The sequence below is a fragment of the Bacillus sp. FSL K6-1338 genome, assembly GCF_038006965.1.
Taxonomy (GTDB): domain Bacteria; phylum Bacillota; class Bacilli; order Bacillales; family Bacillaceae_G; genus Bacillus_A; species Bacillus_A thuringiensis_S.
This window is the reverse complement of record NZ_JBBOWI010000001.1, coordinates 85001-142325: the sequence shown is the minus strand read 5'-3', so window position 1 is coordinate 142325 and position 57325 is coordinate 85001. Positions and strand designations below refer to the sequence as shown.

Sequence of the window (57325 nt, the reverse complement as noted above, 5' to 3'; positions counted from 1 at the left end):
GATCTAGACCTGCTGTAGGTTCATCTAATACAAGCACTTCAGGTTCCATTGCCAGTACACCCGCTATAGCAACACGTCTCATTTGTCCACCACTTAATTCGAACGGAGAACGTGTTAACAGTTCCGGTTCTAGCCCTACAAGTTCTATTGCCTCTCTAGCCTTTTGCTTCGCTTCGTCTCCAGATACCCCGAAATTAGTAGGTCCGAAGCAAATATCTTTCTCCACAGTTTCTTCAAACAACTGATGTTCCGGGAATTGAAAGACAACCCCTACTTTTTTACGTAGTGGCTTTAGCTTTTTTTCTTTCTTTCCTGCCGAAATCAAATGTTCACCAATTTGAACTGTACCATTTGTCGGCTGCAATAAACCATTTAAATGTTGAATCATCGTCGACTTACCTGAACCAGTATGACCGATAATGGCATAATAGCCCCCACTTGGAAACGACACGTCTACATCATAAAGTGCGCGTCTTTCAAATGGAGTTTTATATTGATAACGATGTTCTACTTTTTGGAATGTAATCTCCAAAGTTCGTTCACCAAGCTTTCCATTGTAAGATGCGTATTTTGCAAAAGAATTTCATTTCTTTTTAATAATTCTGCTATTTTCACCGAAAACGGTACATCTAAGCCAATTTCTTGGAGCATATGAGAGGACTTGAAAATTTTCTCTGGAATCCCTTCCTCTAATATTTCTCCCTTATTTAAAATAATGACACGATCTGACTGCGCCGCTTCTTCTAAATCGTGCGTAATTGATAACACGGTAATACCTTTTTGATTAACAAGTTGTCTAACCGTTTCTACTACTTCACGTCTTCCTTGAGGATCTAACATTGACGTTGCTTCATCTAATATTAAAATAGATGGCTGAAGTGCTAAAACGCCTGCTATTGCCACTCGCTGTTTTTGCCCACCAGATAAGGAATGAGGCTCATCATTAAGAAAATCTTCCATACGGACAAGTCGTAAGGCCTGTTCTAATCTTTCAATCATTTGTTCTCTTGGCATTCCGATATTCTCTAAACCAAATACAACATCATCTTGCACTGTTGTTCCAACAAATTGATTATCTGGATTTTGAAATACCATTCCAATTTGTTTTCGAACATCCCATACCGTTTCCTCTGATAAAACCATTGAATCATTTACTGTAATAGTCCCTGCTTCCGGCAAAAACAAACCATTCAATAATTTTGCAAGTGTAGACTTTCCTGAACCGTTTTGTCCAATAATAGATACCCATTCTCCCTCATATAAGGAAAATGAAACATCTTTTAATGCATACGTGGCTGCCCCAGGATATTGAAATGATATATTTCCTATCCGAAGTTTCTCTTTTTTCAATAGAAGGCACCCTTTCCTTCGCCAAGCTCGCCTATTTTTATATTTAAAAAAAAGGGCCATGACCAGTTTCTTGAAAAGAACTGTCCTGCCCTTTTAATTATCATTATACTAACTCGATAATTACCATTGGTGCTGCGTCTCCGCGACGTGGACCAATTTTTGCAATACGAGTGTATCCGCCTTGGCGCTCAGCATAGCGTGGAGCTACATCAGCGAATAATTTTTGAAGTGCATCTTGACCAGTCTCAGCGTTAGCTACTTCATTGCGAATGAAAGCTGCTGCTTGACGACGAGCATGAAGATCTCCGCGTTTACCTAAAGTGATCATTTTTTCCACTACAGAACGAAGTTCTTTTGCACGAGTTTCTGTCGTTTGGATGCGCTCGTTGATAATTAAATCAGTAGCTAAGTCACGTAACATAGCTTTACGTTGCGCACTTGTACGGCCTAATTTTCTGTATGCCATTCGTAGTTCCCTCCTTTGTTCATGGGTTTAAATCCTCAGTCGTCTTTACGTAAACCTAAACCTAATTCCTCAAGTTTATGTTTAACTTCTTCTAAGGATTTACGTCCTAAGTTACGAACTTTCATCATATCTTCTTCTGTTTTGTTCGCAAGCTCTTGTACAGTATTAATTCCTGCACGTTTTAGGCAATTATAAGAACGAACAGAAAGGTCTAGTTCTTCGATAGTCATCTCAAGAACTTTCTCTTTTTGATCTTCTTCCTTCTCGACCATAATCTCAGCATTTTGTGCTTCATCAGTTAAACCAACAAAGATATTTAAATGCTCAGTTAAGATTTTGGCACCTAAAGAGATAGCTTCTTTTGGCCCGATGCTTCCATCCGTCCATACATCAAGCGTAAGCTTATCATAATTAGCCACTTGTCCGACACGTGTCTTTTCCACTTGGTAAGTCACACGTGATACTGGAGTATAAATAGAATCAATAGGAATTACTCCTATTGGTTGATCTTCGCTTTTATTTGCATCAGCTGGCGTATACCCACGGCCACGCTTTGCAGTTAAACGCACGCGGAAATGCGCATCTTTTGCTAACGTTGCAATGTGTAAATCTGGATTTAAGATTTCTACATCACTATCGTGAGTAATATCAGCAGCTGTGACAATACCTTCGCCCTGCACATCAATTTCCAACGTCTTCTCTTCTTCAGAGTAGATTTTAAGAGCTAACTTTTTCAAGTTTAAGATGATCGTCGTAACGTCTTCTACTACGCCCTCAACTGTTGAAAATTCATGTAATACGCCATCGATTTGGATAGCAGTAACAGCGGCACCAGGGAGTGAGGATAAAAGAATACGACGTAAGGAGTTACCCAAAGTAGTACCATATCCACGCTCAAGCGGTTCAATTACGAATTTACCATATTTAGCATCTTCGTTAAGTTCAACCGTTTCGATTTTCGGCTTTTCGATTTCAATCATTAACTAAACCCTCCTTCAAAACGTCGAAACCCCGGTTAAACAAAGGTATAACCCCTGTCTAACCGAAAGTCCCCCTTAGGCAGTTCCCGATTGTGCACAACAAGCGATGTTTCTGTACGAAATTTCTCGATAATGCATCATATCCATTATAGACAAAAGGGAAAATTCTATACAGAAAAATTACACACGACGACGTTTTGGCGGACGACATCCATTATGAGGAACTGGAGTAACATCTCTAATTGCTGTTACTTCTAGACCTGCAGCTTGAAGAGCACGAATTGCAGCTTCACGACCAGCACCAGGACCTTTAACAGTAACCTCTAAAGTTTTTAAACCGTGCTCCATTGCAACTTTAGCAGCAGCTTCAGCAGCCATTTGCGCAGCGAATGGAGTAGATTTACGAGATCCACGGAAACCAAGTGCACCAGCACTAGACCAAGAAAGTGCGTTACCGTGAGTATCTGTAAGTGTTACGATTGTGTTGTTGAAAGTAGAACGAATATGAGCTATACCAGCTTCGATATTCTTTTTCACACGTTTTTTACGAGTGTTTGTTTTACGTGCCATTGTTAGTTCAACCTCCTTTACTTATTATTTCTTTTTATTTGCTACTGTACGACGTGGACCTTTACGTGTACGAGCATTGTTTTTAGAATTTTGACCACGAACTGGTAAACCACGACGGTGACGAAGACCACGGTAAGAACCGATCTCCATTAGACGTTTAATGTTAAGAGATACTTCACGACGAAGGTCTCCCTCAACTTTAATACGATCGATAACATCACGGATACGTCCTAATTCGTCTTCCGTTAAATCACGAACTCGTGTTTCTGAAGAAATACCAGCTTCAGTAAGAATTTTTTCAGCAGTTGTGCGACCAATGCCGAATACGTAAGTTAAAGAAATAACAACGCGTTTGTCTCGAGGAATATCTACACCTGCGATACGTGCCATTCTGAATGCACCTCCTTCTGATTAACCTTGTTTTTGTTTATGTTTAGGGTTTTCACAAATAACCATTACTTTTCCACGTCTACGAATAACTTTACATTTTTCGCAGATTGGTTTAACTGACGGTCTTACTTTCATGTCTCGAACCTCCTTAAAGATTACGGAGTGCTATATTATTTAAAACGGTACGTAATACGACCACGATTTAAATCGTACGGAGATAATTCTACCGTAACTTTGTCTCCTGGTAAAATACGAATGAAGTTCATACGGATTTTACCAGAAACGTGAGCCAATACGACATGCCCATTCTCTAATTCTACTTTGAACATAGCATTTGGCAACGTTTCAAGAACGGTACCTTCGACTTCAATTACATCATCTTTAGCCATTCAATAGTTCTCCCTTCTTCAAATCAGTAACATTTTACACTGCTCTGAAATCCCGGAGAGCCAGCTACTTATAAAGTGGTAAGGATTTCGTATCCTGCTTCTGTAAGAGCAATCGTGTGCTCAAAATGGGCACACCATTTACCATCTACCGTTACCACTGTCCAGTCATCAGATAGTGTTTTTACATATCGTCTTCCTTGATTCACCATCGGCTCAACACAGATGACCATTCCCGGCTTTAATCTAGGGCCTCTATTTGGTGGACCATAGTGCGGGATTTGAGGGTCCTCATGTAAGTCTTGCCCGATTCCGTGACCAACATACTCCCTAACGATCGAGAATCCATTCTCTTCAGCATGGGTTTGAACCGCATGTGAGATATTTGATAATCTCTCGCCTGGTTTTACTTGTTCTAGACCAAGATACAACGATTTTTCTGTGACATCAAGTAGCTTTTGAACAGATTCAGAAATGTTTCCAACTGGATACGTCCATGCAGAATCTCCATGGTACCCATTGTATTTCGCACCAATATCGATACTGATGATATCGCCCTCTTTGAGCTTGCGCTTTCCTGGAATTCCGTGTACAAGCTCTTCATTTACAGAAGCACATATGCTCCCCGGAAATCCGTTGTATCCTTTAAAAGATGGCGTAGCACCATATTTTTGAATCGTCTTTTCCGCTATTTGATCGAGCTCTTTCGTTGTAATTCCTGGAGTAATGTGCTGTTTCAACTCTTGATGAGTTAAAGCAACGATTCTGCCAGCTTCTCGCATGATTTCTATCTCGCGAGGAGTTTTGCAGATGATCATTACGCTAAGCCTCCGATGAGAACATCGATATCAGCAAATACTTTATTGATATCTTGCTCACCATTAATGCTTTTTAAGTAACCAAGCTCGTCGTAGAAATCAAGCAAAGGTTTTGTTTGCTTAATATTTACATCTAAACGATTTGCTACAGTTTCTTCATTGTCATCAGAACGTTGGTATAATTCGCCACCACATTTATCGCACACATCAGCTTTTGCTGGTGGATTGAATTCTAAGTGGTAAGTCGCACCGCACTCTTTACAAATGCGACGGCCTGTAAGGCGTTTTAATAACAACCCTGAATCCACATTAATGTTTAAAACATAGTCGATTTTTTTGCCAAGATCTTTCATAATCTCTTCAAGAGCTGATGCTTGTGCAACAGTTCGTGGGAAACCGTCTAGTAAGAAACCTCTTACGCAGTCTTCTTGACTTAAACGTTCACGAACAATTCCGATTGTAACTTCATCTGGAACAAGTACACCTTTATCAATAAAAGATTTTGCTTGTAGACCCATTTCAGTTTCAGCCTTCATAGCTGCACGGAACATATCTCCTGTTGAAATGTGAGGGATGTTATACTTGGCTACAATCTGTTCGGCTTGTGTACCTTTACCAGCACCAGGAAGCCCCATTAAAATTAAGTTCATCCTTGTTCCCCCTCAGTACATGAGCATGTAGGGAAGATAGTTCTTCCCACTTACTCACTGCTTGATAAACCCTTTGTAATGGCGTTTTACCAGTTGGCTTTCTAGCTGCTTCATTGTTTCTAAAGCAACGCCGACAACGATTAACATACTCGTTCCACCAATCTGTGCAGATGGAGGAAGATTTCCCAATTTCGTAAAAATAACTGGTAAGATTGCAATCGCTGCTAGGAAAATTGATCCTACAAAGGTCAAACGATACAAGATTTTTGTTAGATATTGTTCTGTATTCTTACCCGGACGAATACCTGGAACATATCCACCTTGCTTGTTTAGATTCTCTGACATTTGCTCTGGATTAACCTGAACAAATGCATAGAAATATGTGAAGGCTACAATGAGCGCAACATATATGATCATTCCCACTGGGTGAGAATAGTTAAAGTTTGCAATAATCCACTGCGATACATCATGTTTCGGGAAGAACTGTGCAATAGTTGGAGGCGTAATTAAGAATGAAACAGCAAAAATGACTGGAATAACACCCGCACTATTTACCTTAAGCGGTAAATGTGTGTTTTGTGCTCCAGCATGATTCCCATTCCCTCCTGTTACACGCTTCGCGTATTGAATTGGGATCTTTCTAACAGCTTGTTGAATGAAAATAACACCAACAATAACTGCTAGCACAGCTAGTAAAATCAATGCAACTTTAACGATACTCATGAACAATTGATCTCCGATATTTTGAAACTGTTGTTGATACACTTGAGATATAACACTTGGGATCGCTGCAGCAATACCGCCAAAGATAAGGATGGAAATACCATTACCTACACCTTTAGCTGTAATCTGTTCGCCTAACCACATTAAAAATGCAGTACCAGCAGTCAGTACCGTAGCAATGTATAAATAAGTGCTCCAACCAGGATTCAAAATTAATTGCCCACCTACCATACCGTTAAAACCGATTGACATACCAAACCCCTGAATAAACGCAAGAACAATTGTAAAGTAACGCGTGAATTGCGTTAGTTTACGACGGCCCATTTCACCTTGCTTCGACCATTCCGAAAATTTAGGAACAACATCCATCTGCAATAATTGCACGATGATGGATGCTGTAATATACGGCATGATTCCCATCGCGAAGATGGAGAAGTTTTTCAAGGCGCCACCGCCAAATGTATTTAGGATGCCTAAAGCATTTAATTGGTCTTGTGCTTTCAGTACGTCTCCATTTGTAAATGGCACTGGGATAAACGTGCCAATCCTGAATACGATTAACATCGCTAAAGTGAATAATATTTTACGTCTTATCTCAGCAACGCGCATAAAGTTGGAGATTGTACGAAACATTAGATCACCTCAACTGATCCGCCAGCTGCTTCAATTGCTTCTTTAGCACTTGAAGAGAACTTGTGCGCTTTAACAGTTAGTTTTTTCTCTACTGCTCCGCTTGCAAGAATTTTAACACCGTCGTTTAACTTGCTGATAACGCCAGTTTCCAGCAATAATTCAGGTGTTACTTCTGTACCATCTTCAAAACGATTTAACGTTGATAAGTTTACAATAGTAAACTCTTTACGGTTAATGTTTGTGAAGCCGCGTTTTGGTAAACGACGGAATAATGGAGTTTGACCACCTTCGAAGCCAAGACGAACACCGCCACCAGAACGTGCGTTTTGTCCTTTATGACCTTTACCAGCAGTTTTACCGTTACCAGAACCGATACCACGACCGACACGGTTACGTACTTTACGAGAACCTTCTGCAGGTTTTAATTCATGAAGTTTCATTCCCAGGCACCTCCTTATATTAATGAGTTATCCTTAAGCTTCTTTTACAGTTAAAAGGTGAGAAACTTTGTTGATCATACCAAGAATAGCAGGAGTTTCTTCCTTAACTACAGTTGAATTCAACTTTTTAAGACCTAAAGCTTCTACCGTCGCACGTTGATCTTGTGGACGACCAATTACACTACGAGTGAGGGTAATTTCTAACTTTTTCGCCATTTGTTTTCCCTCCTTAACCTAGTAGCTCTTCTACAGATTTACCGCGTAATTTTGCAACATCTTCAGCGCGCTTAAGTTCGCTTAATCCGTTCACAGTAGCGCGAATCATGTTGATTGGTGTGTTAGAACCAAGAGATTTCGAAAGAATATCTTGTACACCAGCTAATTCAAGAACCGCACGAACAGGTCCACCAGCAATAACACCAGTACCCTCAGCAGCAGGTTTTAAGAATACTTCACCAGCTCCAAAGTGACCGTTGATTGTGTGTGGAATTGTTGTACCAACTAATGGTACAGCGATTAAATTTTTCTTAGCGTCTTCGATAGCTTTGCGAATTGCGTCTGGTACCTCTTGTGCTTTACCAGTACCGAATCCAACATGACCGTTTTTATCGCCAACTACAACTAGTGCAGCAAAGCGGAAACGACGACCACCCTTAACAACTTTCGCGACACGATTTATCGTAACTACACGTTCTTCAAGTTCTAATTTACTTGGGTCAATGCGATGCATCAATTTTCCCTCCTTTGACCATTAAAATTGTAATCCAGCCTCACGAGCAGCTTCAGCTAGAGCTTTAACACGGCCATGGTATAAGTAACCACCGCGATCGAATACTACTTCTTTAACGCCTTTCTCTACAGCACGCTTAGCAACTGATTCTCCAACTTTCGTAGCAGCTTCAGTATTGCTAGTACCGTTAAGAGCAAGGTCTTTATCAAGAGTAGATGCACTTACTAACGTTACACCATTCACATCATCAATAACTTGAGCGTAAATATGTTGGTTAGAACGGAACACGTTTAAACGTGGACGCTCTGCAGTACCAGTAAGTTTAGCACGTACACGTGCATGTCTTTTCTTACGAGTCGCATTTTTATCAGCTTTAGTGATCATTTTCTTGTCACTCCTTTCTCTCACCTAACGGGTTTACTTAGCAGTTTTACCTTCTTTACGACGAACAACTTCGCCTTCGTAACGAATACCTTTACCTTTGTAAGGCTCAGGAGCACGTACAGCACGGATGTTAGCAGCAAATTCGCCAACACGTTGCTTGTCGATACCTTTAATTACGATTTTAGTTGGTGCAGGTACTTCAACTTCAAGACCTGCTTCCGGAGTCATTTCTACTGGATGAGAATAACCTACGCTTAAAACAAGTTTATCTCCTTGTTTTTGAGCACGGTAACCAACACCGACTAATTCAAGTCCGCGTGCGAAACCTGCAGTTACACCTTCAACCATGTTTCCGATTAAAGCACGAGTTGTACCGTGTAATGCACGGTGTTCCTTCTGTTCAGATGGACGCTCAACTGTTAGTGTATTTTCTTCAATTTTGATAGACATATCAGCATTGAATTTACGAGTTAATTCACCTTTAGGGCCTTTTACTGTTACAGTATTGTCTTCTGCAATTGTAATAGTAACACCTGCAGGGATTTCAAGAATCTTTTTACCAATACGAGACATGTGGTCACACCTCCGTTCGTTTTAAATATATATTACCAAACGTATGCTACTACTTCTCCACCAGTTTGTAATTGACGAGCGTCTTTGTCTGTCATTACTCCCTTAGATGTAGAAACAAGAGCGATACCTAATCCGTTAAGTACACGTGGTACTTCGTCAGCTTTAGCGTAAACGCGTAAGCCAGGTTTACTGATACGTTTTAATCCAGTGATTACACGTTCATTGTTTGCACCATATTTCAGGAAAATACGAAGGATACCTTGTTTGTTATCCTCGATGTATTCTACATCACGAATGAAACCTTCACGTTTTAAAAGTTCAGCGATCTCTTTTTTGATTTTAGAAGCAGGAACCTCTAATTTCTCATGACGTACCATGTTCGCATTACGGATGCGAGTAAGCATGTCTGCAATTGGATCTGTCATCACCATGTGTTTTACCTCCTTCCCATTTGTGGGTTTTACCAACTAGCTTTTTTAACACCAGGAATTTGACCTTTATATGCAAGTTCACGGAAACAAATACGGCAAAGTTTAAATTTGCGGTATACAGAATGCGGACGACCGCAGCGTTCGCAACGTGTATACTCTTGTACTTTAAACTTAGGAGTACGCTTTTGTTTCGCTATCATAGATTTTTTAGCCACGTTTTCGCCTCCTCTACTTAGCGTTGGCTTCCATTATTTTTGGAATGGCATACCGAATTGTGTTAAAAGTTCACGAGCTTCTTCATCAGTTTTCGCTGTAGTAACGATTACGATGTCCATACCGCGTACTTTGCTTACTTTATCATAATCAATCTCAGGGAAGATAAGTTGCTCTTTAACACCTAATGTGTAGTTCCCACGACCATCGAATGATTTCTTAGAAACACCACGGAAATCACGTACACGTGGTAAAGAAACCGATACTAATTTGTCGAAGAACTCATACATTTGCTCGCCGCGTAAAGTTACTTTCGCACCGATTGGCATACCTTCACGAAGACGGAAACCAGCGATTGATTTTTTAGCACGAGTTACAACAGGTTTTTGACCTGCGATTTGTGTTAATTCTTCTACTGCATTGTCTAAAGCTTTTGAGTTAGATACCGCGTCACCAACACCAGTGTTGATTACGATCTTTTCGATTTTCGGTACTTCCATCACAGATTTATAGTTAAACTTGCTCACTAGAGCAGGAGTAATTTCCTTTTGGAACTTCTCTTTAAGGCGATTCAATGAAGTGACCTCCTTTCTTAAGAAAATTATTTATCTAATAATTCACCAGATTTTTTTGCAATACGAACTTTTTTACCATCTTCTACTTTGAAGCCTACGCGAGTAGGTTCACCTGTTTTCGGATCTAAAATCATAACGTTAGAAACGTGAATAGGTGCTTCTTTAGTAATAATTCCACCTTGTGGATTTAATTGAGATGGCTTAGAGTGTTTTTTAACGATGTTAACACCCTCAACGATAACACGGTTTTGCTTTGGGAAAGCCACAAGGATAACGCCTTGTTTTCCTTTGTCTTTACCAGTGATTACCTGTACTTTATCACCTTTTTTTACATGCATCTTAATTCTGCACCTCCTTAGCAAGGCAATACCTTAAATTATAGAACTTCTGGAGCTAAAGAAACGATCTTCATGAAGTTGCTATCACGTAATTCACGAGCTACTGGTCCGAAGATACGAGTACCACGTGGGCTCTTATCGTCTTTAATGATAACCGCTGCGTTTTCATCAAATTTGATGTAAGAACCGTCCGGACGACGAGCTCCGCTCTTCGTACGTACTACTACTGCTTTAACAACGTCACCTTTTTTAACAACGCCACCTGGTGTTGCTTGTTTTACCGTAGCAACGATAATGTCACCAATGTTAGCATATTTACGACCAGAGCCGCCTAATACTTTAATTGTTAAAAGTTCACGTGCACCAGAGTTGTCAGCAACTTTCAAACGAGATTCTTGTTGGATCATGTTATGAAACCTCCCTTCGGACTAAAAATTCCGATTCGTCTATTTAGATAATAACCGCTTCTTCAACGATTTCAACTAAACGGAAACGCTTAGTAGCAGAAAGCGGGCGAGTTTCCATGATTTTAACGATATCGCCAAGTTTCGCTTGGTTTTGCTCATCATGGGCTTTGTACTTCTTAGAATACTTAACACGTTTTCCGTACAAGGAATGAGTTTTGTAAGTTTCAACTAAAACTGTAATCGTTTTGTCCATTTTGTCAGACACTACACGACCAGTATAAACTTTGCGTTGGTTACGTTCGCTCACTATGCAAACCTCCCCTCAATTTATCGATTAATTCCGATCTCTCTTTCACGAACTACAGTTTTCATACGAGCAATTGCTTTACGCACTTCACGAATGCGAGTTGGATTCTCTAATTGTCCTGTAGCAAGTTGGAAGCGAAGATTAAACAACTCTTCCTTTAAAGCTTTAACTTTTGTTTCGATTTCGGCAGTGGTTAATTCACGAATATCATTAGTTTTCATTAGATTCACCACCATTTTCTTCACGTTTTACGAATTTACATTTCACAGGTAACTTGTGAGCTGCAAGACGTAATGCTTCGCGTGCTACCTCTTCAGATACACCCGCGATTTCGAACATAATTTTCCCAGGTTTTACTACTGCTACCCAGCCTTCTGGTGCCCCTTTACCGGAACCCATACGTACTTCTAGAGGTTTTGCAGTGTAAGGTTTAGAAGGGAAAATTTTAATCCATACTTTACCGCCACGTTTCATGTAACGAGTCATTGCACGACGAGCAGCTTCGATTTGACGGTTTGTAATCCATGAAGCAGCTTGTGCTTGTAAACCGAATTCACCGAAAGCAATTTCAGTTCCACCTTTAGCACGACCACGCATTTTACCACGATGCTCTCTACGATATTTTACGCGTTTTGGCATTAACATATTATTTTCCTCCTTCCTCAGAAGCTTTCTTTTTTGTAGGAAGGACTTCTCCACGGTAGATCCATACTTTTACGCCTAATTTACCGTATGTTGTATCAGCTTCAACTGCTGCATAGTCAATATCAGCGCGAAGTGTATGAAGTGGAACAGTTCCTTCACTGTAAGATTCTGCACGAGCGATATCAGCTCCGCCAAGACGACCAGAAACCTGTGTTTTAATACCTTTAGCACCTGCACGCATAGCACGTTGAATAACTTGCTTTTGTGCACGACGGAATGATACACGGTTTTCTAATTGACGAGCGATGTTTTCGCCTACTAATTTAGCGTTAAGATCAGCTCTCTTAACTTCTAAAATGTTGATGTGTACACGCTTGCCTGTTAATTGGTTAAGAGCTTTACGAAGTGCTTCAACTTCAGTACCACCTTTACCAATTACCATACCAGGTTTTGCAGTGTGAATTGTAACATTTACACGATTTGCTGCACGTTCGATTTCTACTTTAGCAACAGCAGAATCTTTTAAGCGTACATTAATGTACTCACGGATTTTGATGTCTTCATGTAATAATGTAGCGTAATCTTTCTCAGCGAACCAACGAGATTCCCAGTCACGGATAACACCGACACGAAGACCAATTGGATTAACCTTTTGACCCATCGATTATCCCTCCTTCTTTTCTGATACCACAACTGTGATGTGGCTTGTGCGTTTGTTAATTTGGCTTGCACGACCCATTGCACGTGGACGGAAACGTTTCAACGTTGGACCTTCGTCAACGAAGACTTTTTCAACAACTAGGTTGTTAATATCCATCTCATAATTGTGCTCTGCATTTGCGATTGCAGATTTTAAAACTTTTTCTACAACTGGAGAAGCAGTTTTTGGTGTGTGGTTAAGGATAGCAATCGCTTCACCCACTTGCTTACCTCGGATTAAGTCTACTACTAAACGAACTTTACGAGGAGCAATACGAACTGTTCTCGCTACTGCTTTAGCTTGCATTGAAGTGCCTCCTCTCATTATCTTCTAGTTTTCTTATCGTCAGCAAGGTGACCTTTATACGTACGAGTTGGTGCGAATTCACCTAACTTATGGCCAACCATATCCTCAGTGATGTACACAGGTACGTGTTTACGACCATCATATACAGCGATTGTGTGTCCGATGAACTGAGGGAAGATTGTTGAACGGCGAGACCAAGTTTTAACAACTTGTTTTTGCTCAGATGCAACTAATTTTTCCATTTTGCTCATTAAGTGATCATCGACAAATGGTCCTTTTTTTAAGCTACGAGCCATTTTGGTGCCTCCCTTCGTGATTGGCGTACGGTTCTAGAAATGAACCGTACTACAATCCCATTATTTTTTACGACGACGAACGATAAATTTGTCAGACGCTTTGTTTTTCTTACGAGTCTTGAATCCAAGAGTTGGTTTACCCCATGGAGACATTGGAGACTTACGTCCGATTGGAGAACGACCTTCACCACCACCGTGTGGGTGATCAACCGGGTTCATTACAGAACCACGAACTGTTGGGCGTTTACCTAACCAGCGAGAGCGACCTGCTTTACCGATTTTGATAAGTTCATGTTGTTCGTTACCTACTTGACCGATTGAAGCGCGACAAGCAGATAATACAAGACGTACTTCACCAGAAGTTAAACGTACAAGTACGTATTTACCTTCTTTACCAAGTACTTGAGCAGATGTACCAGCAGAACGAACTAATTGTCCGCCACGACCAGGCTTAAGCTCGATGTTATGAACAACAGTACCTACTGGAATGTTGATTAATGGTAATGCGTTACCGATTTTGATGTCAGCTTCTGGGCCAGACATAACTTCCATACCTACTTCTAATGATTTAGGAGCAAGAATGTAACGTTTTTCACCGTCAACGTAGTTAATTAATGCGATATTCGCAGAGCGGTTTGGATCGTATTCGATCGTAGCAACGCGTCCTGGAATTCCATCTTTGTTACGCTTAAAGTCGATGATACGGTATTGACGCTTATGTCCGCCACCTTGATGACGTACAGTAATTTTACCTTGGTTATTACGACCAGCCTTCTTGCTTAAAGGAGCAAGTAAAGACTTTTCGGGTCTGTCAGTCGTGATTTCAGCGAAATCATTCGTAGTCATATTACGACGACCGTTAGTAGTTGGATTATACTTTTTAATTCCCATCTCAATTTCCCTCCTTCTTTAGTAAGAATTAAACGCCTTGGAAGATTTCGATTTCTTTGCTGTCAGCAGTTAGCTTAACGATTGCTTTACGACGACGGCTAGTAAAACCAGCGTGACGACCAACGCGTTTTGCTTTCGGCTTGTAGTTCATGATGTTCACTTTTTCTACTTTAACACCAAAGATCGCTTCAAGAGCATCTTTAACTTCTGTTTTATTAGATTTAACGTCCACATCGAACGTGTATTTTTTTTCAGCCATCATTTCCATAGAACGTTCAGTGATAACTGGGCGCTTAATGATATCACGAGGATCTCTCATTATGCAAGCACCTCCTCTACTTTTTCCACTGCCGCTTTTGTCATGATTAGCTTATCATGATGAAGCACGTCTAAAACGTTTACGCCATCAGCAGTGATTACTGTTACTCCAGGGATATTGCGAGCAGATAACTCTACAGATTCGTTTGCATCAGCAGTTACGATAAGAGCTTTCTTCTCAACAGTTAATCCTTTAAGTACTGCTAGCATGTCTTTTGTTTTTGGTGCATTTAATACTAGGTCTTCAAGAACTACAATGTTGTTCTCAACTACTTTAGTAGCTAATGCAGATTTAATTGCTAAACGACGAACCTTCTTAGGAAGTTTGTACGCATAGCTTCTTGGTGTAGGTCCGAATACCGTACCACCACCACGCCATTGAGGAGAACGGATAGACCCTTGACGAGCACGTCCAGTTCCTTTTTGACGCCATGGTTTACGACCACCACCGCGAACTTCAGAACGAGTTTTTACTTTGTGTGTACCTTGACGTAAAGATGCACGTTGCATCATTACAGCTTCGAAAAGTACAGCTTCATTTGGTTCGATACCGAAAATAGCTTCAGCTAATTCGATTTCACCAACCTGTGAACCAGTTTGGTTATATACAGTAACTTTTGGCATTGGAATTCCTCCTTCCTATTGTGAATTATTTGCTAACCTTCACAGCGCCTTGAACAACTACAAGAGATTTCTTAGCACCTGGAACGTTACCTTTTACTAGTAATAAGTTGCGCTCAGTGTCAACTTGAACGATTTCTAAGTTTTGGATAGTAACTTGGTCTCCACCCATACGTCCAGCAAGTTTTTTGCCTTTGAATACACGGTTCGGAGCAACTGGGCCCATTGAACCTGGACGACGGTGATAGCGAGAACCATGAGACATAGGTCCGCGAGATTGTCCGTGGCGTTTGATAACACCTTGGAAACCTTTACCTTTAGAAATTCCTGTTACGTCAACGATTTCACCTGCAGCGAAAACTTCAACTTTTACCTCTTGACCAACCTCTAATCCGTCCACGTCTGCATCGCGGATTTCGCGAATGAAGCGCTTAGGAGTTGTAGATGCTTTAGCAGTGTGGCCTTGTTCAGGTTTGTTAGTTAACTTTTCACGTTTATCTTCAAATCCTAACTGGATTGCATTGTAGCCATCAGTTTCAGTTGTTTTCTTTTGAAGAACAACGTTTGGATTAGCAGCGATAACTGTTACTGGGATTAACTCACCGTTCTCAGCAAATACTTGAGTCATACCGATCTTTCTTCCTAAGATTCCTTTGGTCATGAGTTACACCTCCTACATTTTTAAGTTATATAATTTATAGTTTAATTTCGATATCTACACCAGACGGTAAGTCTAAACGCATTAATGAATCTACTGTTTGTGGAGTAGGACTCACGATATCGATTAAACGTTTGTGTGTGCGCATTTCGAATTGCTCACGAGAATCTTTGTACTTATGAACAGCACGAAGAATTGTGTAAATAGTCTTCTCAGTTGGTAATGGGATCGGACCAGAAACTGTTGCCCCAGAACGCTTAGCTGTTTCTACAATTTTCTCAGCTGATTGATCAAGAATACGGTGATCATAAGCTTTTAAACGGATACGAATTTTTTCTTTTGCCATTATTTTCCCTCCTTCGTTCGCCTATTTCTAAAATAGACCTTCTCCATGGAAATTTCCCCACACCATGCCATGGCAAAGCGGCCGGGTGTGTCAGCAACCTTCCACTTCATCGCAGTCAAAGACCAACATTGTCTATTATACAATGTTATTAGTCTAGATGCAAGCATCTTTTTGTTTGCATCTGCTTTTCTCTACTTTTGCTATTATACATGGCACTTTAAAGAATTTCAAGTTTTCATCTACTAGAATTCATTTTACAGTTTTTGGGTTTCGTTTTAATGTTTTTATATACTATAGAAGAAACTCGTCAAAACATAAAGATATCATCCAATTCATTATATAAACACAAACAAAACCCCCCAAGGGAAATCCCTTGGGGGGTTTTATATCAGTTAAGATTACTCAACGATAGTAGCAACTACACCGTAACCTACTGTACGTCCACCTTCACGAATAGAGAATTTAGTTCCCTCTTCGATAGCGATTGGAGCGATAAGTTCGATAGTCATTTCGATGTTGTCACCAGGCATTACCATTTCAGTACCTTCTGGTAATTGGATGATACCAGTTACGTCAGTTGTACGGAAGTAGAACTGAGGACGGTAGTTAGCGAAGAATGGAGTGTGACGTCCACCTTCTTCTTTAGATAATACGAAAACTTCAGCTTTGAATTTAGCGTGTGCTTTTACAGAGCCAGTTTTAGCAAGAACTTGTCCACGTTGGATGTCTTCACGAGCAACCCCACGAAGAAGAGCACCGATGTTGTCTCCAGCTTGAGCTTGGTCAAGAAGTTTACGGAACATTTCTACACCAGTTACAGTTGTAGAAGCATTCTCTTCAGCAAGACCGATGATTTCTACTACGTCACCAACTTTAACGATTCCGCGCTCTACACGACCAGTTGCAACTGTACCACGACCTGTGATAGAGAATACATCCTCGATAGGCATTAAGAATGGTTTGTCAGTTTCACGTTCTGGAGTTGGGATGTAAGCATCAACTTCAGTCATTAATTCAATGATTTTTGCTTCCCAATCAGCTTCTCCTTGAAGAGCTTTAAGAGCAGAACCTTTGATTACAGGAATGTCGTCGCCTGGGAATCCGTATTCAGATAATAGGTCACGAACTTCCATTTCTACTAATTCTAATAATTCTTCGTCGTCAACCATGTCGCATTTGTTTAAGAATACAACGATGTAAGGAACACCTACTTGACGAGAAAGAAGGATGTGCTCACGTGTTTGAGGCATTGGGCCATCAGCAGCAGATACTACTAAGATACCGCCGTCCATTTGAGCAGCACCAGTGATCATGTTTTTAACATAGTCAGCGTGACCTGGGCAGTCAACGTGTGCATAGTGACGAGTTTCAGTTTCGTACTCAACGTGTGCAGTTGAGATTGTGATTCCGCGCTCTCTTTCTTCTGGAGCAGCGTCGATTTGATCGTATCCGCGTGCTTCAGCACCACCAGCTTTTGCAAGAACTGTAGTGATCGCAGCAGTTAATGTAGTTTTACCATGGTCAACGTGGCCGATTGTACCGATGTTAACATGGGGTTTAGAACGTTCGAATTTAGCTTTAGCCATTCTAAATTCCTCCTTAGTTTATATAGGTTATTTTATATTTAGACTAGAAAGCGAAACTTACGTCCCACTTTCTAAGCTTACATAAGTAGTTATACTCGAACAATTGATAAAAATCAATTATTCGCCTTTATTTTTTTTAATAATTTCTTCTGAAACAGACTTCGGTACTTCTTCATAATGATCAAATGTCATTGAGAATGTTCCGCGTCCTTGAGTGTTAGAACGTAATGCTGTCGCATAACCGAACATTTCAGAAAGCGGAACCATAGCGCGAACAACTTGTGCGTTACCGCGAGCTTCCATACCTTCTACACGTCCACGACGAGATGTTACGTCACCCATGATGTCTCCCATGTATTCTTCAGGGATTACAACTTCAACTTTCATCATTGGCTCAAGAATTACTGGGTTACATTTAGAAACCGCAGCTTTAAGTGCCATAGATGCAGCGATTTTGAACGCCATCTCAGATGAATCGACATCATGGTAAGAACCGTCAACTAATGCTGCTTTAATGTCAACTAGTGGGTAACCAGCTAGTACACCATTTTTAAGTGAGTCTTCAAGACCCGCTCCAACAGCTGGGATGTATTCACGTGGAACTACACCGCCGACGATTTTGTTTTCGAATTCAAATCCTTTACCTTCTTCGTTAGGTGCAAACTCAATCCAAACGTGACCGAATTGTCCACGTCCACCAGATTGACGAGCAAACTTACCTTCAACTTTCGCAGCAGCGCGGAAAGTTTCACGGTATGCTACCTGAGGAGCACCAACGTTTGCTTCGACTTTGAATTCACGGCGCATACGGTCAACGATGATATCAAGGTGAAGTTCACCCATACCAGCGATGATAGTTTGGCCAGTTTCTTGGTCAGTGTGAGCACGGAATGTTGGATCTTCTTCAGAAAGCTTAGATAATGCTGTACCCATTTTATCTTGGTCAGCTTTAGATTTTGGTTCGATAGCTACAGAGATAACTGGCTCTGGGAATTCCATAGACTCAAGGATAACAAGACTCTTCTCGTCACAAAGAGTATCACCAGTAGTAGTATCTTTTAAACCTACAGCAGCAGCGATATCACCAGCGTAAACTGTTGAAATCTCTTCACGGCTGTTAGCGTGCATTTGTAGGATACGTCCTACACGCTCACGCTTACCTTTAGTTGAGTTTTTCACGTATGATCCAGAGTTTAACACACCAGAGTACACACGGAAGAACGTTAACTTACCAACATAAGGGTCAGTCATGATTTTGAATGCTAGAGCTGCGAATGGTTCTTCATCGCTAGACTTACGTTCTACTTCTTCATCTGTATCCGGAAGAGTACCTTTAATAGCAGGTACATCTAATGGAGATGGTAGGTAGTCGATAACTGCGTCTAACAGGATTTGAACACCTTTGTTTTTGAATGCAGAACCACAGATTACTGGGAAGAATTCTACAGAAGTTGTAGCCTTACGGATACCAGCTTTAAGCTCTTCTACAGTGATTTCTTCACCTTCTAGGTACTTCATCATCATTTCTTCATCAAGCTCAGCTACCGCTTCAATAAGCTTTCCACGGTATTCTTCAGCTAGTTCTTTGTGCTCTTCAGGAATTTCGACACGCTCGATGTCTGTTCCTAAATCGTTACCGTACATGTAAGCACACTCTTCAACAAGATCAATGATACCATTGAACTCATCTTCAGCACCGATTGGTAACTGAATTGGATGTGCGTTTGCTTGTAAACGATCGTGGATTGTTCCTACAGAGTATAAGAAATCTGCACCGATCTTATCCATTTTGTTAACGAATACGATACGAGGTACACCGTAAGTAGTAGCCTGACGCCAAACAGTTTCTGTTTGTGGTTCTACACCAGATTGTGCATCAAGTACTGCTACCGCACCATCAAGTACGCGTAAAGAACGTTCTACTTCTACTGTGAAGTCTACGTGTCCTGGAGTATCAATGATGTTTACACGGTGACCTTTCCATTGAGCTGTAGTTGCAGCAGAAGTAATTGTGATACCACGCTCTTGCTCTTGCTCCATCCAGTCCATCTGAGATGCACCTTCATGAGTTTCACCGATTTTATGAATACGTCCTGTGTAATACAGAATACGCTCAGTTGCTGTTGTTTTACCAGCATCGATGTGAGCCATGATACCAATATTACGAGTGTTTTCTAAAGAGAACTCTCTTGTCATTTGGTGTCTTGCTCCTTCCATATATGGATTGGATTTTTTATTTTAAGTAGCAAAAAAGCCACTTTATATTGTTACATATGCCAGTGTCCAGTACCCTCATTATGTAAAACGAGCGCCCAACGAAAGGGAGAGGCATTCTCCCTCTCCACACTTCCATAAGCGACAAATAAAGCGGTTTATGCTTACATTTATTTTACGTTGAATCCTACCAACGGTAATGAGCAAATGCTTTGTTAGCTTCTGCCATTTTATGAGTGTCTTCACGTTTCTTAACAGATGCACCAGCGTTGTTAGCTGCATCTAAGATTTCGTAAGCTAGACGCTCTTCCATAGTTTTTTCACCACGAAGACGAGCATAGTTTACTAACCAGCGAAGACCTAAAGTTGTACGGCGTTCTGGACGAACCTCAACTGGAACTTGGTAGTTAGCACCACCAACACGACGAGCGCGTACTTCAAGAACAGGCATGATGTTCTTAAGAGCTTGCTCGAATACTTCCATTGGTTCTTTATCTGAACGTTCACGAACGATATCGAAAGCGTTATAAAGAATTGTTTGAGATTTACCTTTTTTACCGTCAACCATCATTTTGTTGATAAGGCGTGTTACTAGCTTAGAATTGTACATTGGATCTGGTAACACGTCACGTTTCGCAACAGGTCCTTTACGAGGCATATTGAGTTCCTCCTTTCATTATAAGTTTATTATTTTTTAGCAGGTTTTGGTCGCTTAGTACCATATTTAGAACGTCCTTGCATACGTTTGTCAACACCAGCTGTATCAAGCGCTCCACGAACGATGTGGTAACGTACCCCTGGTAAATCCTTTACTCGACCACCGCGAATTAATACTACGCTATGCTCTTGTAAGTTATGACCGATACCTGGGATGTAAGCTGTAACTTCAATCCCGTTTGTTAAACGTACACGAGCGTATTTACGTAACGCTGAGTTAGGTTTCTTTGGAGTCATTGTACCAACACGAGTACATACACCACGTTTTTGAGGTGCAGAGATATCAGTTGATTTTTTCTTTAAAGAGTTAAAACCTTTGTTTAACGCAGGTGATTTAGATTTCCATACTTTATCAGTACGACCATTTCTCACTAATTGGTTAATAGTAGGCATTTGATTATCCTCCCTTCGCATGTTTGTATGACCACATATCCAGGTGGTTCATTATTAGTTGAAAACAAAGTTTTTGCAAGGAAGAGCAAATGCTCTCTCCTCACAAAAACAGTTTTAACTTATTATTCCTATTGCTGAAGCTCCCACTTGAATCCCCGAAACTTTTCCAAGCTTACGAACTGATTCAACTTTTGTTATGGGTATGTTATGTTGCAAAGCAGTGCGAATGATAACATGGGTTAACCGCACATCAGCATCTTCTGCAATAACAACTTCTTTAACTATACCATTTTTGATTGCTTCCAATGTTCGTTTATGACCAACGACTACATTTTCAGCATTTGACACTTTTTGATAAGACATATAAATATCCTCCAAAGCATCGTTCAGGAGCAACCTTGATTATAGTAACATTTTGACTCATACAATGTCAACTAGGATTAGCTGTTTTTATACAAAATTTACGACGGAAAATTTTACTGTTCCACATAAACTTCATCGTTTTCTACATTCATGTTATCTTGTGTTGTTTTTACAAGATCCACTTTACGATAACGATTCATACCTGTTCCAGCAGGAACAAGCTTACCGATAATAACATTCTCTTTCAATCCTAGAAGCTCATCGCGTTTACCTTTAATTGCTGCATCCGTTAAAACACGAGTTGTTTCTTGGAACGAAGCTGCAGATAAGAACGAATCTGTTTCAAGTGAAGCTTTTGTAATACCAAGTAGAACAGGTCTAGCTGTCGCTGGTTGTTTACCTTTCAGTAACACCTTCGCATTCGCATCAGTAAACTGATGGATATCTAGTAATGTTCCTGGTAATACATCTGTTTCACCTGCATCACTTACACGAACTTTACGTAGCATTTGGCGTACCATTACTTCTACGTGTTTGTCACCAATTTCTACCCCTTGCATACGGTATACTTTTTGAACTTCACGTAATAAGTATTCTTGCACTGCTGTAATGTCCGTTACTTTTAGTAATTCTTTCGGATCAATAGAACCTTCTGTTAACTCTTTACCGTGGCTAATTGGCTGTCCTGGAGTTACTTTCAGACGAGCACCGTAAGGAATAGCATACGTACGAGCTTCAACTTCACCCTGTACAACTACTTCTTGGCGATCTTTAACATCGTTGATCGCTGCGATAACACCGTCGATTTCACTGATAACTGCCTGACCTTTCGGATTACGAGCTTCGAAGATCTCTTGGATACGAGGTAAACCTTGAGTGATATCATCTCCGGCAACCCCACCTGTATGGAATGTACGCATCGTTAACTGTGTACCTGGCTCACCGATAGATTGAGCTGCGATAATACCTACCGCTTCTCCTACTTCTACGTCTGTACCAGTTGCTAAGTTACGACCGTAACACTTCTTACATACACCGTGGCGAGTGTTACACGTGAACGCTGAACGAATGTTTACAGTTTCAACACCCGAATTTTCAACGATATGAGCGATATCTTCAGTAATTAATTGGTTTTCACTAACTAATACTTCACCTGTTTCAGGATGTTTTACAGTTTTTCTTGCAAAACGTCCAACAAGACGATCATATAATGACTCAATTACTTCATTACCCTCTTTAATCGCACCAATTAATAGACCACGATCTGTTCCACAATCATCTTCACGGACAATTACATCTTGTGCAACGTCTACAAGACGACGCGTTAAGTAACCAGAATCGGCAGTTTTAAGTGCTGTATCGGCAAGACCTTTACGCGCACCATGCGTAGAGATGAAGTACTCAAGTACTGTTAAACCTTCACGGAAACTTGATTTAATTGGAAGTTCGATAATACGACCAGATGGATTGGCCATCAGACCACGCATACCAGCAAGCTGAGTAAAGTTCGATGCGTTACCACGGGCACCGGAATCACTCATCATGAAGATTGGGTTGCGTTTATTCAAGGATTTCATCAGTTTTCCTTGGATAACATCTTTTGCATTACTCCAAATAGAGATAACGCGATCGTAACGTTCTTCTTCCGTGATTAAACCGCGACGGAATTGTTTAATTACATTATCTACTTTTGCTTGTGCTTCATGGAGAATTTCATCTTTTTCACCTAATACAAGAATGTCAGATACCCCAACTGTAATACCAGCCTTTGTAGAGTACTTAAATCCTAAGTTTTTCATACGGTCAAGCATGCGAGATGTTTCCGTAATTTGGAAACGTTTGAATACTTCCGCAATGATGTTACCAAGGATCTTCTTGCTAAATGGTGCCACTTCTTCGCGACTAGCAATAATTTCTTTAATGTTCGCACCTTTTTCAACGAAATATTCCGCTGGTGTTTCTTTTTCAAGGTTTGAGTTTGTCGGTTCATTAATATAAGGGAACGACTCTGGTAAGATTTCGTTAAATATTAATTTACCAACTGTTGTTAATAGAAGCTTACCCTTTTGCTCTTCAGTAAACGTTACGTTATTTACTGAACTTGCAGCAACTGCAACACGTGTGTGCAGATGTACATATCCATTTTGGTATGCAAGTATTGCTTCGTTTGCATCTTTGAAGACCATACCTTCACCGATTGCGCCTTCACGCTCAAGTGTTAAGTAGTAGTTACCTAATACCATATCCTGAGATGGAGTAACAACTGGTTTTCCGTCTTTTGGATTCAAGATGTTTTGTGCCGCTAACATAAGAATACGAGCTTCTGCTTGTGCCTCTGATGATAACGGAACGTGAACCGCCATTTGGTCACCGTCAAAGTCCGCGTTGTATGCAGTACATACAAGTGGATGAAGACGAATTGCGCGACCTTCTACTAATGTAGGTTCAAACGCCTGGATACCAAGACGGTGAAGTGTTGGTGCGCGGTTTAGAAGTACTGGATGCTCTTTAATCACAGATTCTAAAACGTCCCAAACTTCAGGGTGTACACGCTCAATTTTACGTTTCGCACTCTTAATATTGTGTGCTAAGCCTTTTCCAACTAACTCTTTCATAACGAAAGGTTTGAACAGTTCAAGCGCCATTTCTTTCGGTAATCCACACTGGTACATCTTTAAGTTCGGTCCTACAACGATTACAGAACGGCCAGAGTAGTCAACACGTTTACCTAATAAGTTTTGACGGAAACGTCCTTGTTTACCTTTAAGCATGTGAGATAGTGATTTTAATGGGCGGTTACCTGGTCCAGTAACCGGACGGCCACGACGGCCATTATCGATTAATGCGTCTACAGCTTCTTGTAACATACGTTTTTCGTTTTGAACGATGATGCTTGGAGCACCTAGGTCCAATAGACGTTTTAAACGGTTGTTACGGTTAATTACACGACGATATAAGTCGTTTAAGTCAGAAGTAGCAAAACGTCCACCATCTAACTGTACCATTGGGCGTAGTTCTGGTGGGATTACTGGTAGAACATCTAAGATCATCCAAGATGGTTCATTTCCAGAGTTGCGGAATGCTTCTAATACTTCTAGACGTTTAATAGCACGAGTACGGCGTTGTCCTTGTGCTGTTTTTAATTCTTCTTTTAAGAAGTCTACTTCTTTATCTAAATCGATGTCTTGTAGTAGCTTTTTAATCGCTTCTGCACCCATAGCAGCTTGGAATGTGCTACCATATCGATCACGATATGCACGGTATTCTTTTTCAGAAAGTAATTGCTTCTTATCAAGTGGTGTATCTCCACTTTCTGTTACAACATAAGAAGCGAAATAAATTACTTCTTCAAGCGCGCGAGGGGACATGTCTAAGACAAGTCCCATGCGGCTCGGGATACCTTTGAAATACCAAATATGAGATACAGGAGCAGCTAATTCAATATGACCCATACGTTCACGACGTACTTTTGCACGCGTTACTTCAACGCCACATCGATCACAAACTACACCTTTATAACGTACACGTTTGTATTTTCCGCAATGACATTCCCAGTCCTTTTGTGGTCCGAAAATACGCTCACAGAACAAGCCATCTTTTTCAGGCTTTAACGTACGATAGTTAATAGTTTCTGGTTTCTTAACTTCACCGTATGACCAAGAACGAATCTTGTCAGGTGAAGCAAGTCCAATCTTCATATATTCAAAGTTATTTACATCTATCAAGGGGCCTACCTCCCTTTTAGTCTACAGGTTATCCCAATTATTCCTTAGTTGTCTCAACTTCAACATTCAATTTATCTGCTGATTGATGATCATCATCATCTTCTGTATCACGCATTTCAATTTCTGTATCGTCGCTAGACATCATTTTAACGTCCATACCTAAACTTTGCAGCTCTTTAATCAATACTTTGAATGATTCAGGAACGCCTGGTTCTGGAACATTTTCGCCTTTAACAATTGCTTCATAAGTCTTAACACGTCCAACAACATCATCAGACTTCACTGTTAAGATTTCTTGAAGAGTATAAGCAGCACCGTAAGCTTCAAGTGCCCAAACCTCCATCTCACCGAAACGCTGTCCACCGAACTGAGCTTTACCTCCAAGAGGTTGCTGCGTTACAAGTGAGTATGGTCCAGTAGAACGAGCATGAAGTTTATCGTCAACCATGTGCGCAAGTTTGATCATATACATGACACCAACAGATACGCGGTTATCGAATGGTTCACCAGTACGTCCGTCATACAGGATTGTTTTCGCGTCATTTGCCATACCAGCTTCTTCAATTGTGCCCCAAACATCTTCCTCACGAGCACCATCGAATACTGGTGTTGCAATGTGAATGCCCAGGTATCTTGCTGCCATACCAAGATGAAGCTCTAATACCTGACCGATATTCATACGAGATGGTACCCCTAATGGGTTTAACATAATATCGATTGGCGTACCGTCTGGTAAGTAAGGCATATCTTCTTCTGGTAAAATACGAGAAATAACACCTTTGTTACCGTGACGTCCGGCCATCTTGTCACCTTCAGAAATTTTACGTTTTTGAACGATATATGCACGTACAAGTTGATTCACACCTGGTGGCAATTCATCGCCATCTTCACGGTTGAATACTTTTACGTCTAAGATAATACCGCCACCACCGTGTGGTACACGTAGTGATGTATCACGTACTTCACGCGCTTTTTCTCCAAAGATAGCATGTAATAGACGTTCTTCAGCTGTTAATTCTGTTACACCTTTAGGTGTTACTTTACCAACAAGTAAATCTCCATCTTTTACTTCAGCACCAACGCGAATGATACCGCGCTCGTCAAGGTTACGTAATGCGTCTTCCCCAACGTTTGGAATGTCACGTGTAATTTCTTCTGGTCCAAGCTTCGTATCACGAGCTTCTGATTCATATTCTTCAATATGAATAGAAGTGTACACATCATCTTTTACAAGGCGCTCACTCATGATAATCGCATCCTCGTAGTTATAACCGTCCCAAGTCATGAAGCCAACAAGTACGTTACGTCCAAGTGCTAGTTCACCTAATTCCATAGAAGGACCATCCGCAAGGATTTCACCTTTTACAACTTCATTTCCAACACTTACGATTGGACGTTGGTTGTAACAAGTTCCTTGGTTAGAACGAATGAATTTTTGCATTTTGTAGCGATCTAAGTCGCCTTTTACTGTTTGACCGTCAACTTCTACATAGCGACGTACCCAAACTTCACGTGCTTCTACGCGCTCAACAACACCAGGATGTTTACAGATTACTGCAGCACCCGAGTCTTTTGCTGATACGTACTCCATACCTGTACCTACAATCGGAGATTCCGGATTCATTAACGGAACCGCCTGACGTTGCATGTTCGCTCCCATAAGTGCGCGGTTAGAGTCATCGTTTTCTAAGAACGGAATACAAGCTGTCGCTGCCGACACTACTTGTTTTGGAGATACATCCATGTAGTCGATGCGTTCTCTATTTGTGACAATATTTTCGCCACGGAAACGAGCTACGATATCTTCACTTAGGAATTCACCTTCATCAGATAATTTCATATTCGCTTGGGCTACAACATAGTTATCTTCTTCATCTGCTGTTAAATAATCAACATGCCCTGTTACAAGACCAGTTTCTGGGTCAACACGACGGTATGGTGTTTCAATGAAACCAAACTCATTTACTTTCGCGAACGAAGATAATGAGTTAATCAAACCAATGTTTGGTCCCTCTGGTGTTTCAATCGGACACATACGACCATAGTGGGAGTAATGAACGTCACGTACTTCAAAGCCTGCGCGCTCACGCGTTAAACCACCAGGTCCTAATGCAGATAGTCTTCGTTTGTGAGTTAACTCTGCTAATGGATTTGTTTGGTCCATGAACTGAGATAACTGAGAACTTCCGAAGAACTCTTTAATAGATGCAATAACAGGACGAATATTAATTAGTGCCTGTGGTGTAATTGCATTTGTATCTTGGATCGACATTCTCTCACGAACAACACGTTCCATACGAGAAAGGCCGATACGGAATTGGTTTTGTAATAGTTCTCCAACAGAACGCAGACGACGGTTTCCTAAATGGTCAATATCATCTGTATCTCCTACTTTGTATAGTAGGTTGAAGAAGTAACTGATAGAAGCAAGGATATCACCTGGTGTGATGTGTTTCACATCACGAGTAATGTTTGCATTACCAATTACATTAATTACGCGTTCGCCTTCCGACTCAGGAGCATAAATCTTAATAGATTGCAGCTCAACATCGCCTTCTACCACTCCACCCATTGGTTTCGCTGTTTTGAATCCAATGTTTTTCTCTAAGTAAGGTAAAATGCGATCAAGTGTACGACGATCTAAGATTGTTCCTTCTGCCGCTAAAATTTCACCAGTTTCTGGATCCACTAATGTTTCAGCTAAACGTTGATTAAACAATCTGTTTTTAATGTGTAACTTCTTGTTGATCTTATAGCGACCTACATTTGCTAAATCGTAGCGCTTTGGATCGAAGAAACGAGACACAAGTAAGCTCTTAGCATTTTCTACTGTTGGTGGTTCACCAGGACGTAGACGCTCATAAATTTCAAGCAATGCTTTTTCTGTGCTATCTGTGTTGTCTTTTTCTAATGTGTTGCTTAAGTATTCGTTATCACCTAAAAGCTCGGTGATTTCTTGATCAGAGCCAAACCCTAATGCGCGTAACAAAACAGTTACAGGAAGTTTACGCGTACGGTCAATACGCACATATACAACATCCTTAGCATCTGTCTCATACTCTAACCAAGCTCCGCGGTTTGGAATTACAGTAGCAGTAAAACCACGTTTTCCGTTTTTATCCACTTTGCCACTATAGTATACGCTTGGAGAGCGAACTAACTGGGAAACGATAACACGTTCTGCACCGTTAATTACGAATGTTCCAGTCTCTGTCATGAGTGGGAAATCTCCCATGAACACATCTTGTTCTTTTACTTCACCAGTTTCCTTGTTGATTAGACGCACTTTTACACGAAGTGGTGCTGCATACGTCACATCACGCTCTTTGCATTCGTCTACAGAGTATTTAGGTTCACCTAAGCTGTAGTCGATAAATTCAAGCGATAGATTTCCCGTAAAGTCTTCAATCGGAGAAATGTCTTGGAACATTTCTCGCAAACCCTCATCAAGAAACCACTGATAAGAAGAGGTTTGAATTTCGATAAGATTTGGTAACTCTAATACTTCACTAATACGGGCATAACTTCTTCGTTGGCGGTGGCGTCCGTATTGAACTAGTTGACCTGTCAACTGCTTCACCCCTCAAATCATGAGTATTATAAATGCACAAAAAAATTTGTGCAAAATCACAAATAAATACAACTACTGCTATTAGCGTAGTCTTTTTCTCTTAAAGATAAATACGTTGAGTCTTTCTACCTGCTCAAAAAAGAAAAATGGCTTCTATAAGAAAACCATCATTCTGTTTCATAATCTGCTGATTTTACTATCTTTTCCAAGAGAAACAAAAATATACATCTTTCTCAACGCAGAAAATCATATATTGGCATTGTATAATGTTAACATAGCCAAAAATAACCGTCAACGTTTTTTTGATTTTATGATATAATATCCTTTTTTCTTTTCTACAACCTCAACTTCAGAAAATACTTCCTCTAGTTTTTTCAGCGCAGATGGTGCACCTTGCTTCTTTTGAATAACAATCCAAAGTTCTCCACCTGGAACTAAATACTCCACAGCTTTTTCTAAAATTTCATGTACGACATCTTTACCCGCACGAATTGGAGGGTTAGATAGAATAGCAGCATACTTGCCATCTACATTTTCATAGACGCTACTTTGAAAAATACGTATATTCTCGATTTTGTTATTAGCGGCGTTTTCTTTCGCAAGTCCAAGCGCCCTTTCATTCACATCCACCATGTGAACTTCACGACCTTGAAACTCTTTCGCTAGCGACAAACCAATAGGACCGTATCCGCAACCTACATCTAATATATTACCTTTAATATCTGGCATTTGAAAAGCTTCAATTAAAAGACGGGAACCAAAGTCCACTTCGTTTTTCGAGAACACCCCATGGTCGGATAAGAAAGTAAATTGAGATCCACGAAGTGCAAATTCCCATCGCTTACGATCACTTTTACTAGAAGGGTCGTTAGAAAAATAATGGTCTGCCATATGGCCACCTCTCTTCTTTACAGTTAAAAAAAAAGCTCGCATGAGAGCGAGCTTTTTTTAAAGCATCAAAAGTTAATTACTTAACTTCTACAGCAGCGCCAACTTCTTCAAGTTTAGCTTTGATTTCTTCAGCTTCTTCTTTAGCAGCAGCTTCTTTGATTACTTTTGGAGTGTTGTCAACTAATTCTTTAGCTTCTTTTAAGCCAAGACCAGTGATTTCACGAACAACTTTGATAACTTTGATTTTTTGTGCACCAGCGCTAGTTAGTTCCACATCAAATTCAGTTTTCTCAGCAGCAGCTTCTCCAGCGCCACCAGCAACAGCTACAGGAGCAGCAGCAGTTACGCCGAATTCTTCCTCGATAGCTTTTACTAAGTCGTTAAGTTCTAATACAGTCATAGATTTAACTGCTTCAATGATTTGTTCTTTAGTCATTGTAAATATCCTCCCTTAAATAGGTTTGTATTGTTTTATCGATAATACGTAATTATCTTTTAAAAAATTAAGCGCCTTGCTCTTCCTTTTGTTCTGCAACTGCTTTAGTAGCAAGTGCAAGGTTACGGATTGGAGCTTGAAGAACGCTAAGAAGCATAGAAAGTAAGCCTTCACGTGATGGAAGAGTAGCGATTGCTTTAACCTCATCAAGTGTTACAAGTTTACCTTCGATTACGCCCGCTTTAATTTCTAAAGCTTCATGATTTTTAGCGAAGTCGTTTAATACTTTCGCAGGAGCAACTACATCCTCGTTACTGAACGCGATTGCGTTTGGTCCTGTTAAGAATTCGTTTAACTCAGCCATTTCAGCAGATTCTGCAGCACGACGAGTTAGAGAGTTTTTGTAAACTTTGAACTCAACGCCAGCTTCACGTAATTGCTTACGTAATTCTGTTGCTTCAGAAACTGTTAAACCACGGTAGTCAACAACGATCGTAGATTTACTAGCACGAAGTTTGTCCGCGATTTCAGTTACAACTTGTTGTTTAGTTTCGATTACTTTGCTCATGTTATTACACCTCCTGTAGATTATATAGAAGATGTACCGAAAGTGCACTAAAAACCTCCATGCCCAACTTGTAGACATGGAGGCATATAGTCACAGAAAAAAATTCCGTTTCGTATATTAACACCTAGGTAGGAAATTAAGTCTATTGACACCTACTGTCTACGGTACACTATTTAAATTCACAACATAAATGATTATATTAAATCTTCTTTATGAAGTCAACTTCCAATTTTTACGCTAATGTAGAAACGTCTACACGTACGCCAGGTCCCATTGTAGAAGCAACTGTTACGTTCTTCATGTAAGTACCTTTTGCAGCAGATGGCTTAACTTTTAATAAAGTATCAGCGATTGTTTTGAAGTTTTCTACTAATTTAGCATCTTCGAAAGATACTTTACCGATTGGAACGTGGATGTTACCAGCTTTATCAACGCGGTATTCAACTTTACCAGCTTTGATTTCGTTAACAGCTTTAGTTACATCGAAAGTAACTGTTCCAGTTTTAGGGTTTGGCATTAAACCTTTAGGTCCTAATACGCGACCAAGTTTACCAACTTCACCCATCATGTCAGGAGTTGCTACTACTACATCGAAATCGAACCAACCTTGTTGGATTTTACCGATGTAATCAGTATCGCCTACGAAGTCAGCTCCAGCAGCTTCAGCTTCTTTAGCTTTTTCACCTTTAGCGAACACTAATACACGTTGTACTTTACCAGTACCGTGCGGAAGAACAACTGCACCACGGATTTGTTGGTCAGCTTTCTTAGGGTCAACACCTAAACGGAATGCAGCTTCTACAGTTGCATCAAATTTAGCTGTGTTTGTTTTCTTTACTAATTCTACTGCTTCTGTTGCAGAGTAAGCAGCTGCACGGTCAACAAGCTTTGCAGCTTCTACGTACTTTTTACCTCTTTTAGCCATTTTTATTTCCTCCTCGAATGTGGTTTTAGCGGAATAACCTCCCACGTTTACGCCTGTTTTCAGGTATAACCTGAGGATGAGCGCCATCCATTTATTTAAAAACGATAATCATTTACGATAATAAAGGTTGCGAATTGGAATTCCAGACCCGCAACCTTTTTTTAAAAACAAATCGAATTAGTCTTCGATAACGATGCCCATACTGCGTGCAGTACCTTCAACCATACGCATTGCAGCTTCTACGCTAGCAGCGTTTAGGTCAGGCATTTTAGTTTCAGCGATTTCGCGTACTTTATCACGCTTAACAGTTGCCACTTTATTACGATTTGGTTCACCAGAACCAGACTCAATACCAGCTACTTTCTTAAGAAGAACAGCAGCAGGAGGAGTTTTAGTAATGAAAGTGAATGAACGGTCCTCAAATACCGTAATTTCAACAGGGATGATAAGACCAGCTTGATCTGCTGTACGAGCGTTAAACTCTTTACAGAAGCCCATGATGTTAACACCTGCTTGTCCTAATGCTGGACCAACTGGTGGAGCTGGGTTAGCTTTACCTGCAGGAATTTGAAGCTTTACCATTTTAATTACCTTTTTAGCCACGAGACACACCTCCTTAAGTCCGTGATGTGGTCAATTGGACAGTGATTTGCCCTCCCACGTCATATTTTATCTGTAAGGATAAAATCTTTCAAAAAACGCCTCCGATAATGAAGACGTACTGACTTAAAAGATATTATCACTTTTTACAATTCATTTCAAGTTTCATTTTATAATTTTTCAATTTGATGGAAGTCAAGTTCAACTGGAGTCTCGCGACCAAACATGTCCACAAGTACACTAACCTTTTTCTTCTCCACATCAATTTCTTCAATAGCACCTGTATAATCTGCGAATGGCCCCTCATTTACACGTACTGTCTCATGAAGTTCAAAGTCGAAATCAACCACTTCGTTGTCCATTCCCATATGTTTCATAATGGTAACAACTTCCTCTTCTAATAGAGGCGATGGCTTAGATCCAGAACCAGAAGAACCAACGAACCCAGTTACACCCGGCGTGTTACGTACAACATACCAAGAATCATCAGTCATGATTAATTCTACTAATACATAACCTGGGAACACTTTTCTTTTCATTAATTTTTCTTTTCCGTTTTTCATTTCTACTTCTACTTCTTCCGGGACAACAACACGGAAAATTTTATCTTGCATACCCATTGATTCTACACGCTTCTCTAGGTTTGCTTTTACTTTATTTTCATATCCAGAATAAGTATGGACAACATACCAACTTTTTTCCATTCATTTAGGACGAGCGTCCTTCCCTCCCTGACGTACATTTTTTTGCGCAAATGAAAAAACCCGTTCACCGGGCTTTTACACAGTTCTTATAAATAACATTATATCATGGATAAGTGCTTCTTATTCAAGAATTAACCAAGAATTAACCGAATTAAAGAAGAAATGCCCATATCAACTACTGCGAAGAAAATCGCAAAGAACACAACTGTAGCAACAACAGTCGCTGTTGAGCGGAGTAATTCATCTTTTTTAGGCCAACTTACTTTTTTCATTTCGCGACCTACATCGCCGAAAAAGTTCGTTAAACGCATCTGCGGGACCTCCAGTGTATTATTTCAATTATTTATTTTGTTTCCTTGTGAACTGTATGCTGATTGCATGTTTTACAAAACTTTTTTATTTCAAGTCGCTCTATTGAGCTCGTATCTTTCATAGTAGAGTAGTTTCGATTTTTACACTCTTCACATGAGAGTACAACTTTTTTCCTCATTAGTTACACCAACCTTGTAACATTATGTCCCTAAAAATGTATCATACAATAAAAGACAATGTCAATGACATGCATTTTGTACGCTCTACAAAAGAAAACAGGTGATTTATTTTACACCTGTTGCACTTGTTATTTGTTATGAATTTAAAGTTGTACTTTCTCGCATTTCCATATATCGTTCCAATTTCCTCTTCACCCGCTGTAAAGCGTTATCAATAGATTTCACATGTCTGTTTAACTGTTCTGAAATCTCTTGATAAGAACGCCCATCTAGATATAAAGAAAGTACTTTTCTTTCTAAATCGCTTAATAATTCTGATATTTTTGATTCTATGTCTGTATATTCTTCTTGGCTAATAATCATCTCTTCAGGATCAGTTACCTTCGCTTCAGAAATAACATCCAATAATGTTCGATCAGATTCCTCATCGTAAATCGGCTTATCTAAAGACACATATGAATTTAAGGGAATATGTTTTTGTCTTGTTGCCGTTTTAATAGCGGTAATAATTTGTCGAGTGATACACAGTTCAGCAAATGCTTTGAATGAAGACAGCTTGTCCTCTTTATAATCACGAATTGCTTTAAACAACCCTATCATACCTTCTTGAACAATGTCTTCTCGATCGGCACCCACTAAAAAGTAAGATCTTGATTTCGCGCGAACAAAGTTCTTATACTTGTGAATTAAATATTCTAGAGCGTCAGTATTACCTTTTCGAACTAACTCAACGATTGCCTCATCCTCTAAATCACGAAATGTAACGTCGCCTACACTTACGAAGCCTGCTTCCACCTTGATCCCTCCGACCGCTATTTATTTAGCAATATTATACAGTAAAAAGACAAAGAGCGTCAATGCTTCAACGCTCTCCTCTTCTTAATTTTTCTAATTTTTCTGTAATATCTTTACTAAATATCTTTCGCATGGCGGGTTGCTGTTCTTTCGTGTCTTTTGTACGCCTTCTTACTTGTTGCTCCATTGCCTGTACTTCCAACTCTAATTCACGCGCAGATTTCCGAAGGGCACCTTGCGCAAATATAACCCATTGTTCCGTGTAATCAGAAGTCGCAACATATATTCGTGTATTTATATTTCTAAGCTCTATCGCAAGTTGCTCTATCTTTTCATCTGCAGTTTGATTCTTTCGTGTGAATATTACTTCCACACGAGATTGTTTCATCTTTTTTTCAATACCATGTACTGTATAGGCATCAAAGACTATCATCACTTTTGTGCCTGTATAACCTTGATAATCCGCCATCTTATCAATAAGTGCATCTCTTGATGATTGTAAATCTACATCCCGCAGTTTCTTCAAATCTCCCCAAGCTCCGATAATGTTGTAACCGTCAACGATTAAAATATCGTTCATCTTTTATTTACCAATTTCGTGACGTTTACGATATACCTCATACATTAACAAACTTGCGGCTACGGAAGCATTTAAGGATGTAACTTTACCAACCATCGGTAGAGTGATTAGGAAATCACACTTTTCACCAATAATACGGCTCATACCTTTTCCTTCACTACCAATTACTAACCCAATCGGCATTTTACCATCTAAATTACGATAATCCGTTTTTCCTTTGGCATCTGTACCAGCAATCCAAAGTCCACGTTCTTTTAATTCATCAATTGTACGGGATAAGTTCGTTACGCGTGCAACAGGAATGTATTCAATTGCTCCTGTTGATGCTTTCGCAACTGACGCTGTAAGCCCCACAGCCCTTCTCTTTGGAATAATAATCCCATGAGCTCCTGTCGCATCAGCAGTACGCATAATAGAACCTAAGTTATGCGGATCTTCAATCTCATCTAAAATTAAGAAGAATGGATCTTCATTACGTTTTTCTGCCACTTTGAATAAATCTTCTAACTCCGCATACTGATATGCAGCTACTTGAGCGATTACACCTTGATGATTACCCTCAACTAATTGATCTAACTTTTTCTTTGGTGCATGTTGTAAAATAACCTTATTCTCTTTCGCTAACGCTAGTACAATCTGCACTTGTCCTTTGGCAGCACCTTCTGCGATCCAAATTTTATTAATATCTCTCCCTGATCGTAACGCTTCAATTACAGGGTTACGTCCGATAATATATTCACTACTCATGATGATGTGCCCCCTTCCTTTTCTTCTAAAACTGCAATTGCCTTATATACAATTTCGTCTAATCTTTCACGGTTATTTAATAAATGATGATAACCAATTAGCGCTTCAAAGGCTGTACTATGTCGATATGTTTGTACATCCGTATTTTTCGGAACCGTACCTGAATTTGCATTACGTCCTCTTCTTAATACCGCCTCTTCTTCCTCTGTCAAAAACGACGTCTCTAATAAATGATAAACAACTTTCGCCTGTGCTTTTGCTGAAACAAAGCTCGTCCCTAAGCGATGTAATTGATTAGGGCGAACCTTTCCTTTTTGAAGGAGGTGATAGCGGATATATTGTTCATATACCGCATCACCCATATACGCTAACGCCAAGCTGTTTAATTGCTTTGCATCAATCATCCTTATCCTCTTTTCCATCTTGTACCTTGAGCGGTATCTTCTAAAATAATATTACGTCCTTTTAAATCGTCACGAATTTGATCAGACAATGCGAAATCGCGATTTTTACGAGCCTCAATGCGCTTTTGGATAAGTTCTTCAATTTCTTCATCCAGCAATTCTTCTTGCGTTAATTCTAATCCTAAAATATCAAATAACGTTTCCAATTGTTTTACGTATGCTTCGATCACAACTTTAGATGTATGCTCTTCAAGTAAATATTGATTTGCATGATTGGCTACATTGTATAATTCGGTAATTGCATTCGCAGTGTTAAAGTCATCATTCATTGCCTCTTCAAATGCAGTCTGGAATTTCTCTATTTCAACTAACCATTTCTCATTATGGTCTGTTAAATCCGTACTGCTTTCCATACGATGCTTTAAGTTTCCATAAGCTGTTTTAATTCTTTCCAGCCCATTATTCGTACTTTGTAATAACTCTTCACTAAAGTTAATCGGATGACGATAGTGTACTGATAACATAAAGAATCTAATTAACTGTGGGTCGTATTGCTTAATAATATCGTGAACTAAAATAAAGTTACCAAGCGATTTAGACATCTTCTCATTGTTAATATTAATATATCCATTATGCATCCAGTAACGTGCAAACGTTTTTCCAGTCAATGCTTCCGACTGCGCAATTTCATTTTCATGATGCGGGAACGCCAAGTCTTGACCACCAGCATGAATGTCAATTGTATCCCCTAAGTACTTACGTGCCATTGCTGAGCATTCAATATGCCACCCTGGACGCCCTTGCCCCCAAGGGCTTTCCCAGAAGATTTCTCCTTCTTTCGCAGCTTTCCATAAAGCAAAATCAAGAGGGTCTTGTTTCTTTTCCCCCACCTCAATACGAGCACCGTGACGTAAATCTGCGATTGGTTGATGTGATAATTTACCGTAACCTTCGAATTCCTTCGTTTTAAAGTACACATCTCCCTCTGATTCGTATGCATACCCTTTATTCACAAGTTCTTGAATAAATTCAATAATGATATCCATATTTTCTGTTACACGAGGATGGACTGTTGCGTGTTTGCAACCTAGCGCTGTTACATCTTCAAAGTACGCTTCAACAAAACGATCAGCAATTGTCGGTACATCTTCACCTAATTCATTTGCCGCTTTAATTAATTTATCATCTACGTCCGTAAAGTTCGATACGTATTGCACATCGTACCCTTTATATTCTAGATAGCGACGTACTGTATCGAATACCATAGGAGGTCTTGCATTGCCAATATGAATGTAGTTATAGACTGTAGGTCCGCATACATACATCTTTACCTTATTTTCTTCTAATGGAACAAACTCTTCTTTTTGACGTGTTAACGTATTATAAATGTGAATAGTCATTTTTATCCTTCCTTTCTACCTTTACTTCCAGTTGTTTCTTCAATTTATCAAGTTCTACTTCCATAGCCTTTAATTTATCAAAAATTGGATCCGGAAGGTCAGAGTGATTTAATTCTTGACCAATCTTTACTCCATTTTGAATAACGACTCGGCCAGGTATACCTACAACTGTAGAATGTGCAGGAACTTCTTTTAATACGACAGACCCTGCCCCGATTTTAGAATTCTCTCCCACAGTAATAGAACCAAGGACTTTAGCACCCGTCGCAATTAATACATTATCCTGAATTGTTGGATGCCTCTTGCCTTTTTCTTTTCCTGTACCACCTAATGTAACCCCTTGATAAATTGTTACATTATCACCAATTTCACAAGTTTCTCCAATTACAACTCCCATTCCATGGTCTATGAAAAAGCGTCGACCAATAGTTGCTCCTGGATGAATCTCAATGCCAGTAAAAAAACGACTAACTTGTGAAACAAAACGTGCAAGAAAGAAAAAATCCCTTTTATAAAAAGCATGTGCAATTCGATGAGCCCAAACTGCATGTAATCCAGAGTAAGTTAAAATGACTTCGAAATAACCTCTTGCCGCTGGATCCTGTTCAAAAACGACTTCAATATCTTCCCGAAGCCTCTTAAACATCGATGTTCCCTCCCCTTTATGGGCTGCTTTTTCGAGTGAACTAACTCCCTACTTATCTCCCTAAATCTTTATACACGTAGATAAAATTTATACTCATACCCAGTTTTACGGTATAAAAAAAGACGCCTCTGTCATATTGACAGAGACGCCTTTTAAGCGCGGTTCCACTCTGTTTAGGCTAAAAAAGCCTCAAACTCATCTCTGATAACGGTGTACACCGCTTCTGCTTACTTTAACGCCTTAAGATGTTTCACAAAACATTTTGCTGTTCAGCAGAAGACTCGAAGGGGCATTTCAAAAACCCGCTTATAAACCACTTCCAGCCTAAAGGTGGTTCTCTCTGTAAAAAGCCTGATTTTCTACTTCTCCTTCTCGTCGCTTTTCCTTATTAGGTTTTAAGTATACTTATTATATTTCTAAACCTAGAAAATGTTAACCAATTACTTTTTGAAGACGATTTAAAACTTTTTCTTTTCCAAGAAGTGCAATAGCATTAGGAAGCTCTGGGCCATGTGTTTGACCAGTAGTTGCAACACGGATTGGCATAAATAAGTTTTTACCTTTATGACCTGTTTCCTTTTGAACTGCTTTAATAGCCGCCTTAATTGCTGCTGGTTCCATCGCCTCTAGTGCTTCTACTTGACCAGCAAATGCACGAAGTACTTCTGGTACTTGTTCACCTTTTAATACTTCTTGTCCTTCTTCTTCATGATCAACATGATCTTTGAAGAACATTTCAGAAAGCTCTACAATTTCAGCTCCAAAACTCATTTGTTCATGATATAACGCAATTACATCACGAATCCAAGCTTGCTCTTGTTCACTTAAAGTTTCACCTATACGTCCAGCTTTCACTAGATGCGGTAAGCTTAATTCTACCACCGTATCTAAATCTTGCTTTTTCATATATTGGTTGTTCATCCATTTTAATTTTTGAGAATCAAATAATGCAGGTGATTTTGATAAACGAGCTGCATCGAACATTTTGATAAACTCTTCGTTAGAGAAGATTTCTTCTTCTCCTACCGGCGACCAACCTAGTAGTGCAATAAAGTTAAAGATTGCTTCTGGAAGATATCCAAGCTCTTTATATTGCTCAATAAATTGAATAATAGATTCATCACGCTTACTTAATTTTTTACGGCTTTCATTTACAATTAAAGTCATATGGCCAAATTGCGGGATATCCCAACCGAAAGCTTCATAAATCATCATTTGTTTTGGCGTATTTGAAATATGGTCATCACCACGAAGTACATGTGTAATTTCCATTAAGTGATCATCTACTGCTACCGCAAAGTTATAAGTTGGAATTCCATCTTTTTTCACGATAACGAAATCACCGAAATCATTTGAATGGAATGCTACTTCATCTTTTACGATATCTTTAAATGTGTAATCACGATCAGCTGGTACACGGAAACGAATACTTGGAATACGTCCCTCAGCTTCAAATTCTTTCATTTGTTCTTCAGTTAAATCACGGTGGTTACCTGCATAACGAGGTGTTTCACCACGAGAAATTTGTCCTTCACGCTCTGCTTCTAGCTCTTCTTCTGTCATATAACATTTGTAAGCTAAACCACGCTCTAATAAATCTAGATATAATTTTTTATAAATATCTAAACGCTCTGTTTGACGATATGGTCCAAATTCACCACCAACATCAACACCTTCATCCCAGTCCATACCGAGCCATTTCAAGTATTTTAATTGGCTTTCTTCTCCACCAGCCACGTTACGTTTTACATCAGTATCTTCAATACGAATAATAAACTTGCCATCTAAATGACGAGCAAATAAATAATTAAATAATGCCGTACGCGCATTTCCGATATGTAAGTGTCCTGTTGGACTTGGCGCATAGCGCACTCTCACTTGCTTTTCCATAATTGGTACACCTTCCATTCTTAATGTCTACACATTCTATAATTGTACAACAAAAAAATGTGATTATCCATCTTACGAATTAAAAACCATTATTTTTTCTGTAATAATACCACTGCTTGAGAAGCAATTCCTTCTTCTCTACCTGTAAATCCTAATTTCTCTGTTGTTGTTGCCTTTACATTAATGTTATCTATAGACGTTTCTAACAGTTCACTAATACGTTTACGCATACTTTCAATATGCGGTGCCATTTTTGGCTTTTGAGCAATAATTGTACAATCTAAGTTCCCTAACTCGTAACCTTGTTCACGCACAAATTCCCAAACTTTTTGTAACAATACAGCTGAATCTGCATCTTTAAAAGCTGGGTCTGTATCAGGAAAATGCTTTCCAATATCTCCTGCTGCAATGGCACCTAAACATGCATCAGCAATCGTATGTAACAATACATCTGCATCTGAATGACCGATTAATCCTTTCTCGTGTGGAATTGTAATTCCGCCAATAATTAACGGTCTACCTTCCGCAAATTCATGCACATCAAAACCTTGTCCAATTCGAAACATTCTTTACATCCTCCTTGAGCTAAACCACTGAGCTTTATGACTCTATATTATATTGATATCCCTACAAAGAAAAGCCCGGCCATTGCCGAGCTTTCCTTTGTTATACACCATCACGGCTATTTTTTCTGAACATGAAGGAAACTTTCAGCAATTAGCAAATCCTCTGGAGTCGTCACTTTAATATTATAGTAACTCCCCTCTACTACACCTACTTGCTTACCAATACGTTCCACGAGACTTGCATCATCTGTACCAAGAAAACAACTCTGTTTTGCACTTCTATGAGCTTCTAACAAAAGAGAAACAGAGAACCCTTGCGGTGTTTGTACAGCCTTAAGCTGAGATCGTTCTACCGTTTCGACAACAACACCTTGCTCTACTTTCTTAACTGTATCCTTTACTGGCACTGCACAAATGGAAGCTCCATATTTTTCTGCTGCTGTTAATACGTCTTGAATCACTTTATTCGTTACGAATGGGCGCGCTCCGTCATGTACAAGAACGTATTCAACATCACTCGCATGCTGAATCGCGTTATATACACTATCTTGTCTTTCGGCTCCACCCTGAATAAATTGTACCTGTTTTTCAATCGGATACTTCTGCATTAATTCCTCAAAATACGGGCGTTCCTCTTCGTTAATTGCCATAACAATACTTTTGCACTCTTTATCTCTTTCAAAAGCACGTAATGTATGAACGATAATCGGTACTTCGTTTATAAGTAAGAACAACTTATTTTTGCCAGCACCCATCCGCTTTCCTTGGCCGGCTGCCGGAATAATTAATGTATACATATTAATAATCCTCTACCTATAATGCTTTTTCTAATAATTTACGTTTTGCGAAAATCATACGACCAGCCGATGTTTGTAATACGCTAGTAACCAGTACATTAAGTTGCGAACCTACATACTCTCTACCATCTTCTACTACAATCATCGTACCATCATCTAAGTACGCAACACCTTGGTTTTGCTCTTTACCATCTTTCACAACATAAACATTTAATTCTTCGCCAGGGAGTACAACTGGTTTAATTGCATTAGCTAAATCATTAATGTTTAACACCGTTACTCCTTGTAATTCAGAAACTTTATTTAAGTTGAAATCATTCGTTACTACAGTTCCACCGGTGATTTTTGCTAACTTTACAAGTTTGCTATCCACCTCTTGGATATCCTCGAAATCGCCTTCATAAATTTCTACCGGAATCGGCATCTCTTTTTGAATACGATTTAAAATGTCTAGTCCTCTGCGACCACGATTACGCTTTAAAGCATCGGAAGAATCGGCAATATGCTGAAGCTCTTCTAATACGAATTGTGGAATCACAATTGTTCCTTCCAAAAACTTCGTTTGGCAAATATCAGCAATACGTCCATCGATAATTACACTCGTATCGAGAATTTTCCAATGAGTCGTAGATTTTTCTGCTTCTACCTCTTCGTTCTCACTATTATTTTTCTTCTTACCTCCGCGTTGGGGTAATGTAAATAATCCTAGCAATTCATTCCTCTTTTTAAATCCTACTTGGAATCCTAAATATCCAAGTAAAAGAGTGAAGAACACTTGCAACACCGTACTAATAACCGGAATTGTAAATTCACGAATCGGTATTAAAATTAAATATGCAACAATAAGACCAGAGATCAATCCTAATGTACCAAATAAAACATCTGCTACAGGCGCCTTTACAAGAGCCTCTTCAATATGCTTAATAAGTTGAACAATATAATCTACAAGCCAAAATGTTGTTAAAAATAAAATAATTGCACCAATAATCGCACGAACATAAGATCCTTCCAATAAAGGAACAGCACCGATGTCTAATACATTAATAACTTTTGGGATTAAGTAAATCCCTAACGCTCCCCCGATTACTAGAAAGAAGAGCTGTACGATCCGTTTTAACATCCAACCACCTCCTACTCATTATTAACCATTGTTTCGCTAATCAAAACGCCGAATGCAAAAGCGGACGTGTTTTTTTTTATAAATAGTTTTATTTACCAATATATCATATCATATACCAAAAATGTTCTAGTGTCGTTATATTATGGAATCAATGTAATATTCTTAATTGTGTCTACTCATATAGAGATGCTCTTGAATTCTTTTTAGGCCTTCTCGTATTTTCTTCGCCCTTACTTCCCCAATTCCTTCCACATCATCCAATTCATGAATAGTCGCGCGACAAACTCCTTGCAACGTTTTGAATCGATTAATTAAATTTTCAATGATAAGTGGCGGAACACGAGAGATTTTGCTTGTAATTCGATATCCCCTTGGCGTCACACTTTCTTCTAAACTGGTTTGCCCTGGATAGCCAAGTAATTTAACTAAATCACTATCCTCTAAAAGTTGTGTATTTGCAAGGTCCTGTAACTTTTTCAAAATTTGATGATGGTCTTGTGTTTTCTCCTGATGGTAATCTTTAATTAACAATGCTGCCTCTGCTTCTAAATCAGCTAGTAATTCTGTAAGCTGTAAACGAATTAACCTACCTTCTGTTCCTAGCTCATGAATATAGCTCAATATTTCATTTTTAATACGCAGTACCATTTCAACACTATGTAAAACGTGAACTACCTCAGACATTGTAACGACCTCTTCAAATTCTAGAATGCCCAAATTCGTAATACCATCATTCCATACAGCCTTATATTTTTCTAACGTTTGAATAGCTTGGTTTGCCTTTGTTAAAATAACCCCTATATCTTTTAGTGTATAACGTAAGTTCCCTTGATATAGCGTAATTACGTTACGTCTTTGTGAAATGGCCACAACAAGGCTGCCCGTCTGCTTCGCTACACGTTCTGCTGTTCGGTGACGCATACCGGTTTCAATAGAATCAATAGATGCCTCTGGAACTAACTGTGCATTCGCTATTAAAATTTTACTTCCCGTTTCATTTAAAATAAGTGCCCCGTCCATTTTTGCTAATTCATATAAACTAGCAGGAGAGAATGCACAATTAATGTGAAAACCACCATCCACAATACTTTTAATCTGCTCATTATATCCAAGAACAATTAGCCCCCCTGTTTGTGCGCGAAGTACATTATCTATCCCTTCACGCAGTGGTGTTCCTGGGGCCACGAGCTGTAAAATATTAATCATACTTTTGACACGTTGCTTATTTTCTTCCATAGCCTAGCCTCCTAATGTCAAACGAAGCGCTTCTCCTAAATTAGAAACACCTACAACCTCAATCCCATCCGGAATTGTCCATCCTCCTAAGTTTTTTCTAGGAATAATAACACGTTGAAATCCTAATTTAGCCGCTTCTTGTACACGTTGTTCGATTCTTGATACTCTTCTTATTTCTCCAGTTAATCCTACTTCTCCTATTACTGCATCAGTTGGTGCCGTAGATTTATCCCTAAAACTTGAGGCTATACTTAAAGCCACTGCTAAATCAATTGCCGGTTCGTCTAATTTCAAACCACCAGCTACTTTTAAATATGCATCTTGATTTTGCAATAGTAAACCTGTTCTTTTTTCTAATACTGCCATAATAAGCGAAACACGGTTATGATCAATTCCCGTCGCCATTCTTCGAGGATTTCCAAAACTAGTAGGGGAGATTAATGCTTGTATTTCTACTAAAACCGGTCTTGTTCCTTCCATTGAAGCAACTACTGTTGATCCTGCAACACCAACCGGCCTTTCCTCAAGGAAGATTTCAGAAGGATTTAAAACTTCCGCAAGACCAAGCTCTTTCATTTCAAAGATACCCATTTCATTCGTGGAACCAAAACGGTTCTTCACAGCCCGTAAAATACGATACGTATGGTGTCGATCTCCTTCAAAGTAAAGAACTGCATCGACCATATGTTCTAACATACGAGGTCCTGCAATTGCTCCTTCTTTTGTCACATGCCCGACAATGAAAATAGGGATTCCTTTTGTTTTTGCAAGTTTCATTAATTCCGCTGTACATTCACGTACTTGTGCCACACTTCCTGGTGCTGACGTCACTTCAGGTAAATGTATCGTTTGAATAGAATCAATAACAACAAAAGCTGGATTCATCTCTTCAATATGTGCTGCAATACGCTGCAGGTCTGTCTCTGCTACAACAAATAGATTGCTACCCTTTACATGCAAACGATCTGCACGAAGTTTAATCTGCTTTGCCGACTCCTCACCCGATATGTATAATACATCATATGAAGAATCTGCTAATTGTGATGAAATCTGTAATAGTAATGTTGATTTTCCAATCCCAGGGTCTCCACCAATAAGCACTAAGGACCCATCTACAATTCCACCACCAAGCACACGATTAAACTCTTGAAATTCCGTTTCAATACGTGCCTCAGACTTTGTTTCTACTTCGGTAAGACGTCTTGGTTTTGTTACTTCCGTTTGAATTGCATTCGCGTAATTAAGGCGCCTAGATGATACAACTGGCTCCATTTCTTCAACAAGTGTATTCCATTGACCACATCCAGGACATTTACCCATATATTTTGGTGACTGATAACCACATTCTTGACATATAAATTTCGTTTTCTTTTTAGCCATACCTTTTTATAGTTCACTTCACTTTCGTCTATAAACGTTTATCCTTCTCGTACAAGAAAGAGGGCTATCGCGTAGCCCTCTTTGTTTGTCTATACTTATTTTACCTTTTCCGCACTATGAATGACAAATGATTCTCCTTCTACATCAAAGATAACTTTTTGTCCTTTCTCAATAGCACCTTTTAAAAGTTCTTCTGATAGTCTATCTTCTACATGTTTCTGAATTGCTCTGCGAAGTGGACGAGCGCCATACTCACGATCAAATCCTTTATCTGCAATAGCTGAAATTGCCCCTTCCGTTAAGTGCAATTCGATTTCTTGTTCTTTTAAGCGATTTACTAACTGATTTACCATAAGAGTTACAATCTCTTGAATATGTTTTTTCTCAAGCATATGGAATACGATAATTTCATCAATACGGTTTAAGAATTCTGGACGAAATGCCTTTTTCAACTCATCCATTACTTTACCTTTCATATCCGAATAATCACGGCTTTCATCTTGGACATTAAATCCAAGATGTTTGTTACGTTTTAACGCCTCGGCACCAACGTTAGACGTCATAATAACAATTGTATTACGGAAATCAACTGTACGTCCTTTAGAATCTGTTAAACGACCATCTTCTAATACTTGTAGTAGAATATTAAATACATCCGGATGAGCTTTCTCTACCTCATCTAATAATACAACTGAATATGGCTTGCGACGAACTTTCTCTGTTAATTGTCCACCTTCTTCATATCCAACATATCCTGGAGGAGAACCAACTAAACGGGAAGTAGAATGCTTCTCCATATACTCTGACATATCGATGCGAATCATTGCATCTTCATCACCGAACATAGATTCTGCTAGTGCTCTTGCAAGTTCTGTTTTACCTACACCTGTTGGTCCTAAGAAAATAAATGAACCAATCGGGCGCTTCGGATCTTTTAATCCTGCTCTTGCACGACGAACAGCTTTTGCTACTGCTACTACTGCTTCATCTTGACCAATCAAACGATCATGAAGAATGGATTCTAAATTTAATAATTTATCAGTCTCTGTTTGTGCAAGTTTAGAAACTGGGATACGCGTCCATGTAGAAACGACATTTGCAATATCTTCTACCGTAACCTCTGAATTTTCTTTTCCTTGTTGCTCTTTCCATTGACGTTTTGTATCTTCTAACTTCTCACGTAAGCGTTGCTCCATATCACGTAAGGATGCAGCCTTTTCAAATTCTTGACTTTGTACAGCTGCATCTTTTTCTTTTCGAATCTCCTCAAGCTTCACTTCAAGCTCTTTTAAGTTTGGTGGTGTTGTATAAGAACGTAAGCGAACTTTTGAAGCAGCTTCATCAATTAAATCAATTGCTTTATCCGGTAAAAAGCGATCTGTAATATAACGATCTGAAAGTTTTACAGCTGCATCAATAGCGTCATCTGTAATAGATACACGGTGATGCGCCTCATAACGATCACGTAAACCTTTCAAGATTTGAATCGATTCTTCTAAACTTGGCTCATCAACATGAATTGGTTGAAAACGTCTTTCTAAAGCCGCGTCTTTTTCAATATATTTACGATACTCATCTAAAGTTGTTGCCCCAATACATTGTAGCTCTCCTCGTGCTAAAGATGGTTTTAAAATATTCGATGCATCGATTGCACCTTCTGCTCCACCTGCACCAATTAATGTATGAAGCTCATCAATAAATAGAATAATATTGCCTGCTTGGCGAATTTCATCCATCACTTTCTTTAAACGATCTTCAAATTCACCGCGATATTTTGTTCCAGCTACCACTGTACCCATATCTAGTGTCATAACACGCTTATCTCTTAAAGTTTCAGGAACTTCATTATTTACAATTTGCTGTGCTAATCCTTCTGCAATTGCCGTTTTACCTACACCAGGCTCACCAATTAATACTGGGTTATTTTTCGTTCTACGGCTTAATACCTCAATTACACGTTGAATTTCTTTACCGCGTCCAATAACAGGGTCTAAGCGATTTTCACGTGCAACAACTGTTAAGTCCCTTGCTAAACTGTCCAGTGTCGGTGTATTTGCATTTGTTGCTGAACCACCTTGATGACCTGAACTAGCTTCATTACTTCCAAGAAGTTGTAACACTTGTTGTCTTGCTTTATTTAGACTTACACCTAAATTATTTAAAACACGTGCGGCTACACCTTCACCTTCACGGATTAAACCGAGTAAAATGTGTTCTGTTCCAACGTAAGAATGGCCTAGCTTACGCGCTTCATCCATAGATAATTCAATAACCTTTTTAGCACGAGGTGTATAATGTACAGTTTGAGAAGCTTCTGTTCCTCGCCCAATTAACGCTTCTACTTCTTTTTGAACTTTCTCTGGACTTAATCCAAGAGCAATTAATGCTTTTGCTGCAATTCCTTCACCTTCGCGTACAAGCCCAAGTAAAATATGTTCTGTTCCAATATTATTATGCCCAATACGAATTGCTTCCTCTTGAGATAAAGCTAACACTTTCTGTGCTCTTTCTGTAAATCTTCCAAACATCATAGAAATCGCCTCCTACTTGCGCTTAGTTTTTTTCAATACGTAATCGCTCACGGATTAAGGTTGCTCTTCGATAATCTCTTTCTTCTGGCCCTAAAGGTCCACCTGCGTATTGTTGTAAAATACCTGGTTGCGTAAGAACCATTAGCTCAGTCAAAATATTTCTCGATATACCTTTTATATATCCTAGATCAATACCAAGTCGTACATCTGATAAGCAATTGGCTGCTTCTGCAGATTGAATTAAACGACTGTTTGCTAGTATGCCGTAAGAACGATAAACCTTATCTTCAAGTTCAATACTTGAATTTTGTACAATTAATTCTCTAGCCATTTTTTCTTGCTGTATAATTTGTTGAATGACACTCTTTAAATCTGCAATAATATCTTCTTCAGACTTTCCTAGCGTCATTTGATTTGAAACTTGAAATATATTACCTAACGCTTCGCTACCTTCACCGTATATTCCTCTTACTACTAACCCTAATTTTTGAATTACTTGTATAATACGGCTAATTCTTTTTGTTAAAACCAGTCCCGGTAAATGTATCATCACAGAAGCTCTTAACCCTGTGCCAACATTAGTAGGACAACTCGTAATATATCCAAGTGATTCATCAAAAGCGTATTCAACTTCTTTCTCAATCCAATTATCTATTTGATTGGCACTTTGAAGTGCCTCTGATAACTGTAATCCTGAAAATAGGCACTGAATCCGAATATGGTCTTCTTCATTAAGCATAACACTAATATGTTCACTTTCTGATAGTAGACATGCTCCATATTCTGTCCCTGCAAGATTTGGACTAATTAAATGCTTTTCGACTAAAACTCTCCTTTGAAGAGGGGTTAATTCATTCATCTTTAATAGTCCAAACTCCCCAAAAGACCCTACTGCTTTATTTATGAATTTCTTTTTGAATAATTCATGAATCTGTTTAGCTTCTTCTTCGTTTTGCATAGTGGAAAATTGATATTGTTTAAAGTTACGAGCCAAACGAATTCGACTACTTAAAACAATATCAGAATCAGGGCCATCCCCCTTCATCCATGGACTAATTGCTTCGTTCATAATTTTGTCCAGTGACATAGAACTATTCCCCCTCTCTATGCTCACTAAGCTGTATTTCAAGACCTCGGATCTTATCTCTTACTTCTGCAGCTTTCTCAAATTCCTCTTTCTGTACGTATTGTTTCAGAATAAGTTTTAGTTCATCTAATTCTTTCTTTAAGTGGATATTTCCTTCTATACGTTCCGGAATTTTCCCACAATGTTCTGTATGCCCACCGTGAAGGCGTTTTAATAATGGCTTTAAATGCTCCTTAAATGTATCGTAACAAGAATAACAGCCAAAACGTCCGACTTTTGTAAATTGTTCATATGTCATCTTACAATCTGGACATCTTACTATATCTGCATTTGAAAATCCATTTTTTCCTTCTTCAAACATTGTTGATTCACCGTGTAATAAACCAGCAAATAAATCATGAAATGAAAAGTTAGACTGCGATGATGGAAAGAAAGACGTATAGCCACTTTGCTCTGCACATTGCTCACAAAGATGAACTTCCGCCTTCTTCTCGTTAATTACTTTTGTATAATGTAAAGTTGCTGGTCTTATATTACAGTTTTGACAAGTCATCACTATCCCCACCTTTACAACAGGAACGCTCTATCTCATGGTACTTTTCATACATTACTAGATTGTTCGCTTTCCTGAATCCGTTTAAATAAAAGTGCATGTTCTTTTTCAAAACTTCTACAATATTTAACTGCTTTATCTTAGTTATCAATCTTTTACAAAAGTTATATTTATTTATATTTCAGTGTTCTTAACATTGCGCATAATATTCGAGCCCTAAGTTCATCTCGAGAAGGAACATCCATTGATAATACAGAACGATCTATTACGCTTAACATCAGTTTCGCTTCACGATTTGTTATAATTCCCTCTTCTATTAAACGTATAATCATACTTTCTGCATTCCCTTGCGCAACGCTATGATCAATCATATGAAGCATTTGATCAATAATATCTATATCGTCATGCAGTTTGACTTTTATAATGCGAATGTAACCTCCTCCACCACGTTTACTTTCTACTACAAATCCTCTTTCTAACGTAAAACGGGTATTGATTACATAATTGATTTGAGATGGTACGCACTCGAATCGATCCGCAATCTCATTTCTCTTGATTTCAATCACATTATTATTACTTAAGTCAATAACTTGCTTTAGATATTGCTCAATGATATCAGATATATTTCTCATTTATCCGCCACCTTTATTGACTTTGACTATCTTTGACTTTAATTATATACGTATTAATAAAATTTGCAACTCTTTTGCTTATTCACTATCCTAGCCACATTCCCCTGTATTTAAACAAAATATGAATACTTTAAACACATTTTTTATTACTATGGATTATAAAATAAAACACGAAAAAACACGAGTCATTTGACTCGTGTTTTAGTTGCTTGGCGACGTCCTACTCTCACAGGGACAAGGTCCCAACTACCATCGGCGCTAGAGAGCTTAACTTCCGTGTTCGGTATGGGAACGGGTGTGACCTCTCTGCCATCATCACCAAACTATTGAAGGTATATTCCTTCAAAACTAGATAACATTGCTACATATTATATGGTTAAGTCCTCGATCTATTAGTATTCGTCAGCTCCACATGTCACCATGCTTCCACCTCGAACCTATCAACCTGATCATCTTTCAGGGATCTTACTAGCTTACGCTATGGGAAATCTCATCTTGAGGGGGGCTTCATGCTTAGATGCTTTCAGCACTTATCCCTTCCGCACATAGCTACCCAGCTATGCCCTTGGCAGAACAACTGGTACACCAGCGGTGCGTCCATCCCGGTCCTCTCGTACTAAGGACAGCTCCTCTCAAATTTCCTACGCCCACGACGGATAGGGACCGAACTGTCTCACGACGTTCTGAACCCAGCTCGCGTACCGCTTTAATGGGCGAACAGCCCAACCCTTGGGACCGACTACAGCCCCAGGATGCGATGAGCCGACATCGAGGTGCCAAACCTCCCCGTCGATGTGGACTCTTGGGGGAGATAAGCCTGTTATCCCCGGGGTAGCTTTTATCCGTTGAGCGATGGCCCTTCCATGCGGAACCACCGGATCACTAAGCCCGACTTTCGTCCCTGCTCGACTTGTAGGTCTCGCAGTCAAGCTCCCTTATGCCTTTGCACTCTACGAATGATTTCCAACCATTCTGAGGGAACCTTTGGGCGCCTCCGTTACACTTTAGGAGGCGACCGCCCCAGTCAAACTGCCCACCTGACACTGTCTCCCGGGTCGATAAGACCCGTAGGTTAGAATTTCAATACAGTCAGGGCGGTATCCCACCAGCGCCTCCACCGAAGCTAGCGCTCCGGTTTCAATGGCTCCCGCCTATCCTGTACAAACTGTACCAAAATTCAATATCAGGCTACAGTAAAGCTCCACGGGGTCTTTCCGTCCTGTCGCGGGTAACCTGCATCTTCACAGGTACTATAATTTCACCGAGTCTCTGGTTGAGACAGTGCCCAAATCGTTACACCTTTCGTGCGGGTCGGAACTTACCCGACAAGGAATTTCGCTACCTTAGGACCGTTATAGTTACGGCCGCCGTTTACTGGGGCTTCAGTTCAGAGCTTCGCTTACGCTAACCCCTCTCCTTAACCTTCCAGCACCGGGCAGGTGTCACCCCCTATACTTCGCCTTACGGCTTCGCAGAGAGCTGTGTTTTTGCTAAACAGTCGCTTGGGCCTATTCACTGCGGCTTTCCGTTAAGAAAGCACCCCTTCTCCCGAAGTTACGGGGTCATTTTGCCGAGTTCCTTAACCAGAGTTCTCTCGCACACCTTAGGATTCTCTCCTCGCCTACCTGTGTCGGTTTGCGGTACAGGCACCTTTTATCTCGCTAGAAGCTTTTCTTGGCAGCGGGGAATCAAAGACTTCGCTCCATAAGGAGCTTCCCCATCACAGCTCAGCCTTCACGATAAGCGGATTTGCCTACTTATCAGCCTAACTGCTTGGACGTGCACAACCAATCGCACGCTTCTTCTATCCTTCTGCGTCCCTCCATTGCTCAAACGATAAAGAGGTGGTACAGGAATATCAACCTGTTGTCCATCGCCTACGCCTGTCGGCCTCGGCTTAGGTCCTGACTAACCCTGAGCGGACGAGCCTTCCTCAGGAAACCTTAGGCATTCGGTGGACGGGATTCTCACCCGTCTTTCGCTACTCATACCGGCATTCTCACTTCTAAGCGCTCCACCAGTCCTTCCGGTCTGACTTCACTGCACTTAGAACGCTCCCCTACCACTGATACCATTGGTATCAATTCGCAGCTTCGGTGGTGTATTTAGCCCCGGTACATTTTCGGCGCAGAGTCACTCGACTAGTGAGCTATTACGCACTCTTTAAATGGTGGCTGCTTCTAAGCCAACATCCTAGTTGTCTAAGCAACTCCACATCCTTTTCCACTTAATACACACTTTGGGACCTTAGCTGGCGATCTGGGCTGTTTCCCTCTTGACTACGGATCTTATCACTCGCAGTCTGACTCCTAAGGATAAGTCATTGGCATTCGGAGTTTGACTGAATTCGGTAATCCGATGAGGACCCCTAGTTCAATCAGTGCTCTACCTCCAAGACTCTTACACTTAAGGCTAGCCCTAAAGCTATTTCGGGGAGAACCAGCTATCTCCAGGTTCGATTGGAATTTCTCCGCTACCCACACCTCATCCCCGCACTTTTCAACGTGCGTGGGTTCGGGCCTCCATTCAGTGTTACCTGAACTTCACCCTGGACATGGGTAGATCACCTGGTTTCGGGTCTACGACCACGTACTAAACGCCCTATTCAGACTCGCTTTCGCTGCGGCTCCGCCTCTTCAGCTTAACCTTGCACGGGATCGTAACTCGCCGGTTCATTCTACAAAAGGCACGCCATCACCCATTAACGGGCTCTGACTATTTGTAGGCACACGGTTTCAGGATCTCTTTCACTCCCCTTCCGGGGTGCTTTTCACCTTTCCCTCACGGTACTGGTTCACTATCGATCACTAGGGAGTATTTAGCCTTGGGAGATGGTCCTCCCAGATTCCGACGGAATTTCACGTGTTCCGCCGTACTCAGGATACATTCAAGAGAGAACGAAGTTTCGACTACGGGGTTGTTACCCTCTACGACGGACCTTTCCAGGTCGCTTCGTCTACCTCGTTCCTTTGTAACTCCGTATAGAATGTCCTACAACCCCAAGAGGCAAGCCTCTTGGTTTGGGCTATGTTCCGTTTCGCTCGCCGCTACTCAGGAAATCGCATTTGCTTTCTCTTCCTCCAGGTACTTAGATGTTTCAGTTCCCTGGGTCTGTCTTCCATACCCTATGTATTCAGGTAAGGATACCATACCATTACGTATAGTGGGTTTCCCCATTCGGAAATCTTCGGATCAAAGCTTACTTACAGCTCCCCGAAGCATATCGGCGTTAGTCCCGTCCTTCATCGACTCCTAGTGTCAAGGCATCCACCGTGCGCCCTTTCTAACTTAACCAAACTAAAAATTAAAAAATATGAGCTACACTGTTATCTAGTTTTCAAAGAACATACATTTATATATGAGAGATAGTTCTCTCAAAACTGAACAAAACGAAACACGGAAACTTATATTGATAAGCAGCGCTTATCAATTCTCCATAGAAAGGAGGTGATCCAGCCGCACCTTCCGATACGGCTACCTTGTTACGACTTCACCCCAATCATCTGTCCCACCTTAGGCGGCTGGCTCCAAAAAGGTTACCCCACCGACTTCGGGTGTTACAAACTCTCGTGGTGTGACGGGCGGTGTGTACAAGGCCCGGGAACGTATTCACCGCGGCATGCTGATCCGCGATTACTAGCGATTCCAGCTTCATGTAGGCGAGTTGCAGCCTACAATCCGAACTGAGAACGGTTTTATGAGATTAGCTCCACCTCGCGGTCTTGCAGCTCTTTGTACCGTCCATTGTAGCACGTGTGTAGCCCAGGTCATAAGGGGCATGATGATTTGACGTCATCCCCACCTTCCTCCGGTTTGTCACCGGCAGTCACCTTAGAGTGCCCAACTTAATGATGGCAACTAAGATCAAGGGTTGCGCTCGTTGCGGGACTTAACCCAACATCTCACGACACGAGCTGACGACAACCATGCACCACCTGTCACTCTGCTCCCGAAGGAGAAGCCCTATCTCTAGGGTTTTCAGAGGATGTCAAGACCTGGTAAGGTTCTTCGCGTTGCTTCGAATTAAACCACATGCTCCACCGCTTGTGCGGGCCCCCGTCAATTCCTTTGAGTTTCAGCCTTGCGGCCGTACTCCCCAGGCGGAGTGCTTAATGCGTTAACTTCAGCACTAAAGGGCGGAAACCCTCTAACACTTAGCACTCATCGTTTACGGCGTGGACTACCAGGGTATCTAATCCTGTTTGCTCCCCACGCTTTCGCGCCTCAGTGTCAGTTACAGACCAGAAAGTCGCCTTCGCCACTGGTGTTCCTCCATATCTCTACGCATTTCACCGCTACACATGGAATTCCACTTTCCTCTTCTGCACTCAAGTCTCCCAGTTTCCAATGACCCTCCACGGTTGAGCCGTGGGCTTTCACATCAGACTTAAGAAACCACCTGCGCGCGCTTTACGCCCAATAATTCCGGATAACGCTTGCCACCTACGTATTACCGCGGCTGCTGGCACGTAGTTAGCCGTGGCTTTCTGGTTAGGTACCGTCAAGGTGCCAGCTTATTCAACTAGCACTTGTTCTTCCCTAACAACAGAGTTTTACGACCCGAAAGCCTTCATCACTCACGCGGCGTTGCTCCGTCAGACTTTCGTCCATTGCGGAAGATTCCCTACTGCTGCCTCCCGTAGGAGTCTGGGCCGTGTCTCAGTCCCAGTGTGGCCGATCACCCTCTCAGGTCGGCTACGCATCGTTGCCTTGGTGAGCCGTTACCTCACCAACTAGCTAATGCGACGCGGGTCCATCCATAAGTGACAGCCGAAGCCGCCTTTCAATTTCGAACCATGCAGTTCAAAATGTTATCCGGTATTAGCCCCGGTTTCCCGGAGTTATCCCAGTCTTATGGGCAGGTTACCCACGTGTTACTCACCCGTCCGCCGCTAACTTCATAAGAGCAAGCTCTTAATCCATTCGCTCGACTTGCATGTATTAGGCACGCCGCCAGCGTTCATCCTGAGCCAGGATCAAACTCTCCAATAAAGTTAGTTTGTCTAGCATCTAAAAATAAAAATTGACGTTTCACGTTGTTTGTTTCGTTCAGTTTTCAAAGAACTAATGGTGGAGCCTAGCGGGATCGAACCGCTGACCTCCTGCGTGCAAGGCAGGCGCTCTCCCAGCTGAGCTAAGGCCCCAAACAAGTATCGGGAAGACAGGATTTGAACCTGCGACCCCCTGGTCCCAAACCAGGTGCTCTACCAAGCTGAGCCACTTCCCGAAAGAAAACGCGCCCGAGAGGAGTCGAACCCCTAACCTCTTGATCCGTAGTCAAACGCTCTATCCAATTGAGCTACGGGCGCATATGGTGCCGAGGGCGGGGGTCGAACCCGCACGGTGGTCACCCACCGCAGGATTTTAAGTCCTGTGCGTCTGCCTGTTCCGCCACCCCGGCATGTCATATTGAAAATTGGAGCGGAAGACGGGATTCGAACCCGCGACCCCAACCTTGGCAAGGTTGTATTCTACCACTGAACTACTTCCGCAAGACATGTTTGAGATATTTTATTAAAAGTGCGGGTGAAGGGAGTCGAACCCCCACGCCAAAGGCGCTAGATCCTAAGTCTAGTGCGTCTGCCAATTCCGCCACACCCGCATATTTCATTAAAATGGTGAGCCATGAAGGATTCGAACCTTCGACCCTCTGATTAAAAGTCAGATGCTCTACCAACTGAGCTAATGGCTCTCAAAATTAAAACTGGTGCCGACTAGAGGACTTGAACCCCCAACCTACTGATTACAAGTCAGTTGCTCTACCAATTGAGCTAAGTCGGCTAAATGGTGGAGGATGACGGGATCGAACCGCCGACCCCCTGCTTGTAAGGCAGGTGCTCTCCCAGCTGAGCTAATCCTCCATTTGCCTGGCAACGTCCTACTCTCACAGGGACAAGGTCCCAACTACCATCGGCGCTAGAGAGCTTAACTTCCGTGTTCGGTATGGGAACGGGTGTGACCTCTCTGCCATCATTACCAGACTGTATTCATTTAAGACAAGAATTATTGTAACTCATTTAACTTTTAAAGTCAACAAGTTTTTTATATTCTTTCAAAACTAGATAACATTGCTTCATATTATATGGTTAAGTCCTCGATCTATTAGTATTCGTCAGCTCCACATGTCACCATGCTTCCACCTCGAACCTATCAACCTGATCATCTTTCAGGGATCTTACTAGCTTACGCTATGGGAAATCTCATCTTGAGGGGGGCTTCATGCTTAGATGCTTTCAGCACTTATCCCTTCCGCACATAGCTACCCAGCTATGCCCTTGGCAGAACAACTGGTACACCAGCGGTGCGTCCATCCCGGTCCTCTCGTACTAAGGACAGCTCCTCTCAAATTTCCTACGCCCACGACGGATAGGGACCGAACTGTCTCACGACGTTCTGAACCCAGCTCGCGTACCGCTTTAATGGGCGAACAGCCCAACCCTTGGGACCGACTACAGCCCCAGGATGCGATGAGCCGACATCGAGGTGCCAAACCTCCCCGTCGATGTGGACTCTTGGGGGAGATAAGCCTGTTATCCCCGGGGTAGCTTTTATCCGTTGAGCGATGGCCCTTCCATGCGGAACCACCGGATCACTAAGCCCGACTTTCGTCCCTGCTCGACTTGTAGGTCTCGCAGTCAAGCTCCCTTATGCCTTTGCACTCTACGAATGATTTCCAACCATTCTGAGGGAACCTTTGGGCGCCTCCGTTACACTTTAGGAGGCGACCGCCCCAGTCAAACTGCCCACCTGACACTGTCTCCCGGGTCGATAAGACCCGTAGGTTAGAATTTCAATACAGTCAGGGCGGTATCCCACCAGCGCCTCCACCGAAGCTAGCGCTCCGGTTTCAATGGCTCCCGCCTATCCTGTACAAACTGTACCAAAATTCAATATCAGGCTACAGTAAAGCTCCACGGGGTCTTTCCGTCCTGTCGCGGGTAACCTGCATCTTCACAGGTACTATAATTTCACCGAGTCTCTGGTTGAGACAGTGCCCAAATCGTTACACCTTTCGTGCGGGTCGGAACTTACCCGACAAGGAATTTCGCTACCTTAGGACCGTTATAGTTACGGCCGCCGTTTACTGGGGCTTCAGTTCAGAGCTTCGCTTACGCTAACCCCTCTCCTTAACCTTCCAGCACCGGGCAGGTGTCACCCCCTATACTTCGCCTTACGGCTTCGCAGAGAGCTGTGTTTTTGCTAAACAGTCGCTTGGGCCTATTCACTGCGGCTTTCCGTTAAGAAAGCACCCCTTCTCCCGAAGTTACGGGGTCATTTTGCCGAGTTCCTTAACCAGAGTTCTCTCGCACACCTTAGGATTCTCTCCTCGCCTACCTGTGTCGGTTTGCGGTACAGGCACCTTTTATCTCGCTAGAAGCTTTTCTTGGCAGCGGGGAATCAAAGACTTCGCTCCATAAGGAGCTTCCCCATCACAGCTCAGCCTTCACGATAAGCGGATTTGCCTACTTATCAGCCTAACTGCTTGGACGTGCACAACCAATCGCACGCTTCTTCTATCCTTCTGCGTCCCTCCATTGCTCAAACGATAAAGAGGTGGTACAGGAATATCAACCTGTTGTCCATCGCCTACGCCTGTCGGCCTCGGCTTAGGTCCTGACTAACCCTGAGCGG

General features: G+C 40.8%; 63 protein-coding genes, 9 tRNA genes, 5 rRNA genes and 2 other annotated features (2 of these 79 cut by a window edge). All 77 genes read right to left on the bottom strand.

Going from position 1 to position 57325, the window contains the following annotated elements; genetic code table 11:
* Window positions 1-532, bottom strand: partial view of an energy-coupling factor ABC transporter ATP-binding protein gene (locus NZ044_RS00820; protein WP_000406529.1) — the 5' portion only. 350 nt of this gene lie to the left of the window's left edge; the window shows 532 of its 882 coding nt (coding positions 1-532); its start codon is at window positions 530-532; the stop codon falls past the left edge of the window.
* Window positions 508-1350, bottom strand: coding sequence for an energy-coupling factor ABC transporter ATP-binding protein (locus NZ044_RS00815; RefSeq protein ID WP_044783178.1), 843 nt, complete (start codon window positions 1348-1350; stop codon window positions 508-510). The genes NZ044_RS00820 and NZ044_RS00815 overlap by 25 nt, the downstream gene beginning before the upstream one ends.
* A 103-nt stretch (window positions 1351-1453) precedes the next feature.
* Window positions 1454-1816 carry a 50S ribosomal protein L17 gene (gene rplQ, locus NZ044_RS00810; RefSeq protein WP_000331490.1) on the bottom strand — a complete coding sequence of 121 codons (363 nt, stop codon included), beginning with the start codon at window positions 1814-1816 and terminating at the stop codon, window positions 1454-1456.
* Window positions 1817-1851: 35 nt separating this feature from the next.
* On the bottom strand, window positions 1852-2796 hold the full coding sequence (locus NZ044_RS00805; RefSeq protein ID WP_000569643.1) for a DNA-directed RNA polymerase subunit alpha: 945 nt from the start codon (window positions 2794-2796) through the stop codon (window positions 1852-1854).
* A 180-nt stretch (window positions 2797-2976) separates the two neighbouring features.
* Entirely contained in the window at window positions 2977-3366 is a 390-nt protein-coding gene (rpsK, locus tag NZ044_RS00800; protein ID WP_000101797.1) for a 30S ribosomal protein S11, read from the bottom strand.
* Window positions 3367-3390: 24 nt separating this feature from the next.
* Window positions 3391-3756 carry a 30S ribosomal protein S13 gene (rpsM, locus tag NZ044_RS00795; RefSeq protein ID WP_000090792.1) on the bottom strand — a complete coding sequence of 122 codons (366 nt, stop codon included), beginning with the start codon at window positions 3754-3756 and terminating at the stop codon, window positions 3391-3393.
* Between the two features lie 21 nt (window positions 3757-3777).
* Window positions 3778-3891 (bottom strand): 50S ribosomal protein L36, encoded by a 114-nt coding sequence (rpmJ, locus tag NZ044_RS00790; RefSeq protein ID WP_000868344.1) that lies wholly within the window; start codon window positions 3889-3891, stop codon window positions 3778-3780.
* A gap of 35 nt (window positions 3892-3926) precedes the next feature.
* Window positions 3927-4145, bottom strand: a complete 219-nt coding sequence (gene infA / locus NZ044_RS00785) for a translation initiation factor IF-1 (protein ID WP_001029884.1) — start codon at window positions 4143-4145, stop codon at window positions 3927-3929.
* Window positions 4146-4213: 68 nt separating this feature from the next.
* Window positions 4214-4960: a type I methionyl aminopeptidase gene (gene map / locus NZ044_RS00780; RefSeq protein WP_000582539.1), complete on the bottom strand. Its 747-nt coding sequence runs from the start codon at window positions 4958-4960 to the stop codon at window positions 4214-4216.
* Entirely contained in the window at window positions 4960-5610 is a 651-nt protein-coding gene (locus NZ044_RS00775) for an adenylate kinase (protein ID WP_340949411.1), read from the bottom strand. The genes map and NZ044_RS00775 overlap by 1 nt, the downstream gene beginning before the upstream one ends.
* 54 nt (window positions 5611-5664) lie before the next feature.
* Window positions 5665-6966 (bottom strand): preprotein translocase subunit SecY, encoded by a 1302-nt coding sequence (gene secY, locus NZ044_RS00770; protein WP_000490118.1) that lies wholly within the window; start codon window positions 6964-6966, stop codon window positions 5665-5667.
* Complete coding sequence (gene rplO, locus NZ044_RS00765; protein WP_000766083.1) at window positions 6966-7406, bottom strand: 50S ribosomal protein L15; 441 nt, start codon at window positions 7404-7406, stop codon at window positions 6966-6968. Before rplO ends, secY begins: the two co-directional genes overlap by 1 nt.
* A 33-nt stretch (window positions 7407-7439) precedes the next feature.
* Window positions 7440-7622 carry a 50S ribosomal protein L30 gene (gene rpmD / locus NZ044_RS00760; protein WP_001085233.1) on the bottom strand — a complete coding sequence of 61 codons (183 nt, stop codon included), beginning with the start codon at window positions 7620-7622 and terminating at the stop codon, window positions 7440-7442.
* Window positions 7623-7635: 13 nt separating this feature from the next.
* On the bottom strand, window positions 7636-8136 hold the full coding sequence (rpsE, locus tag NZ044_RS00755) for a 30S ribosomal protein S5 (protein ID WP_000554646.1): 501 nt from the start codon (window positions 8134-8136) through the stop codon (window positions 7636-7638).
* A 21-nt stretch (window positions 8137-8157) separates the two neighbouring features.
* Window positions 8158-8520, bottom strand: coding sequence for a 50S ribosomal protein L18 (rplR, locus tag NZ044_RS00750; RefSeq protein WP_000628818.1), 363 nt, complete (start codon window positions 8518-8520; stop codon window positions 8158-8160).
* A 33-nt stretch (window positions 8521-8553) separates the two neighbouring features.
* Entirely contained in the window at window positions 8554-9093 is a 540-nt protein-coding gene (rplF, locus tag NZ044_RS00745) for a 50S ribosomal protein L6 (RefSeq protein WP_000086551.1), read from the bottom strand.
* A 32-nt stretch (window positions 9094-9125) separates the two neighbouring features.
* Window positions 9126-9524, bottom strand: coding sequence for a 30S ribosomal protein S8 (gene rpsH / locus NZ044_RS00740; RefSeq protein WP_000245511.1), 399 nt, complete (start codon window positions 9522-9524; stop codon window positions 9126-9128).
* Between the two features lie 29 nt (window positions 9525-9553).
* Window positions 9554-9739 carry a 30S ribosomal protein S14 gene (rpsN, locus tag NZ044_RS00735; RefSeq protein WP_001085700.1) on the bottom strand — a complete coding sequence of 62 codons (186 nt, stop codon included), beginning with the start codon at window positions 9737-9739 and terminating at the stop codon, window positions 9554-9556.
* 33 nt (window positions 9740-9772) lie between these two features.
* Window positions 9773-10312, bottom strand: a complete 540-nt coding sequence (gene rplE, locus NZ044_RS00730; RefSeq protein ID WP_001080829.1) for a 50S ribosomal protein L5 — start codon at window positions 10310-10312, stop codon at window positions 9773-9775.
* Between the two features lie 26 nt (window positions 10313-10338).
* On the bottom strand, window positions 10339-10650 hold the full coding sequence (gene rplX, locus NZ044_RS00725) for a 50S ribosomal protein L24 (protein WP_000558200.1): 312 nt from the start codon (window positions 10648-10650) through the stop codon (window positions 10339-10341).
* A gap of 38 nt (window positions 10651-10688) precedes the next feature.
* Window positions 10689-11057: a 50S ribosomal protein L14 gene (gene rplN, locus NZ044_RS00720; protein WP_000615912.1), complete on the bottom strand. Its 369-nt coding sequence runs from the start codon at window positions 11055-11057 to the stop codon at window positions 10689-10691.
* Between the two features lie 43 nt (window positions 11058-11100).
* Window positions 11101-11364 carry a 30S ribosomal protein S17 gene (rpsQ, locus tag NZ044_RS00715; RefSeq protein ID WP_000004106.1) on the bottom strand — a complete coding sequence of 88 codons (264 nt, stop codon included), beginning with the start codon at window positions 11362-11364 and terminating at the stop codon, window positions 11101-11103.
* Window positions 11365-11384: 20 nt separating this feature from the next.
* Entirely contained in the window at window positions 11385-11585 is a 201-nt protein-coding gene (gene rpmC, locus NZ044_RS00710) for a 50S ribosomal protein L29 (RefSeq protein WP_000855718.1), read from the bottom strand.
* Window positions 11575-12009, bottom strand: coding sequence for a 50S ribosomal protein L16 (gene rplP / locus NZ044_RS00705; protein ID WP_000928969.1), 435 nt, complete (start codon window positions 12007-12009; stop codon window positions 11575-11577). The genes rpmC and rplP overlap by 11 nt, the downstream gene beginning before the upstream one ends.
* 1 nt (window position 12010) lies before the next feature.
* A complete protein-coding gene (rpsC, locus tag NZ044_RS00700) occupies window positions 12011-12670 on the bottom strand; it encodes a 30S ribosomal protein S3 (protein WP_000529956.1) in 660 nt (219 codons plus the stop codon).
* 3 nt (window positions 12671-12673) lie between these two features.
* Window positions 12674-13015 carry a 50S ribosomal protein L22 gene (gene rplV, locus NZ044_RS00695; RefSeq protein ID WP_001148024.1) on the bottom strand — a complete coding sequence of 114 codons (342 nt, stop codon included), beginning with the start codon at window positions 13013-13015 and terminating at the stop codon, window positions 12674-12676.
* Window positions 13016-13032: 17 nt separating this feature from the next.
* Window positions 13033-13311, bottom strand: a complete 279-nt coding sequence (gene rpsS, locus NZ044_RS00690) for a 30S ribosomal protein S19 (protein ID WP_000124454.1) — start codon at window positions 13309-13311, stop codon at window positions 13033-13035.
* A 60-nt stretch (window positions 13312-13371) separates the two neighbouring features.
* Window positions 13372-14202, bottom strand: a complete 831-nt coding sequence (gene rplB, locus NZ044_RS00685; protein ID WP_000511583.1) for a 50S ribosomal protein L2 — start codon at window positions 14200-14202, stop codon at window positions 13372-13374.
* Between the two features lie 28 nt (window positions 14203-14230).
* The gene (gene rplW, locus NZ044_RS00680) at window positions 14231-14521 is read right to left on the bottom strand and encodes a 50S ribosomal protein L23 (RefSeq protein ID WP_001205558.1); all 291 of its coding nucleotides are present in this window, start codon (window positions 14519-14521) and stop codon (window positions 14231-14233) included.
* Window positions 14521-15144, bottom strand: a complete 624-nt coding sequence (gene rplD / locus NZ044_RS00675; RefSeq protein WP_001127258.1) for a 50S ribosomal protein L4 — start codon at window positions 15142-15144, stop codon at window positions 14521-14523. Before rplD ends, rplW begins: the two co-directional genes overlap by 1 nt.
* Before the next feature lie 25 nt (window positions 15145-15169).
* A complete protein-coding gene (gene rplC, locus NZ044_RS00670) occupies window positions 15170-15802 on the bottom strand; it encodes a 50S ribosomal protein L3 (protein WP_000160209.1) in 633 nt (210 codons plus the stop codon).
* A 34-nt stretch (window positions 15803-15836) separates the two neighbouring features.
* A complete protein-coding gene (rpsJ, locus tag NZ044_RS00665; RefSeq protein ID WP_001040595.1) occupies window positions 15837-16145 on the bottom strand; it encodes a 30S ribosomal protein S10 in 309 nt (102 codons plus the stop codon).
* A 398-nt stretch (window positions 16146-16543) separates the two neighbouring features.
* Window positions 16544-17731, bottom strand: coding sequence for an elongation factor Tu (gene tuf / locus NZ044_RS00660; RefSeq protein WP_001029617.1), 1188 nt, complete (start codon window positions 17729-17731; stop codon window positions 16544-16546).
* A 117-nt stretch (window positions 17732-17848) separates the two neighbouring features.
* The gene (fusA, locus tag NZ044_RS00655; RefSeq protein WP_000196384.1) at window positions 17849-19927 is read right to left on the bottom strand and encodes an elongation factor G; all 2079 of its coding nucleotides are present in this window, start codon (window positions 19925-19927) and stop codon (window positions 17849-17851) included.
* A gap of 205 nt (window positions 19928-20132) precedes the next feature.
* Window positions 20133-20603 carry a 30S ribosomal protein S7 gene (gene rpsG / locus NZ044_RS00650; RefSeq protein WP_001137492.1) on the bottom strand — a complete coding sequence of 157 codons (471 nt, stop codon included), beginning with the start codon at window positions 20601-20603 and terminating at the stop codon, window positions 20133-20135.
* Between the two features lie 29 nt (window positions 20604-20632).
* Entirely contained in the window at window positions 20633-21055 is a 423-nt protein-coding gene (rpsL, locus tag NZ044_RS00645; protein WP_001142341.1) for a 30S ribosomal protein S12, read from the bottom strand.
* A 114-nt stretch (window positions 21056-21169) separates the two neighbouring features.
* A complete protein-coding gene (locus NZ044_RS00640) occupies window positions 21170-21418 on the bottom strand; it encodes a 50S ribosomal protein L7ae-like protein (protein ID WP_000121833.1) in 249 nt (82 codons plus the stop codon).
* 113 nt (window positions 21419-21531) lie between these two features.
* On the bottom strand, window positions 21532-25143 hold the full coding sequence (gene rpoC, locus NZ044_RS00635) for a DNA-directed RNA polymerase subunit beta' (protein WP_000567944.1): 3612 nt from the start codon (window positions 25141-25143) through the stop codon (window positions 21532-21534).
* 37 nt (window positions 25144-25180) lie between these two features.
* Window positions 25181-28714, bottom strand: a complete 3534-nt coding sequence (rpoB, locus tag NZ044_RS00630) for a DNA-directed RNA polymerase subunit beta (RefSeq protein ID WP_000147553.1) — start codon at window positions 28712-28714, stop codon at window positions 25181-25183.
* Window positions 28715-29005: 291 nt separating this feature from the next.
* Window positions 29006-29605, bottom strand: a complete 600-nt coding sequence (locus NZ044_RS00625; RefSeq protein WP_000763259.1) for a class I SAM-dependent methyltransferase — start codon at window positions 29603-29605, stop codon at window positions 29006-29008.
* 76 nt (window positions 29606-29681) lie between these two features.
* Window positions 29682-30041: a 50S ribosomal protein L7/L12 gene (gene rplL / locus NZ044_RS00620; RefSeq protein WP_000159736.1), complete on the bottom strand. Its 360-nt coding sequence runs from the start codon at window positions 30039-30041 to the stop codon at window positions 29682-29684.
* Between the two features lie 67 nt (window positions 30042-30108).
* Window positions 30109-30609 carry a 50S ribosomal protein L10 gene (gene rplJ, locus NZ044_RS00615; RefSeq protein WP_000048717.1) on the bottom strand — a complete coding sequence of 167 codons (501 nt, stop codon included), beginning with the start codon at window positions 30607-30609 and terminating at the stop codon, window positions 30109-30111.
* 39 nt (window positions 30610-30648) lie between these two features.
* Window positions 30649-30792: a sequence feature (ribosomal protein L10 leader region), on the bottom strand.
* A 49-nt stretch (window positions 30793-30841) separates the two neighbouring features.
* Window positions 30842-31534 (bottom strand): 50S ribosomal protein L1, encoded by a 693-nt coding sequence (gene rplA / locus NZ044_RS00610; protein ID WP_002084079.1) that lies wholly within the window; start codon window positions 31532-31534, stop codon window positions 30842-30844.
* A 177-nt stretch (window positions 31535-31711) separates the two neighbouring features.
* The gene (rplK, locus tag NZ044_RS00605; RefSeq protein WP_001085872.1) at window positions 31712-32137 is read right to left on the bottom strand and encodes a 50S ribosomal protein L11; all 426 of its coding nucleotides are present in this window, start codon (window positions 32135-32137) and stop codon (window positions 31712-31714) included.
* Window positions 32138-32304: 167 nt separating this feature from the next.
* Window positions 32305-32838 carry a transcription termination/antitermination protein NusG gene (nusG, locus tag NZ044_RS00600; protein WP_000415794.1) on the bottom strand — a complete coding sequence of 178 codons (534 nt, stop codon included), beginning with the start codon at window positions 32836-32838 and terminating at the stop codon, window positions 32305-32307.
* Between the two features lie 131 nt (window positions 32839-32969).
* Window positions 32970-33149 (bottom strand): preprotein translocase subunit SecE, encoded by a 180-nt coding sequence (gene secE, locus NZ044_RS00595; protein ID WP_001241323.1) that lies wholly within the window; start codon window positions 33147-33149, stop codon window positions 32970-32972.
* Between the two features lie 32 nt (window positions 33150-33181).
* Window positions 33182-33328, bottom strand: coding sequence for a 50S ribosomal protein L33 (gene rpmG, locus NZ044_RS00590; RefSeq protein ID WP_014481927.1), 147 nt, complete (start codon window positions 33326-33328; stop codon window positions 33182-33184).
* Between the two features lie 136 nt (window positions 33329-33464).
* Window positions 33465-34124 (bottom strand): RNA polymerase sporulation sigma factor SigH, encoded by a 660-nt coding sequence (locus NZ044_RS00585; RefSeq protein WP_000387198.1) that lies wholly within the window; start codon window positions 34122-34124, stop codon window positions 33465-33467.
* A gap of 67 nt (window positions 34125-34191) precedes the next feature.
* On the bottom strand, window positions 34192-34704 hold the full coding sequence (locus NZ044_RS00580) for an NYN domain-containing protein (RefSeq protein ID WP_000997887.1): 513 nt from the start codon (window positions 34702-34704) through the stop codon (window positions 34192-34194).
* A gap of 3 nt (window positions 34705-34707) precedes the next feature.
* Window positions 34708-35451: a 23S rRNA (guanosine(2251)-2'-O)-methyltransferase RlmB gene (gene rlmB, locus NZ044_RS00575; protein ID WP_000093762.1), complete on the bottom strand. Its 744-nt coding sequence runs from the start codon at window positions 35449-35451 to the stop codon at window positions 34708-34710.
* A complete protein-coding gene (locus NZ044_RS00570; RefSeq protein WP_000564265.1) occupies window positions 35448-35855 on the bottom strand; it encodes a Mini-ribonuclease 3 in 408 nt (135 codons plus the stop codon). The genes rlmB and NZ044_RS00570 overlap by 4 nt, the downstream gene beginning before the upstream one ends.
* 2 nt (window positions 35856-35857) lie before the next feature.
* Entirely contained in the window at window positions 35858-37255 is a 1398-nt protein-coding gene (gene cysS, locus NZ044_RS00565; RefSeq protein WP_000152279.1) for a cysteine--tRNA ligase, read from the bottom strand.
* Window positions 37236-37901, bottom strand: coding sequence for a serine O-acetyltransferase (gene cysE, locus NZ044_RS00560; protein WP_000476495.1), 666 nt, complete (start codon window positions 37899-37901; stop codon window positions 37236-37238). The genes cysS and cysE overlap by 20 nt, the downstream gene beginning before the upstream one ends.
* A gap of 138 nt (window positions 37902-38039) precedes the next feature.
* Window positions 38040-38286, bottom strand: a binding site (T-box leader).
* A gap of 47 nt (window positions 38287-38333) precedes the next feature.
* Window positions 38334-39791 carry a glutamate--tRNA ligase gene (gene gltX, locus NZ044_RS00555; RefSeq protein WP_086402715.1) on the bottom strand — a complete coding sequence of 486 codons (1458 nt, stop codon included), beginning with the start codon at window positions 39789-39791 and terminating at the stop codon, window positions 38334-38336.
* Between the two features lie 89 nt (window positions 39792-39880).
* Complete coding sequence (gene ispF / locus NZ044_RS00550; RefSeq protein ID WP_000488386.1) at window positions 39881-40357, bottom strand: 2-C-methyl-D-erythritol 2,4-cyclodiphosphate synthase; 477 nt, start codon at window positions 40355-40357, stop codon at window positions 39881-39883.
* 116 nt (window positions 40358-40473) lie between these two features.
* Entirely contained in the window at window positions 40474-41154 is a 681-nt protein-coding gene (gene ispD, locus NZ044_RS00545) for a 2-C-methyl-D-erythritol 4-phosphate cytidylyltransferase (RefSeq protein ID WP_000288312.1), read from the bottom strand.
* A gap of 16 nt (window positions 41155-41170) precedes the next feature.
* Window positions 41171-42274: a PIN/TRAM domain-containing protein gene (locus NZ044_RS00540; protein WP_000919681.1), complete on the bottom strand. Its 1104-nt coding sequence runs from the start codon at window positions 42272-42274 to the stop codon at window positions 41171-41173.
* A 162-nt stretch (window positions 42275-42436) separates the two neighbouring features.
* Window positions 42437-43510 (bottom strand): DNA integrity scanning diadenylate cyclase DisA, encoded by a 1074-nt coding sequence (disA, locus tag NZ044_RS00535; RefSeq protein ID WP_000392164.1) that lies wholly within the window; start codon window positions 43508-43510, stop codon window positions 42437-42439.
* Window positions 43511-43513: 3 nt separating this feature from the next.
* Window positions 43514-44890 (bottom strand): DNA repair protein RadA, encoded by a 1377-nt coding sequence (radA, locus tag NZ044_RS00530; protein ID WP_001085199.1) that lies wholly within the window; start codon window positions 44888-44890, stop codon window positions 43514-43516.
* Window positions 44891-44985: 95 nt separating this feature from the next.
* On the bottom strand, window positions 44986-47421 hold the full coding sequence (clpC, locus tag NZ044_RS00525) for an ATP-dependent protease ATP-binding subunit ClpC (protein WP_000971173.1): 2436 nt from the start codon (window positions 47419-47421) through the stop codon (window positions 44986-44988).
* 22 nt (window positions 47422-47443) lie between these two features.
* The gene (locus NZ044_RS00520) at window positions 47444-48508 is read right to left on the bottom strand and encodes a protein arginine kinase (protein WP_000050837.1); all 1065 of its coding nucleotides are present in this window, start codon (window positions 48506-48508) and stop codon (window positions 47444-47446) included.
* Between the two features lie 4 nt (window positions 48509-48512).
* Window positions 48513-49061, bottom strand: a complete 549-nt coding sequence (locus NZ044_RS00515; protein WP_000128376.1) for a UvrB/UvrC motif-containing protein — start codon at window positions 49059-49061, stop codon at window positions 48513-48515.
* 170 nt (window positions 49062-49231) lie between these two features.
* The gene (gene ctsR, locus NZ044_RS00510) at window positions 49232-49693 is read right to left on the bottom strand and encodes a transcriptional regulator CtsR (RefSeq protein ID WP_001244560.1); all 462 of its coding nucleotides are present in this window, start codon (window positions 49691-49693) and stop codon (window positions 49232-49234) included.
* 207 nt (window positions 49694-49900) lie between these two features.
* Window positions 49901-50016: ribosomal RNA gene (gene rrf / locus NZ044_RS00505) — 5S ribosomal RNA — on the bottom strand.
* 49 nt (window positions 50017-50065) lie between these two features.
* A 23S ribosomal RNA gene (locus tag NZ044_RS00500) occupies window positions 50066-52987 on the bottom strand.
* A gap of 146 nt (window positions 52988-53133) precedes the next feature.
* Window positions 53134-54685: ribosomal RNA gene (locus tag NZ044_RS00495) — 16S ribosomal RNA — on the bottom strand.
* Window positions 54686-54761: 76 nt separating this feature from the next.
* Window positions 54762-54837, bottom strand: a tRNA-Ala gene (locus NZ044_RS00490).
* Window positions 54838-54846: 9 nt separating this feature from the next.
* Window positions 54847-54920, bottom strand: a tRNA-Pro gene (locus NZ044_RS00485).
* A gap of 8 nt (window positions 54921-54928) precedes the next feature.
* A tRNA-Arg gene (locus NZ044_RS00480) sits at window positions 54929-55002 on the bottom strand.
* A gap of 3 nt (window positions 55003-55005) precedes the next feature.
* Window positions 55006-55094 (bottom strand) — tRNA-Leu (locus tag NZ044_RS00475).
* Between the two features lie 16 nt (window positions 55095-55110).
* Window positions 55111-55185 (bottom strand) — tRNA-Gly (locus NZ044_RS00470).
* A 29-nt stretch (window positions 55186-55214) separates the two neighbouring features.
* A tRNA-Leu gene (locus NZ044_RS00465) sits at window positions 55215-55295 on the bottom strand.
* Window positions 55296-55309: 14 nt separating this feature from the next.
* Window positions 55310-55385, bottom strand: a tRNA-Lys gene (locus tag NZ044_RS00460).
* Between the two features lie 13 nt (window positions 55386-55398).
* Window positions 55399-55474, bottom strand: a tRNA-Thr gene (locus NZ044_RS00455).
* Between the two features lie 4 nt (window positions 55475-55478).
* Window positions 55479-55554: transfer RNA gene (locus NZ044_RS00450), tRNA-Val, on the bottom strand.
* A gap of 4 nt (window positions 55555-55558) precedes the next feature.
* Window positions 55559-55674: ribosomal RNA gene (gene rrf, locus NZ044_RS00445) — 5S ribosomal RNA — on the bottom strand.
* A gap of 101 nt (window positions 55675-55775) precedes the next feature.
* Window positions 55776-57325 (bottom strand): 23S ribosomal RNA (locus NZ044_RS00440) (it continues 1372 nt past the right edge of the window).
* The 16S, 23S and 5S rRNA genes sit together here with 9 tRNA genes alongside, the layout of an rRNA operon.

Bases quoted from the DNA above. Each gene is read 5' to 3' on its own strand.
- secY (WP_000490118.1), bottom strand. From the start codon at position 6,966: ATGTTTCGTACAATCTCCAACTTTATGCGCGTTGCTGAGATAAGACGT.
- ispF (WP_000488386.1), bottom strand. From the start codon at position 40,357: ATGTTTCGAATTGGACAAGGTTTTGATGTGCATGAATTTGCGGAAGGT.
- NZ044_RS00640 (WP_000121833.1), bottom strand. From the start codon at position 21,418: ATGTCTTATCAAAAAGTGTCAAATGCTGAAAATGTAGTCGTTGGTCAT.
- rpmJ (WP_000868344.1), bottom strand. From the start codon at position 3,891: ATGAAAGTAAGACCGTCAGTTAAACCAATCTGCGAAAAATGTAAAGTT.
- fusA (WP_000196384.1), bottom strand. From the start codon at position 19,927: ATGACAAGAGAGTTCTCTTTAGAAAACACTCGTAATATTGGTATCATG.
- rpsM (WP_000090792.1), bottom strand. From the start codon at position 3,756: ATGGCACGTATCGCAGGTGTAGATATTCCTCGAGACAAACGCGTTGTT.
- NZ044_RS00805 (WP_000569643.1), bottom strand. From the start codon at position 2,796: ATGATTGAAATCGAAAAGCCGAAAATCGAAACGGTTGAACTTAACGAA.
- rplN (WP_000615912.1), bottom strand. From the start codon at position 11,057: ATGATCCAACAAGAATCTCGTTTGAAAGTTGCTGACAACTCTGGTGCA.
- rplO (WP_000766083.1), bottom strand. From the start codon at position 7,406: ATGAAACTTCATGAATTAAAACCTGCAGAAGGTTCTCGTAAAGTACGT.
- nusG (WP_000415794.1), bottom strand. From the start codon at position 32,838: ATGGAAAAAAGTTGGTATGTTGTCCATACTTATTCTGGATATGAAAAT.
- rplL (WP_000159736.1), bottom strand. From the start codon at position 30,041: ATGACTAAAGAACAAATCATTGAAGCAGTTAAATCTATGACTGTATTA.
- infA (WP_001029884.1), bottom strand. From the start codon at position 4,145: ATGGCTAAAGATGATGTAATTGAAGTCGAAGGTACCGTTCTTGAAACG.
- rplP (WP_000928969.1), bottom strand. From the start codon at position 12,009: ATGTTAATGCCAAAACGCGTAAAATATCGTAGAGAGCATCGTGGTAAA.
- gltX (WP_086402715.1), bottom strand. From the start codon at position 39,791: ATGGAAAAGCAAGTGAGAGTGCGCTATGCGCCAAGTCCAACAGGACAC.
- secE (WP_001241323.1), bottom strand. From the start codon at position 33,149: ATGCGTTTAACGAACTTTTTCGGCGATGTAGGTCGCGAAATGAAAAAA.
- ispD (WP_000288312.1), bottom strand. From the start codon at position 41,154: ATGTATACATTAATTATTCCGGCAGCCGGCCAAGGAAAGCGGATGGGT.
- NZ044_RS00775 (WP_340949411.1), bottom strand. From the start codon at position 5,610: ATGAACTTAATTTTAATGGGGCTTCCTGGTGCTGGTAAAGGTACACAA.
- rlmB (WP_000093762.1), bottom strand. From the start codon at position 35,451: ATGAGTAGTGAATATATTATCGGACGTAACCCTGTAATTGAAGCGTTA.
- rplW (WP_001205558.1), bottom strand. From the start codon at position 14,521: ATGAGAGATCCTCGTGATATCATTAAGCGCCCAGTTATCACTGAACGT.
- cysE (WP_000476495.1), bottom strand. From the start codon at position 37,901: ATGTTTAAGAGGCTTCGGGAAGATATTGAAGTCGTTTTTGAACAGGAT.
- rpsK (WP_000101797.1), bottom strand. From the start codon at position 3,366: ATGGCACGTAAAACAAACACTCGTAAAAAACGTGTGAAAAAGAATATC.
- radA (WP_001085199.1), bottom strand. From the start codon at position 44,890: ATGGCTAAAAAGAAAACGAAATTTATATGTCAAGAATGTGGTTATCAG.
- NZ044_RS00520 (WP_000050837.1), bottom strand. From the start codon at position 48,508: ATGTCACTGGACAAAATTATGAACGAAGCAATTAGTCCATGGATGAAG.
- rpsL (WP_001142341.1), bottom strand. From the start codon at position 21,055: ATGCCTACTATTAACCAATTAGTGAGAAATGGTCGTACTGATAAAGTA.
- rplF (WP_000086551.1), bottom strand. From the start codon at position 9,093: ATGTCTCGTATTGGTAAAAAGATTCTTGAAATCCCTGCAGGTGTTACT.
- rpsE (WP_000554646.1), bottom strand. From the start codon at position 8,136: ATGCATCGCATTGACCCAAGTAAATTAGAACTTGAAGAACGTGTAGTT.
- rplC (WP_000160209.1), bottom strand. From the start codon at position 15,802: ATGACCAAAGGAATCTTAGGAAGAAAGATCGGTATGACTCAAGTATTT.
- NZ044_RS00515 (WP_000128376.1), bottom strand. From the start codon at position 49,061: ATGACTTGTCAAAACTGTAATATAAGACCAGCAACTTTACATTATACA.
- NZ044_RS00540 (WP_000919681.1), bottom strand. From the start codon at position 42,274: ATGTTAAAACGGATCGTACAGCTCTTCTTTCTAGTAATCGGGGGAGCG.
- rplJ (WP_000048717.1), bottom strand. From the start codon at position 30,609: ATGAGCAAAGTAATCGAAACTAAACAACAAGTTGTAACTGAAATCGCG.
- rplQ (WP_000331490.1), bottom strand. From the start codon at position 1,816: ATGGCATACAGAAAATTAGGCCGTACAAGTGCGCAACGTAAAGCTATG.
- ctsR (WP_001244560.1), bottom strand. From the start codon at position 49,693: ATGAGAAATATATCTGATATCATTGAGCAATATCTAAAGCAAGTTATT.
- rpmC (WP_000855718.1), bottom strand. From the start codon at position 11,585: ATGAAAACTAATGATATTCGTGAATTAACCACTGCCGAAATCGAAACA.
- rpsJ (WP_001040595.1), bottom strand. From the start codon at position 16,145: ATGGCAAAAGAAAAAATTCGTATCCGTTTAAAAGCTTATGATCACCGT.
- clpC (WP_000971173.1), bottom strand. From the start codon at position 47,421: ATGATGTTTGGAAGATTTACAGAAAGAGCACAGAAAGTGTTAGCTTTA.
- tuf (WP_001029617.1), bottom strand. From the start codon at position 17,731: ATGGCTAAAGCTAAATTCGAACGTTCTAAACCCCATGTTAACATCGGT.
- rpsC (WP_000529956.1), bottom strand. From the start codon at position 12,670: ATGGGTCAAAAGGTTAATCCAATTGGTCTTCGTGTCGGTGTTATCCGT.
- rplA (WP_002084079.1), bottom strand. From the start codon at position 31,534: ATGGCTAAAAGAGGTAAAAAGTACGTAGAAGCTGCAAAGCTTGTTGAC.
- map (WP_000582539.1), bottom strand. From the start codon at position 4,960: ATGATCATCTGCAAAACTCCTCGCGAGATAGAAATCATGCGAGAAGCT.
- rpmD (WP_001085233.1), bottom strand. From the start codon at position 7,622: ATGGCGAAAAAGTTAGAAATTACCCTCACTCGTAGTGTAATTGGTCGT.
- rplD (WP_001127258.1), bottom strand. From the start codon at position 15,144: ATGCCAAAAGTTACTGTATATAACCAAACTGGTTCACAGGTTGGTGAA.
- rplV (WP_001148024.1), bottom strand. From the start codon at position 13,015: ATGCAAGCTAAAGCAGTAGCGAGAACAGTTCGTATTGCTCCTCGTAAA.
- cysS (WP_000152279.1), bottom strand. From the start codon at position 37,255: ATGACTATTCACATTTATAATACGTTAACACGTCAAAAAGAAGAGTTT.
- NZ044_RS00570 (WP_000564265.1), bottom strand. From the start codon at position 35,855: ATGATTGATGCAAAGCAATTAAACAGCTTGGCGTTAGCGTATATGGGT.
- NZ044_RS00625 (WP_000763259.1), bottom strand. From the start codon at position 29,605: ATGGCAGACCATTATTTTTCTAACGACCCTTCTAGTAAAAGTGATCGT.
- rpsG (WP_001137492.1), bottom strand. From the start codon at position 20,603: ATGCCTCGTAAAGGACCTGTTGCGAAACGTGACGTGTTACCAGATCCA.
- rpsH (WP_000245511.1), bottom strand. From the start codon at position 9,524: ATGGTGATGACAGATCCAATTGCAGACATGCTTACTCGCATCCGTAAT.
- rplX (WP_000558200.1), bottom strand. From the start codon at position 10,650: ATGCATGTAAAAAAAGGTGATAAAGTACAGGTAATCACTGGTAAAGAC.
- NZ044_RS00580 (WP_000997887.1), bottom strand. From the start codon at position 34,704: ATGAACGATATTTTAATCGTTGACGGTTACAACATTATCGGAGCTTGG.
- disA (WP_000392164.1), bottom strand. From the start codon at position 43,510: ATGGAAGAAAATAAGCAACGTGTCAAAAGTATGATTAATATTTTACAG.
- rplR (WP_000628818.1), bottom strand. From the start codon at position 8,520: ATGATCACTAAAGCTGATAAAAATGCGACTCGTAAGAAAAGACATGCA.
- rpsS (WP_000124454.1), bottom strand. From the start codon at position 13,311: ATGGCTCGTAGCTTAAAAAAAGGACCATTTGTCGATGATCACTTAATG.
- rpmG (WP_014481927.1), bottom strand. From the start codon at position 33,328: ATGAGGAAAAAAGTTGTACTCTCATGTGAAGAGTGTAAAAATCGAAAC.
- rplB (WP_000511583.1), bottom strand. From the start codon at position 14,202: ATGGGAATTAAAAAGTATAATCCAACTACTAACGGTCGTCGTAATATG.